This window comes from Streptomyces lichenis, from assembly GCF_023218175.1.
GTDB lineage: Bacteria > Actinomycetota > Actinomycetes > Streptomycetales > Streptomycetaceae > Streptomyces > Streptomyces lichenis.
Window position 1 is genome coordinate 57672 of the sequence record NZ_JALPTH010000027.1, and the last position, 48274, is coordinate 105945.

At 73.5% G+C, this 48274-nt stretch carries 49 protein-coding genes and 1 pseudogene (1 of these 50 running past the window's edge); 36 read left to right on the forward strand and 14 right to left on the reverse strand.

Annotation, left to right across the window (positions count from 1 at the left end; genetic code table 11):
- On the forward strand, window positions 1-291 hold the final stretch of the coding sequence (locus M1O15_RS24325; protein WP_248636282.1) for a hypothetical protein. Its footprint begins 474 nt before the window's first position; 291 of the gene's 765 nt are visible here — the last part of the coding sequence; the start codon falls outside the window, past its left edge; it ends in the stop codon at window positions 289-291.
- A gap of 151 nt (window positions 292-442) precedes the next feature.
- Here the strand turns inward: M1O15_RS24325 and ybaK are convergent, their stop codons facing one another.
- The 4 genes from ybaK to M1O15_RS24345 form a co-directional block, all read right to left on the reverse strand.
- Window positions 443-943: a Cys-tRNA(Pro) deacylase gene (gene ybaK / locus M1O15_RS24330; RefSeq protein ID WP_248636283.1), complete on the reverse strand. Its 501-nt coding sequence runs from the start codon at window positions 941-943 to the stop codon at window positions 443-445.
- Between the two features lie 86 nt (window positions 944-1029).
- A complete protein-coding gene (locus M1O15_RS24335) occupies window positions 1030-1770 on the reverse strand; it encodes an LON peptidase substrate-binding domain-containing protein (protein ID WP_248636284.1) in 741 nt (246 codons plus the stop codon).
- A 5-nt stretch (window positions 1771-1775) separates the two neighbouring features.
- On the reverse strand, window positions 1776-2906 hold the full coding sequence (locus M1O15_RS24340; RefSeq protein WP_248636285.1) for a hypothetical protein: 1131 nt from the start codon (window positions 2904-2906) through the stop codon (window positions 1776-1778).
- Window positions 2907-3095: 189 nt separating this feature from the next.
- Window positions 3096-4709, reverse strand: coding sequence for an oxidoreductase (locus tag M1O15_RS24345; protein ID WP_248636286.1), 1614 nt, complete (start codon window positions 4707-4709; stop codon window positions 3096-3098).
- Window positions 4710-4953: 244 nt separating this feature from the next.
- Between M1O15_RS24345 and hisD the strand changes: the two genes are divergently transcribed.
- The 11 genes from hisD to M1O15_RS24400 all read left to right on the forward strand — a co-directional run bounded on the left by hisD (window position 4954) and on the right by M1O15_RS24400 (window position 12483).
- Window positions 4954-6276: a histidinol dehydrogenase gene (gene hisD / locus M1O15_RS24350; protein WP_248636287.1), complete on the forward strand. Its 1323-nt coding sequence runs from the start codon at window positions 4954-4956 to the stop codon at window positions 6274-6276.
- Window positions 6273-7388 carry a histidinol-phosphate transaminase gene (locus M1O15_RS24355; RefSeq protein ID WP_248636288.1) on the forward strand — a complete coding sequence of 372 codons (1116 nt, stop codon included), beginning with the start codon at window positions 6273-6275 and terminating at the stop codon, window positions 7386-7388. Before hisD ends, M1O15_RS24355 begins: the two co-directional genes overlap by 4 nt.
- Window positions 7385-7978, forward strand: a complete 594-nt coding sequence (hisB, locus tag M1O15_RS24360) for an imidazoleglycerol-phosphate dehydratase HisB (protein WP_248636289.1) — start codon at window positions 7385-7387, stop codon at window positions 7976-7978. Before M1O15_RS24355 ends, hisB begins: the two co-directional genes overlap by 4 nt.
- Window positions 7979-8009: 31 nt before the next feature.
- The gene (locus M1O15_RS24365; RefSeq protein WP_248636290.1) at window positions 8010-8177 is read left to right on the forward strand and encodes a CG2302 family histidine operon protein; all 168 of its coding nucleotides are present in this window, start codon (window positions 8010-8012) and stop codon (window positions 8175-8177) included.
- A gap of 5 nt (window positions 8178-8182) precedes the next feature.
- Window positions 8183-8827: an imidazole glycerol phosphate synthase subunit HisH gene (gene hisH, locus M1O15_RS24370; protein ID WP_248636291.1), complete on the forward strand. Its 645-nt coding sequence runs from the start codon at window positions 8183-8185 to the stop codon at window positions 8825-8827.
- 55 nt (window positions 8828-8882) lie between these two features.
- Window positions 8883-9608: a bifunctional 1-(5-phosphoribosyl)-5-((5-phosphoribosylamino)methylideneamino)imidazole-4-carboxamide isomerase/phosphoribosylanthranilate isomerase PriA gene (priA, locus tag M1O15_RS24375; RefSeq protein WP_248636292.1), complete on the forward strand. Its 726-nt coding sequence runs from the start codon at window positions 8883-8885 to the stop codon at window positions 9606-9608.
- A complete protein-coding gene (locus tag M1O15_RS24380; protein ID WP_248636293.1) occupies window positions 9605-10039 on the forward strand; it encodes a RidA family protein in 435 nt (144 codons plus the stop codon). The genes priA and M1O15_RS24380 overlap by 4 nt, the downstream gene beginning before the upstream one ends.
- Entirely contained in the window at window positions 10036-10791 is a 756-nt protein-coding gene (gene hisF, locus M1O15_RS24385; RefSeq protein ID WP_248636294.1) for an imidazole glycerol phosphate synthase subunit HisF, read from the forward strand. The genes M1O15_RS24380 and hisF overlap by 4 nt, the downstream gene beginning before the upstream one ends.
- A 218-nt stretch (window positions 10792-11009) precedes the next feature.
- Window positions 11010-11291, forward strand: a complete 282-nt coding sequence (locus tag M1O15_RS24390) for a DUF1905 domain-containing protein (protein ID WP_248636295.1) — start codon at window positions 11010-11012, stop codon at window positions 11289-11291.
- A gap of 152 nt (window positions 11292-11443) precedes the next feature.
- Window positions 11444-11746, forward strand: coding sequence for a hypothetical protein (locus M1O15_RS24395; protein WP_248636296.1), 303 nt, complete (start codon window positions 11444-11446; stop codon window positions 11744-11746).
- Complete coding sequence (locus M1O15_RS24400) at window positions 11743-12483, forward strand: restriction endonuclease (protein ID WP_248636297.1); 741 nt, start codon at window positions 11743-11745, stop codon at window positions 12481-12483. Before M1O15_RS24395 ends, M1O15_RS24400 begins: the two co-directional genes overlap by 4 nt.
- Window positions 12484-12519: 36 nt before the next feature.
- Here M1O15_RS24400 and M1O15_RS24405 read toward each other — a convergent pair whose 3' ends face one another.
- From M1O15_RS24405 to M1O15_RS24430, 6 genes and pseudogenes are all read right to left on the reverse strand, one after another.
- Window positions 12520-13464, reverse strand: coding sequence for a DUF2637 domain-containing protein (locus M1O15_RS24405; protein ID WP_248636298.1), 945 nt, complete (start codon window positions 13462-13464; stop codon window positions 12520-12522).
- Between the two features lie 208 nt (window positions 13465-13672).
- Complete coding sequence (locus M1O15_RS24410; protein ID WP_248636299.1) at window positions 13673-13882, reverse strand: hypothetical protein; 210 nt, start codon at window positions 13880-13882, stop codon at window positions 13673-13675.
- The gene (locus tag M1O15_RS24415; protein WP_248636300.1) at window positions 13875-14120 is read right to left on the reverse strand and encodes a hypothetical protein; all 246 of its coding nucleotides are present in this window, start codon (window positions 14118-14120) and stop codon (window positions 13875-13877) included. The genes M1O15_RS24410 and M1O15_RS24415 overlap by 8 nt, the downstream gene beginning before the upstream one ends.
- 79 nt (window positions 14121-14199) lie before the next feature.
- Window positions 14200-14906: pseudogene (locus tag M1O15_RS24420) on the reverse strand (class I SAM-dependent methyltransferase).
- Window positions 14907-14991: 85 nt separating this feature from the next.
- A complete protein-coding gene (locus tag M1O15_RS24425; protein WP_248636301.1) occupies window positions 14992-15162 on the reverse strand; it encodes a DUF397 domain-containing protein in 171 nt (56 codons plus the stop codon).
- A gap of 2 nt (window positions 15163-15164) precedes the next feature.
- Window positions 15165-16046 carry a helix-turn-helix domain-containing protein gene (locus M1O15_RS24430; RefSeq protein ID WP_248636302.1) on the reverse strand — a complete coding sequence of 294 codons (882 nt, stop codon included), beginning with the start codon at window positions 16044-16046 and terminating at the stop codon, window positions 15165-15167.
- 243 nt (window positions 16047-16289) lie between these two features.
- Between M1O15_RS24430 and M1O15_RS24435 the strand changes: the two genes are divergently transcribed.
- Entirely contained in the window at window positions 16290-16733 is a 444-nt protein-coding gene (locus M1O15_RS24435) for an ATP-binding protein (RefSeq protein WP_248636303.1), read from the forward strand.
- A gap of 28 nt (window positions 16734-16761) precedes the next feature.
- Here the strand turns inward: M1O15_RS24435 and M1O15_RS24440 are convergent, their stop codons facing one another.
- Complete coding sequence (locus M1O15_RS24440; RefSeq protein ID WP_248636304.1) at window positions 16762-17397, reverse strand: TIGR03085 family metal-binding protein; 636 nt, start codon at window positions 17395-17397, stop codon at window positions 16762-16764.
- 75 nt (window positions 17398-17472) lie between these two features.
- On the opposite strand from M1O15_RS24440, the gene hisI reads away from it, so the two are divergent.
- The 11 genes from hisI to lgt all read left to right on the forward strand — a co-directional run bounded on the left by hisI (window position 17473) and on the right by lgt (window position 26892).
- Window positions 17473-17832, forward strand: coding sequence for a phosphoribosyl-AMP cyclohydrolase (gene hisI, locus M1O15_RS24445; RefSeq protein WP_372499573.1), 360 nt, complete (start codon window positions 17473-17475; stop codon window positions 17830-17832).
- A gap of 11 nt (window positions 17833-17843) precedes the next feature.
- Window positions 17844-19340, forward strand: a complete 1497-nt coding sequence (locus tag M1O15_RS24450; RefSeq protein WP_248636306.1) for an anthranilate synthase component I — start codon at window positions 17844-17846, stop codon at window positions 19338-19340.
- Between the two features lie 6 nt (window positions 19341-19346).
- A complete protein-coding gene (locus M1O15_RS24455) occupies window positions 19347-20015 on the forward strand; it encodes a TIGR02234 family membrane protein (protein WP_372499571.1) in 669 nt (222 codons plus the stop codon).
- A 280-nt stretch (window positions 20016-20295) separates the two neighbouring features.
- On the forward strand, window positions 20296-20571 hold the full coding sequence (locus M1O15_RS24460) for an HGxxPAAW family protein (protein ID WP_248636308.1): 276 nt from the start codon (window positions 20296-20298) through the stop codon (window positions 20569-20571).
- 106 nt (window positions 20572-20677) lie between these two features.
- The gene (locus tag M1O15_RS24465; protein WP_282577205.1) at window positions 20678-21166 is read left to right on the forward strand and encodes a DUF2752 domain-containing protein; all 489 of its coding nucleotides are present in this window, start codon (window positions 20678-20680) and stop codon (window positions 21164-21166) included.
- Window positions 21167-21334: 168 nt separating this feature from the next.
- Window positions 21335-22144, forward strand: coding sequence for an indole-3-glycerol phosphate synthase TrpC (gene trpC, locus M1O15_RS24470; protein ID WP_248636310.1), 810 nt, complete (start codon window positions 21335-21337; stop codon window positions 22142-22144).
- A 12-nt stretch (window positions 22145-22156) separates the two neighbouring features.
- The gene (gene trpM, locus M1O15_RS24475; RefSeq protein ID WP_372499572.1) at window positions 22157-22459 is read left to right on the forward strand and encodes a tryptophan biosynthesis modulator TrpM; all 303 of its coding nucleotides are present in this window, start codon (window positions 22157-22159) and stop codon (window positions 22457-22459) included.
- A 160-nt stretch (window positions 22460-22619) separates the two neighbouring features.
- On the forward strand, window positions 22620-23966 hold the full coding sequence (gene trpB, locus M1O15_RS24480; RefSeq protein WP_248636311.1) for a tryptophan synthase subunit beta: 1347 nt from the start codon (window positions 22620-22622) through the stop codon (window positions 23964-23966).
- Window positions 23963-24778, forward strand: coding sequence for a tryptophan synthase subunit alpha (gene trpA / locus M1O15_RS24485; RefSeq protein WP_248636312.1), 816 nt, complete (start codon window positions 23963-23965; stop codon window positions 24776-24778). The genes trpB and trpA overlap by 4 nt, the downstream gene beginning before the upstream one ends.
- 119 nt (window positions 24779-24897) lie before the next feature.
- Entirely contained in the window at window positions 24898-25800 is a 903-nt protein-coding gene (locus M1O15_RS24490; RefSeq protein ID WP_248636313.1) for a DsbA family protein, read from the forward strand.
- A 105-nt stretch (window positions 25801-25905) separates the two neighbouring features.
- Window positions 25906-26892, forward strand: a complete 987-nt coding sequence (gene lgt / locus M1O15_RS24495; protein ID WP_248636314.1) for a prolipoprotein diacylglyceryl transferase — start codon at window positions 25906-25908, stop codon at window positions 26890-26892.
- Window positions 26893-26983: 91 nt separating this feature from the next.
- Here lgt and rbsK read toward each other — a convergent pair whose 3' ends face one another.
- Window positions 26984-27868, reverse strand: a complete 885-nt coding sequence (rbsK, locus tag M1O15_RS24500; RefSeq protein ID WP_248636315.1) for a ribokinase — start codon at window positions 27866-27868, stop codon at window positions 26984-26986.
- Window positions 27869-28030: 162 nt separating this feature from the next.
- Here rbsK and M1O15_RS24505 point away from each other — a divergent pair, with 162 nt between their 5' ends.
- The 8 genes from M1O15_RS24505 to M1O15_RS24540 all read left to right on the forward strand — a co-directional run bounded on the left by M1O15_RS24505 (window position 28031) and on the right by M1O15_RS24540 (window position 39438).
- The gene (locus M1O15_RS24505) at window positions 28031-28693 is read left to right on the forward strand and encodes a GOLPH3/VPS74 family protein (protein WP_248636316.1); all 663 of its coding nucleotides are present in this window, start codon (window positions 28031-28033) and stop codon (window positions 28691-28693) included.
- 43 nt (window positions 28694-28736) lie between these two features.
- On the forward strand, window positions 28737-29447 hold the full coding sequence (locus M1O15_RS24510; protein ID WP_248636317.1) for a ribonuclease H family protein: 711 nt from the start codon (window positions 28737-28739) through the stop codon (window positions 29445-29447).
- A 182-nt stretch (window positions 29448-29629) separates the two neighbouring features.
- Window positions 29630-30358: a VIT1/CCC1 transporter family protein gene (locus M1O15_RS24515; protein ID WP_248636318.1), complete on the forward strand. Its 729-nt coding sequence runs from the start codon at window positions 29630-29632 to the stop codon at window positions 30356-30358.
- A 578-nt stretch (window positions 30359-30936) separates the two neighbouring features.
- Window positions 30937-35502: a glutamate synthase large subunit gene (gene gltB, locus M1O15_RS24520; protein ID WP_248636319.1), complete on the forward strand. Its 4566-nt coding sequence runs from the start codon at window positions 30937-30939 to the stop codon at window positions 35500-35502.
- Complete coding sequence (locus M1O15_RS24525) at window positions 35495-36955, forward strand: glutamate synthase subunit beta (protein WP_248636320.1); 1461 nt, start codon at window positions 35495-35497, stop codon at window positions 36953-36955. Before gltB ends, M1O15_RS24525 begins: the two co-directional genes overlap by 8 nt.
- A 449-nt stretch (window positions 36956-37404) precedes the next feature.
- Window positions 37405-38133, forward strand: coding sequence for a VWA domain-containing protein (locus M1O15_RS24530; protein WP_248636321.1), 729 nt, complete (start codon window positions 37405-37407; stop codon window positions 38131-38133).
- 165 nt (window positions 38134-38298) lie between these two features.
- Window positions 38299-38808, forward strand: coding sequence for a hypothetical protein (locus tag M1O15_RS24535; RefSeq protein ID WP_248636322.1), 510 nt, complete (start codon window positions 38299-38301; stop codon window positions 38806-38808).
- A 207-nt stretch (window positions 38809-39015) separates the two neighbouring features.
- Window positions 39016-39438 (forward strand): guanyl-specific ribonuclease, encoded by a 423-nt coding sequence (locus M1O15_RS24540; RefSeq protein ID WP_248636323.1) that lies wholly within the window; start codon window positions 39016-39018, stop codon window positions 39436-39438.
- 37 nt (window positions 39439-39475) lie between these two features.
- Here M1O15_RS24540 and M1O15_RS24545 read toward each other — a convergent pair whose 3' ends face one another.
- Complete coding sequence (locus M1O15_RS24545; RefSeq protein ID WP_248636324.1) at window positions 39476-40351, reverse strand: hypothetical protein; 876 nt, start codon at window positions 40349-40351, stop codon at window positions 39476-39478.
- 433 nt (window positions 40352-40784) lie between these two features.
- Between M1O15_RS24545 and M1O15_RS24550 the strand changes: the two genes are divergently transcribed.
- The gene (locus tag M1O15_RS24550; protein WP_248636325.1) at window positions 40785-41558 is read left to right on the forward strand and encodes a S1 family peptidase; all 774 of its coding nucleotides are present in this window, start codon (window positions 40785-40787) and stop codon (window positions 41556-41558) included.
- Window positions 41559-41771: 213 nt separating this feature from the next.
- Here the strand turns inward: M1O15_RS24550 and M1O15_RS24555 are convergent, their stop codons facing one another.
- Window positions 41772-43601 carry a glycoside hydrolase family 35 protein gene (locus M1O15_RS24555; RefSeq protein ID WP_248636326.1) on the reverse strand — a complete coding sequence of 610 codons (1830 nt, stop codon included), beginning with the start codon at window positions 43599-43601 and terminating at the stop codon, window positions 41772-41774.
- A 188-nt stretch (window positions 43602-43789) separates the two neighbouring features.
- Here M1O15_RS24555 and M1O15_RS24560 point away from each other — a divergent pair, with 188 nt between their 5' ends.
- The 3 genes from M1O15_RS24560 to pepN all read left to right on the forward strand — a co-directional run bounded on the left by M1O15_RS24560 (window position 43790) and on the right by pepN (window position 48216).
- Window positions 43790-44677, forward strand: coding sequence for a helix-turn-helix domain-containing protein (locus M1O15_RS24560; protein WP_248636327.1), 888 nt, complete (start codon window positions 43790-43792; stop codon window positions 44675-44677).
- 11 nt (window positions 44678-44688) lie between these two features.
- Complete coding sequence (locus M1O15_RS24565; protein WP_248636328.1) at window positions 44689-45084, forward strand: chorismate mutase; 396 nt, start codon at window positions 44689-44691, stop codon at window positions 45082-45084.
- Between the two features lie 627 nt (window positions 45085-45711).
- Window positions 45712-48216, forward strand: coding sequence for an aminopeptidase N (gene pepN, locus M1O15_RS24570; protein ID WP_248636329.1), 2505 nt, complete (start codon window positions 45712-45714; stop codon window positions 48214-48216).
- Window positions 48217-48274: the final 58 nt, after the last annotated feature.

Consider the following 48274-nt stretch of genomic DNA (forward strand, 5'->3'; position numbering starts at 1 on the left):
ACCCACGATGTGGCGGGACACGCCCGGGAGCTGGGGGCGGGCGTGGCGTTCGACGCCCCCTTGGAGCTGAAGGCGTACGGGGCGATCCTGGCCTGGCCGATCGCGGCGATGCTCGTCCATCTGGCGCTCACCGCCCTGTTCGGCCCCCGCGATCCCGAACCGGACGACTGGGCCGGCCTCCCGGCCCCGGCGCCCGGAGCGACCTCCCCGGCGCCGGGGCAGGATCCCCCGGCCTCGGGCACGAGCGGGCCCACCGGCCTCCGGGACGCCTCGGACGACCGCGGTCACTGACCTCGGCGCGATGCTGCCCGGCGGGCATCACGGTCCGGCAGGGACGTCGTCCCGCGGGTGCCCACCACGGCCGACGGGGCGTGGACGGCGATTGCGCGGCCCCGCGGCCGGGTCCGCCCCCGGGTCCGCCCCCCGGTGCGGCCGGGGGCGTTCAGGCGCGGCCGATGGGGGCGAGGACCGCTGCGGTGAGGGCGGCCAGGTCGGTGGGGGCGAGTTCGACCTCCAGTCCGCGGCGGCCGGCGGAGACGCAGATGGTGGCGTGGCCGGACGCCGAGGCGTCCAGCACCGTGGGCAGCCGCTTGCGCTGGCCGAGCGGGGAGATGCCGCCGAGGACGTAGCCGGTGGTGCGTTCGGCGGCGGCCGGGTCGGCCATGGCGGCCTTCTTGCCGCCGACCGCGGTGGCGAGCGCCTTCAGGTCGAGCCGGCAGGCGACCGGGACGACCGCGACGGTCAGTGCCCCGTCGACCTCGGCGACCAGGGTCTTGAACACCCGGTCGGGTGAGACGCCGAGCGCCTCGGCGGCCTCCTCGCCGTAGGACTCGGCGGCCGGGTCGTGGTCGTAGGCGTGCACGGTGAAGGCGGTGCCGGCGGCGGTCAGGGCGACCGTCGCCGGGGTGCCGCCGGCCGTCTGCTTCTTGGGCTTCTTGGCCACGGACGTCTCGTCTCCGGCGCGGTCAGAGGGGTGGATGGGGCGGGGGTGGGGCCGGTGGGCCCCCTGAGGCAGAAGGGGCCGGTGGGTCAGTTGGGGCTGGTGGGGGTGCGGGTGAGTTCGACGGCGGGGAGGGAGGGGAGGTGGCGCAGGACCGCGGTCTCGGCGCGCAGCAGGTGCAGTTCCTCGCGCAGCCGGGTCGCGGTGTCCGGGGCCTGGAGCAGCCGCTGCTTGGCGCTGGTGTCCAGGACGGCGGCCGCGGCCACCAGGTAGGAGACGACGGAGGGTTCGTCGGGCAGTTCCTGGGAGGAGGCGACGGTGCGCTCCCGGGCCCCGGCCAGCCGCTGCTGGTAGGAGCGGAACGCGCGCAGGACGCCTTCGGCGAGCGGTTCGGCGCCGTCGCCGGGTTCCTCCTCCAGTTCCTCCAGTTCGGCGGTGAGGAACGGGCCGCTCGCCTCCACGGAGAGCAGTTTGACCCGGGTGGTGCCGGTGGCCAGCACCTCGAAGGTGCCGTCCGGCTGCTCCCGGATGGTGGCCGCGTCGGCGACGCAGCCGACCCGGTGGAAGGCCTGGATGGGGTCGGGGCCGAAGCCGGCGGCGGGGCCCTTCTCCGGTACGGAGGTCGGGTCGGGCATGCCGGGCGCGGTGGGTGCGACCTCGCGGCCGTCGCGGATCGCCACCACGGCGAACCGGCGGGGCTCCGACTCGTCGGTCTTCAGCAGCTCGCGCATCATGGCGCGATAACGCTCCTCGAAGACGTTCAGGGGCAGCACGAGGCCGGGGAACAGCACCGCGTTCAGCGGGAAGAGGGGCAGGCGAGCGGTGGTCACAGCGGTCAAGCGTAATGGCCGCCCGCACGGCTCCGTCCGCCCCATCCGGCCACGCGTCCGGCGGCACGTCCGCCCGGGCGCGCGGCGGGGTCCGCTTCGGCGGCCACCGCGCCGCGGGCCAGCTCGCGCGCGTCCAGGAACCGCCCCAGCGGATCGTCCCCCTCGGCGGCCCAGGCGCCGGCCGCCGCGCTCCACGGGTAGGAGGTGGCGTACGGGCCGATCAGCCGGAACTGCTCCAGCGCGTCGGTCCACCGCTCCCGGCGGACCAGGACGTGGGCGAGGATGTTGCGCACCTCGGCGGGCCAGGGGTCGCCGGCCGGGTGGCGGGCCGACAGTTCGGCGGCCAGGTCCGCGGCCGCGTCGATCCGGGCCCCGGGCACGGCGCCGGTGGCGTTCCCGCTGCCGGCGGCGGCCCGCAGCCGGGCGAAGGCGGCCCGCACCGGCAGCGCCCGTACCAGGGAGCCGGCCCCGGCGTCCTGGGCGGCCTGCTCGGCGAAGTCGAAGCAGTAGTCGAAGCAGGAGTCGAGCCCTTCGGGCCGGGAGCGGTGGCGGTGCTGGGCGAAGAGGTAGCGCAGCGCGGCGGTGTGGCAGCCGTAGTGGTGCGGGGCGCGGCGTACCGCCTGCTCCCACAGCGCCTCGAAGGCGGCCGGGGCGGCGCCGGTGCCGCGGGCGTGCTCCAGGGCGAGCCGCCAGGGCACCGGGTCGTGGGGGGAGGCGACGGCGGCGGCGTCGATGAGCGGGCCCACCTCGCGCAGCCGTTCGGCCCGTGCGGGGCTGGCCCAGGCCCGGCGCAGCGCCAGCTCGGCGGCGATCAGCGCGGCGTCCGGATCGCCGGGCGCGGCCGCCTGCCAGCGGACGAGCCATTCGTCCCGGTTGCGGGCGAAAGCGGCCAGTTGGCCCGCGTACCGGTCGCGGCCCTCCCAGTCGGCCGACTCGCGGGTGGCCCGCAGCAGCGCGGCGGCTGGAAAGTGATCCCCGAGCGCGGCGGCGACCAGGGCCGGGGCCAGCCGCTGGTCGGGGGCGTCGAGCAGTACCGCGCCGTCCGGCGGCAACCCGTCGGCGGGGTGGCGGTCGACGGGCCGGGACAGGCGTGCGGAGCTCATCAGGGCGCGCAGCAGTGTCATGGTATCGACCATTGAAAACCGCAGGTCACAGCAGCGCCAGAGGTGTGCTGTGAAGCTTTGGTAGCGGCCGGAAGGTTGTATCGGCGAATGTCAAGAGAACGTAAAGAAAGGGGCGGGGGCGGTGACCGTGGTGACGGTGGTGCGACTGGGGCGGGATGGGCCGCCGACGGCCCCGGGCGGGCTCCGGCGACCCGTCCGGGGTCAGTTGCGGCGCAGCAGCCGGGAGGCGCCGGCCGCCACCGTGGTGGCCAGAACCCATCCCAGCAGGATCAGCGCCACGGTCACCCACTGCCAGTAACCCGTCACCCGCCACTGGCCGACCTGGCCGAGATCGATCACCGGCAGCAGCAGGTCCAGCGCGTAGAGCGCGGCGCTCCACTGCGGATGCTCCTCGGCCTTCATCGGCGGCGGGTCGGCCCGGGCGAAGGCCACCGTCCCGGCCGCCCACAGCACCGCCATCCACAGCGCCGCCCGCCCCGGCCGGTAGCCGTAGGCGACCGTCCAGTCCTGGAGGTAGCCCCAGGCCTTCGCGGCCAGCGGCAGCGTCTCGCGCCGCCGCCGCTGCTTGGCCAGCAGCACCTCCCGGGCGTCGGAGTCCTCCCCGCCCGCCCGCAGCACCGCCGCCAGCCGCTCGTACGGCTCCGGGTTGAACTCCGGGGTGGCCGCCGCCAGCCACTCCAGCCGCCGGGTCAGCGGGAAGTGCCCGTAGGGGACGAGGTTCTCGTAGACCAGGCCGCTCATCGCCAGCCCGCCCGGGCCGGGCCAGCTCGTCGACTGGTCCACCAGGGTGACGATCCTCGCCCCGTTGAGCACCACCCGGCCCTCCTCCGGCCGCTCGCAGGTGAACCGCAGCTCCGGGGTGGCGATCCGGCGCAGCGACACCTCCTCCCGGGCCTGGGAGGAGAGCAGGAAGCGGGCATGGTGGAAGTCGACCGCGTCCCCGAACCGGCCGTCGTCCAGCCGCAGCCCGCCCCGGCACTCGAAGGGCCGCGTCCGGGTGCCGCGCAGCGGGGTGTTGAAGGTGGACAGCCCGCCCGGCGGGGTGGCCCCCTCCGGCGGGGCGCCCGTGCGGTCGCTGACCCAGGCGTCGGTCAGATGGAGCGTGCGCTCCACGGTGAGCTGCGGCGCGTTCAGCGCCCGGCGGCCCTCCAGAGCGCGCAGCCGGGCGCCGCGCAGGCTCATCGACACCCCCACCTTCGCCCCGCGCAGGCTCAGCTCCCCGTTGGTCTCGATCAGGTCCGCCTGGAGGTCCTGCGCCACCGACAGGCCGTCCGCCACCACCGCCCGGCCGCGCCGGTCCGGGCCCACATGGATCTGGCTGATCAGCAGGTCGGTGCCGATCTGGGCGTCGGTCAGCCGGATCCCGCGCTCCACCCGGCAGCGCGGCAGATGCAGATCGCCCTCGGTCTGCAGCCGGGCCGCCTCCAGCCTCGGTATCGCGCAGCCCGCCAGCCGCAGGGTGGTGAACCGGGACTCCGGCAGCAGCACCTCCCGCTCGAAGCGGCAGCCGTGCAGCTCCACATAGGGTCCGATGGTGCCGCCGGCCAGGTCCAGCGTGCCGGTGATGCGCACCCCGCGCAGCTTCAGCGCCGAGACCCGCCCGGCCAGCGCCGGCGGCCCGGCCAGCAGCAGCAGCGCCACCTTCTCCGCGCGCACCGTCCGCTCCGGCGGCCAGACCCGCGCCGCGAACGGGTCGTCCAGCAGGGCGCTGCCCGCGCTCAGGTCGTAGACGGCGCCGATCCGGAACGCCTGCCACATGCCCACCTCGGCCGGTGTCAGACCGTCCGGTACGTCGTCCTCGTGCGGTGCGCTCACCGCGGCCCCCCCTCGTCTCCCCGTGGCGTCCGGCGGGGGCTCGGTCCCGGCGCCCTGCCGGGGCACGACCTCGCTGCACGAGGCGCGGCACCCGCCCCCACCTCGTACGTCGTACGCGTGTTCTTCCCCCTGTGTGACGGACCGAACGCTAACGGTCAGCGGTGGCGAGAAGACGCCACCGGGGCGTGTATCAGCCAGTGATACGGAGGACGGGCCCCGGGAGACCGTCTGCGAGAATTGAGCCGTGATCTCACGAATCGATCTGCGCGGCGACGCCCTCCCCGAGGGCGCCGCACTGCGTGACCTGCTGCCCCGTGCCGAGCTCGACGTGGAAGCCGCCCTGGAGAAGGTCCGGCCCATCTGCGAGGACGTGCACCATCGGGGCGACGCGGCGCTGATCGACTACGCCCAGCGGTTCGACGGGGTCGCCCTCGACCGGATCCGGGTGCCCGAGGCCGCGCTCACCCGCGCCCTGGCGGAGCTGGACCCGGCCGTCCGCGCGGCCCTGGAGGAGTCCATCACCCGGGCCCGCGCGGTCCACCGCGCCCAGCGCCGTACCGAGCACACCACTCAGGTCGCGCCCGGCGGCACCGTCACCGAGAAGTGGGTGCCGGTCGAGCGGGTCGGGCTCTACGCCCCCGGCGGCCGCTCGGTCTACCCCTCCTCCGTGATCATGAACGTGGTCCCGGCCCAGGAGGCCGGCGTCGCGTCCATCGCGCTGGCCTCCCCGCCCCAGGCCGACTTCGGCGGCCTGCCGCACCCCACCATCCTGGCCGCCTGCGCCCTGCTCGGCGTGGACGAGGTGTACGCGGCCGGCGGCGCCCAGGCCGTGGCGATGTTCGCGTACGGAACCGAGTCCTGCGCCCCCGCCAACATGGTCACCGGCCCCGGCAACGTCTGGGTGGCCGCCGCCAAGCGGTACTTCACCGGCAGGATCGGCATCGACGCCGAGGCCGGCCCCACCGAGATCGCCGTCCTCGCCGACCGCACCGCCGACCCGGTGCACGTGGCCGCCGACCTGATCAGCCAGGCCGAGCACGACCCGCTGGCCGCCGCCGTGCTGGTCACCGACTCCCTCGACCTCGCCGAGGCCGTGGAGAAGGAGCTCACCCCGCAGATCGCCGCCACCAAGCACGTCGAGGACCGCGTCGAGCCCGCGCTGCGCGGCCGGCAGTCCGCGATCGTCCTGGTCGACGGCATCGAGGAGGGGCTGAAGGTGGTCGACGCGTACGGCGCCGAGCACCTGGAGATCCAGACCGCCGACGCCGCCGCGCTGGCCCACCGGGTGCGCAACGCCGGCGCGGTCTTCGTCGGCCCCTACGCCCCGGTCTCCCTCGGCGACTACTGCGCCGGCTCCAACCACGTGCTGCCCACCGGCGGCTGCGCCTGCCACTCCTCGGGCCTGTCCGTGCAGTCCTTCCTGCGCGGCATCCACATCGTGGACTACACCCGCGACGCCCTCGCCGAGGTCGCCCACCACGTGGTCACCCTCGCCGAGGCCGAGGACCTGCCCGCGCACGGGGCGGCCATCAAGGCACGGTTCGGCTGGAAGGTGCCCGGCAAGTGACCAGCGAGATCGGCATCGACGACCTCCCCATCCGCGACGAGCTGCGCGGCAAGTCCCCGTACGGCGCGCCCCAGCTCGACGTCCCCGTACGCCTCAACACCAACGAGAACCCGTACCCGCTGCCCGAACCGCTGGTCGAGCGGATCGCCGAGCGGGTCCGCGAGGCCGCCCGTACGCTCAACCGCTACCCCGACCGGGACGCCGTCGAGCTGCGCACCGCGCTCGCCGCCTACCTCACCCGCACCGCCGGGCACGAGGTCGGCCCGCAGCAGGTCTGGGCCGCCAACGGCTCCAACGAGGTCCTCCAGCAGCTGCTGCAGACCTTCGCCGGGCCGGGCCGGCTCGCCATCGGCTTCGAGCCGTCCTACTCGATGCACGGGCTGATCGCCCGCGGCACCGGCACCGGCTGGATCTCCGGCCCGCGCCGCGAGGACTTCCGCATCGACACCGAGGCGGCCACCGCGGCCATCGCCGAGCACCGCCCCGACGTCGTCTTCGTCACCTCGCCCAACAACCCCACCGGCACCGCCGTGGACGCCGGGACCGTGCTGGCGCTCCACGAGGCCGCCCAGGCAGCCAAGCCGTCCCTGGTCGTCGTCGACGAGGCGTACGTCGAGTTCAGCCACCGCCCCTCCCTGCTGCCGCTGATCGAGGGCCGGCCGAACCTGGTGGTCTCCCGCACCATGTCCAAGGCGTTCGGCGCCGCCGGGCTGCGGCTGGGCTACCTCGCCGCCCACCCGGCCGTGGTGGACGCCGTCCAGCTGGTTCGCCTGCCGTACCACCTCTCCGCCGTCACCCAGGCCACCGCGCTCGCCGCGCTGGAGCACACCGATACGCTGCTGGGGTACGTCGAGGCGCTCAAGGCCGAGCGCGACCGCCTCGTCGCCGAGCTGCTCGCCGCCGGCTACGAGGTCACCGAGTCCGACGCCAACTTCGTCCAGTTCGGACGCTTCGAGGACGCCCACGCCGTCTGGCGGAGCATCCTCGACCGGGGCGTGCTGGTCCGCGACAACGGCGTACCGGGCTGGCTGCGGGTCACGGCCGGAACACCGCAGGAGAACGACGCGTTCCTGGACGCGGTACGCGCACTGAAGAAGGAGCAGAGCTCATGAGCCGTGTTGGACGGGTCGAGCGCACCACCAAGGAGACCTCCGTCGTGGTCGAGATAGACCTCGACGGCACCGGCAAGGTCGATGTCACGACCGGTGTCGGCTTCTACGACCACATGCTGGACCAGCTCGGCCGGCACGGTCTGTTCGACCTCACCGTCAAGACCGACGGCGACCTGCACATCGACACCCACCACACCATCGAGGACACCGCCCTCGCGCTCGGCGCCGCCTTCAAGCAGGCCCTCGGCGACAAGGTGGGCATCTACCGCTTCGGCAACTGCACGGTCCCGCTGGACGAGTCCCTCGCCCAGGTCACCGTGGACCTCTCCGGCCGCCCCTACCTGGTGCACTCCGAGCCGGAGAACATGGCGCCGATGATCGGGTCGTACGACACGACCATGACCCGGCACATCTTCGAGTCCTTCGTCGCCCAGGCGCAGATCGCCCTGCACATCCACGTCCCGTACGGGCGCAACGCCCACCACATCGTGGAGTGCCAGTTCAAGGCGCTCGCCCGCGCCCTGCGCTACGCCTCCGAGCGCGACCCGCGCGCCGCCGGCATCCTGCCCTCCACCAAGGGCGCCCTGTGACCGACCGCACCCACCGGACCGGGGCCGCGCTGTGACCGGACTGTCCACCATCCTGATCGTCGTCGGCCTCTTCCTGGCCGGCGGCGTCTACTCCTTCTCCAAGCAGGGCATGCCCCGGGGCGTCATCGTGCTGCTCTCCATCGCCTCCGCGATGTGCCTGGTGGCCGGCATCCTGCGCATCCAGGGCATCTGGGACTGAGGACGATGAGCACTCCTGAGAAGAAGGTCGTGGTCTTCGACTACGGCTTCGGCAACGTCCGCTCCGCCGAACGCGCCCTCGCCCATGTCGGCGCCGACGTGGAGATCACCGGCGACTACGACAAGGCGATGAACGCCGACGGCCTCCTCGTCCCCGGCGTCGGCGCCTTCTCGGCCTGTATGAAGGGGCTGAAGGAGGCCCGCGGCGACTGGGTCGTGGAACGCCGGCTCGCCGGCGGCCGCCCCGTCATGGGCATCTGCGTCGGCATGCAGATCCTGTTCGCCCGGGGCATCGAGCACGGCGTGGAGACCGAGGGCCTGGACGAGTGGCCCGGCACCGTCGGCCCGCTGGACGCCCCGGTCGTCCCGCACATGGGCTGGAACACCGTCGAGAGCCCCGAGGACAGCGAGCTCTTCGCCGGACTCGACGCGGACGCCCGGTTCTACTTCGTGCACTCCTACGCCGTCCACGACTGGTCGCTCAAGATCACCAACCCCGCCATGCGCGCCCCCCTGGTCACCTGGGCCACCCACGGCGAGAAGTTCGTCGCCGCCGTGGAGAACGGCGCCCTGTGGGCCACCCAGTTCCACCCCGAGAAGTCCGGCGAGGCCGGCGCCCAGCTGCTCGCCAACTGGCTCAGGACCCTCTGACCCACTCTCTCCTTCTGTTCCCCTCTCTACGATCTGCGATCGAGGACCCGCTGAGATGAGCAAGCTCGAACTCCTCCCCGCCGTCGACGTCCGCGACGGCCAGGCCGTACGGCTCGTCCACGGCGAGTCCGGCACGGAGACCTCCTACGGCTCCCCGCTGGAGGCCGCCCTGGCCTGGCAGCGGTCGGGCGCGGAGTGGCTGCATCTGGTGGACCTCGACGCCGCCTTCGGCACCGGCGACAACCGGGAGCTGATCGCCGAGGTCGCCCGCGCCATGGACATCAAGGTGGAGCTGTCCGGCGGCATCCGCGACGACGCCTCGCTGGCCGCCGCGCTCGCCACCGGCTGCACCCGGGTCAACCTCGGCACCGCCGCCCTGGAGACCCCCGAGTGGGTCGCCAAGGTCATCGCCGAGCACGGCGACCAGATCGCCGTCGGCCTGGACGTCCGGGGCACCACGCTGCGCGGCCGCGGCTGGACCCGCGACGGCGGCGACCTGTACGAGACGCTGGCCCGCCTGGACTCCGAGGGCTGCGCCCGCTACGTGGTCACCGACATCGCCAAGGACGGCACCCTCCAGGGCCCCAACCTGGAGCTGCTGCGGGGCGTCTGCGCGGCCACCGACAAGCCGGTCGTCGCCTCCGGCGGCGTCTCCTCGCTGGACGACCTGCGCGCCATCGCCGCGCTCGTCCCCGAGGGCGTCGAGGGCGCCATCGTCGGCAAGGCGCTGTACGCCAAGGCCTTCACCCTGGAGGAGGCGCTCGCCGTGGTCGCCGGATGAGCGGCGCCCTGCGCCGGGTCGCCTCCGGCGCGCCCTGGGAGGAGCAGTTCGGCTACTCCCGCGCCGTCGAGCTGCCCAGCGGCCTGGTCCTGGTCTCCGGCTGCACCTCCGTGGTCGACGGCCAGATCACCGGCGGCAGCCCGTACGAGCAGGCCGTGAACGCCTTCGGCGTCGCCATAGCCGCCCTCGGCCGGCTCGGCCTCACGGCCGCCGACGTGGTCCGCACCCGGATGTACCTCACCCACGCCCGGGACGTGGAGGAGGTCGGCCGCGCCCACAAGGAGCTGTTCGACGCGGTACGCCCCGCCGCCTCCATGATCATCGTGTCCGGGTTCGTGGACCCGGGCCTGGTGGTGGAGGTCGAGGTCGAGGCCTACCGCGCCCCCGGCGCGCCCACCCCTGGCACGCCCGCCGAGGAGGTGCCCTCATGACCCTCGCCGTACGGGTCATCCCCTGCCTGGACGTGGACAACGGCCGCGTCGTCAAGGGCGTCAACTTCCAGAACCTGCGGGACGCCGGGGACCCGGTCGAGATGGCCCGGCTGTACGACGCCGAGGGCGCCGACGAGCTGACCTTCCTCGACATCACCGCCTCCTCCGGCGACCGGGAGACCACCTACGACGTGGTGCGCCGCACCGCCGAGCAGGTCTTCATCCCGCTCACCGTGGGCGGCGGGGTGCGCAGCGCCGACGATGTGGACAGGCTGCTGCGGGCCGGCGCGGACAAGGTGGGCGTCAACACCGCCGCCATTGCCCGCCCCGACCTGATCCGCGAGATCGCCGAGCGCTTCGGCCGCCAGGTCCTCGTCCTGTCGGTGGACGCCCGGCGCACCCCCGAGGGCACTTTCGAGGTCACCACCCACGGCGGCCGCCGCGGCACCGGCATCGACGCCGTGGAGTGGGCCCACCGCGCCGCCGAGCTGGGCGCCGGGGAGATCCTGCTGAACTCCATGGACGCCGACGGCACCAAGGACGGCTACGACACCGAGATGATCGCCGCGGTACGCGAGCACGTCTCCGTCCCGGTCATCGCCTCCGGCGGCGCCGGCCGCGCCGACCACTTCCCGCCCGCCATCGCCGCCGGCGCGGACGCGGTGCTGGCCGCCTCCGTCTTCCACTTCGGCGACCTGCGGATCGGCGAGGTCAAGGACACCCTGCGGGAGGCGGGCCACCCGGTGCGGTGAGCCCGTGCTTTCGCTGAGCTCCCTGTGCCCCGCTCCGGTCCGTGACCGGCCGGGGCGGGGCACGGTCATGCTCGGCCCGGTCCTCCCTTCGCGATGAGTTTCCGTGCCCCCGGAGGTCTACTGGAGACAGACCCGGACCAGGGAGGTCGACCGCCATGGACGTCAAGCGCAGGCAAACGAGACCACGTGCGGATGCGGATGCGGGTGCCGCTGATGAGGTGCTCGCCGAGTTCACCGCGGTGCTGCGCAAGAGCCCCGAGCAGGGCGGCTGGACGTTCGTGATCTGGCCGGAGTCCGTCGCCTTCTTCGGCACCCGCGGGCTGGTCAAGGTCAGCGGCACCATCGACGGCTGCCCCTTCACCAGCTCCTTCATGGCACTCGGCGACGGCACCCACAAGCTGCCGGTCCGCTCCGACATCCGCAAGGCCATCGGCAAGGAGCGGGGCGACACCGTGACCGTCCGCCTGGAGAAGCGGCTCGGCGGCCCCACGAAGGCGTGACGGCCGGCTGCCTGCCGCTGTTCGCTCTCTCGCACCGATCGTGATCACACCCTGACGGATTGTCAGTGCCGGGTGCTTTGATGTCGGTACTGCCGGAGACCGCCTCGGGGAGGGGTGGTGACGGCCGGACGGATGGCGAGAGGGGTGGGGTCATGCCTGCTGTCAGGGAGTACTTCAGGGCGAACGGGACCAAGGTGCGTGCGCACTGGCGCAACGCCGCCCGGTCCAACGGCCAGGTGGCGCTGCTCGCGGCCGTGGTGCTGGTGGTGTTCGCCGCGTCGGGAGGTGGGGCCTCGGGGGCGAACGGGGAGCGGGGCGGAGGGGGGAAGCGGTTACCGGGGCCGCGTCCGACGACCGTCTACCCCATCACCTGGCCGGGCTGGGACAAGCCCGTGCCGAAGCCGTCCCCGACCGTCTCGTATCCGATCGTCTTCCCGAAGCAAGGCGCGCGATGAGCAGGCGTCCACCGGCCCGGCGCCGGGCGGCGGTGTCGCGCCGGCCCTCGGCGACCCGGCGGCGTACGGGGAGCCGGCGCACGAGGAAGGCGCAGATCGGCTGGCAGGAGATGGTCGGGCTGCTTCTGGTGCTTATGGCGGCCTGGAGTCTGTTCGTCGGGACGCTGCGCTGGCTGGCCGACCACCCCTGGGTGCCCGTGCTGCTGCTCCTGGCCGCGCTGGCGGCGGGGGCCTGGTGGATGTGGCGGCGCGCGGAGGCGGCGCGGTGGGAGCGGATACGGGCCTCCGGCCTGCGGTACGGCCTGCCGCAGATCGACGCCCTGCACCACCGGCAGTTCGAGCACGCGATACGCGACCTGATGCACCGCGACGGCTGCCCGGACGCGGTCCAGGTCGGTGGCGCGGGCGATCACGGCGCCGATGTGAAGGCCACCGACCCCTACGGGCGGCGCTGGGTCATCCAGTGCAAGCACCGCCGGGCCGGGCCGGCCGGGGCGGCGGTCGGCACCCCGGACCTGCATGTCCTCAACGGCACCGGCCGCCCGGTGCACGGCGGGGATGTGGTCGTGCTGGTCACCAACGGCCGCTTCACCGCCAACGCCGTGGACTTCGCCGCCTCGCAGCGGCTGCATCTGGTGGACCGCCGGCTGCTGGGCCGGTGGGCGGCCGGCTCCACTCCCCTGTGGGAGCTGCTGCGCGCGATACCCCCGCCGCGCCGCCCCACGCCCCGGTCGTGAGGGAGGGGGGTGAGGGGCGCGGGAGGGGTGCAGGCGTCAGCGTCTGGCTGAGGTCTCCGGGCGGCCTCGGGCCGGTGGGGGTGCGGCCGAGGGGCGACGGGGGGTGAGGACGCGGTGCCGGGGGTTCGCCTGCTTGGGCGGCCGGGTCAGGGTGACCAGCCGCACCAGCTGCTGGAAGCAGGCCAGGGAGGCGGCGGCGGGGAGTGCGGCCACCGCCGCGTCGATGATCGTATGGGCCTCGTGGGCGACGCCGAGGAGCATCCCGGTGGTGGAGAAGAGCAGGACCACCAGCCAGGAGTGCAGGGCCCGGCGCCGGTGCAGGGCGGCGCGGAGAATGGAGAGGGAGGCTACCGCCCAGGGGCCGTAGACCAGTACCGGCCACCACCCCGCGACCCCCATGCCGGTACGGTCCGCGGCGACGCCGCGCAGCGGGTCGTAGGCGACGACGCCGCTGAAGACGCTGACCATGGCGACCAGGGCGGCGACCACGGCGGCGATGCAGAAGCTGACCGTCCGCACCCAGGTCCAGGTGCGTTCGCGCACCCGCCGTCTGCGGTGGTCGGCCCGGGCGCGGCGCAGCGGCGGCAGCTCGGCGGTGGTGTCCTCCACCCGCCGCTCCGGGGCCACCGGTGCGTCCCACTCGTCCGGCATCGGCATCGACATGGGCGTCGGCATGGGCATCGGAGCCGGTGGCTGGTCGAAGTCGGCGGTCGACCGGGCCAGGGCATCGTCCAGCAGGGAGGCCAGTTCGTCGGAGGGGTCCCACTCGGCGTCCAGCGCCCCGGGGTCCAGCCCGGAGCGGGGGCCCGGGATGCCCGACCCCGGGTTGCCGTAACCGTCCTGGACCAGTCGCCCCTCCACGACGCGCCCCCGGTCGCGCCCGGTGAAGCCGGGCCCCGGTTCGGGCTCCTGCCCGTAGCCGTAGGCGTATCCGTAGCCGTCGAGCCTGCGTGCCCGTTCGGGGGGTGGAGTGTCATACATGTGCGCCCGGTCCCGTCGTCCGCGTCCTCCGCCTCCATGCGTAGGAAGACCGTTTTTTCAGCACATGCCACGAGCATGTCGTCGGCGTCATGCCTCACTAACGCGCCTGGTCGCCGAACGGATGCCCGGCAACCGGGTGAAGCGCCGGGGCCGTTCGAGTGGAGCCGGGGCGCGGTGTGTTCTCCACGCTGCGCCTCGGGAGTGGACCTCAGCTGCCTTCCTCGCCGTCGGCGAGCCTGCGCCGCCACCACCGGTCCGCCCGCCACTGCCGGTCCAGGGCGAACGGGTCCGGCAGGGTGCGTCGCAGATAGGCGGCGTCCCAGCGCGCGACATACCGCCCGAGTTCGGCCCGGGCGCGGTCGGGCAGGTGTGCCAGCACCGCTTCCAGCACATCGCGGGCGTGCCGGACGTCATCCATCGAGCACCCCCGGGCACGGGCACAGGGACGGCCGGGGATAGCGGGGTCTGCGCCCGGGCGGCATCAGGAACTCCCGGTAGCGGCTCAGCGCCCAGTCGGTGGCGCCGGGGTAGAGGTCGAAGTCGGGGGCGAGCGCCTCCGCCCGGTGGACGGCGAGACTGGTGGCGGTGGAGAGCCCGTGGATCCGCTCGGGCGGCGGGGCGTCCCAGCGGAGGGCAGCCGGGGGTGCGGCGCGCAAGGCGCCGGGCCGTCTACGCGGCATAGGCCTTTCGGAGGGAGATCATGACAGTCAGCATGGCATGGCAGCCGCCTTCGGGTCAGGCGGGTTTCCACGCCGAGGGCACGGCCCGTACCCAGGTGTGGTCGCCGGTCAGATAGGCGTCCACCCGGAGGCCCGCCCCCGCCAGCGCCTCCTCGAACTCCTCGGTGCTCAGCGGCCGGGAGCGGAAGGTCTGCGTCCAGACGCCGTCCGGGAACTCGTACTCGGCCCGTACGGAGTGCACTCCGTCGCCGACCGGCTCCGAGGAGAGGATGCGGAGGGTCAGCCCGCTCGGGTCGACGCGTTCGCGCGGCACATCGGTGTGGGCCGTCGGGCCCTCCCGCTGGATCAGTACGCAGCCGTCGGCGGCGACATGGCGGGCGCAGGTGCGCAGCAGGCCCCGCCGGACCTCCGCGTCCCCGGTGTGCACCAGGAACGAGCCCAGCAGCACCACGTCGAAGGTCTCGCCGAGGTCCCCAGCTCCTCGATCGGGCCGCACACCGTCCGCGCGCCGGGCACCCGCTCCAGCATCTCGGGCGACTCGTCCACCGCGGTCACCGTGAAGCCGCGCTCCAGCAGGGGATGGGTGATCCGGCCGACGCCGCTGCCCAGCTCCCGGATGTGCGCTCCGGCGGGCACCGCGGCCGTGATGATGTCGGGCTCGTCCCAGACCGGCAGCCGGGTGTACACCTCGACCGCGCATCCGTCCGGGGTGATGGCCCCGGACCCCGATCCCGCGTACCCCGCTCGCGTCCTCGGCTCCATAACGGGCCAACGGCCGGGGGAGGGGTGGGAGTTCCCTGCGCCGGGCGGTCGGCGGAACGGTCCGGCGCCGCGCCCCCGGCCCGCCTCACATGTGCGCGCGGAACGCCTTCCAGGCGCGGGGGGTGACGCGGAGGAGGGGGCCGCCGGGGCGCTTGCTGTCGCGGATGGCGACGGTGTGGGGGATGTTGACGGCGACTTCGACGCACTCGCCATTGCCCTTGCTGTACGTCGACTTGACGAATTCGAACGGCGACATGCCTACAGCTCCCTGCGGATTCCGTCGATCAGGGCGATCGACTCCTGCGGTACGAGCCCGTTCCGGACGATGCGGTTGAAGGTCATGCCGTGGCTCAGGGCATCGGCCTGGCTCTCCAACCACAGCGTAGACGAAGTGGTTTCCATGTAGACCACGTCCATCGCTCCGGTTTCGGCGAACGAGACGATGCTGAAAGCGCTGGACAGGCCGGGGTGGGAGCCCGCGAGGAACGGTACGACCTGGACCCTGACGTTCGGGAGTTCGGCTGCCTCGACGAGGTGTGCAAGTTGTTCACGCATGACCTCGCGGCCGCCTACGAGCTGGCGCAGCGCACCTTCACCGATCACGGCCCAGAGATCGAGAGGGGTGTCGTCCGCAAGCCGCCCCTGGCGTGCCATCTTGCCCGCGACGAAGCGTTCGATCTCGTCGGGATCCTCCCACTCGGCGTTGCCCACCGCGAGGGCATGGGCGTACGCGGGTGTCTGGAGGAGTCCGGGCACGAAGGCGCCCTGCCAAGTCCGGACGCCCTTCGCGATGTCCTCCAACGCCACGTACTCGATCATGGCGCGCAGCTCGGGGTACTGGTTCCACCAGCCGCGCGCCTTGCGTCGGCCGCGATCCGTCTTGGCCAGCTCCAACAAGCGCCCTATCGCCTGTTCGTCGCGCTCCCCGTAGAGGTGGCACAGCGCACGGACGTCGGGGTCCCGCATCGGTACGAGTCCGCGTTCCATCTTGGCGACCTTCGCCACCGACGCGGTCAGCGCCTCCGCTGCCGCGGCCTGGCGCAGTCCGCAGGCCTCGCGCATCCGCAGCAGCTCACCGCCCAGGCGTCGCCCGAGCACCGTCGATACCGACACCCCGCGATCCGGGTTCGTACCAGCCATCCGCCCCTGCCTCCTGACGAGTCGCCACAGTCTGCTGCGCCGGGCACGCCACCCACAACTCACGTTCGATAGAAATTTATGCCCAAGCAGGTTGCTGCACAACGAACTGCATCGCTACCTTCGGTACGCACCCGCTCGCACAGCGCAGCGACCCCGCGGAAGTGCACCGCCCCGCCCTGCGCGGGCGCGGCCGAGCCACCGTGTCGTCGGCGAGCAACTCATCCGTACTCAAGGAGGTCCGTTATGACCGGCAGTTGCTCCCTGACCGACTCGATGACCTACACCCCCGACCGCCGGAGCGTCCGTCGGGCGCGGCGGCGGGTAGCCGCGCTGGTGATCGAGTGGGGCCACCCCGGCGCTGCCGGCGACGCGGCGCTGATCGCGGGCGAGCTGGCGGCCAACGCGCTGCTGCACGGCCGGGTGGCGGGGCGGATGTTCCGGGTGGAGGTGTCCCTGGACGCCAAGGTCCTGAGGGTCGCGGTCACCGACGCCCGGGGCGAGCGGCTGCCGGAGCAGCGGGAGGCCGGGGTGGAGGAGCAGTGCGGGCGGGGGCTGGCCATCGTGGACGCACTGGCGGCGCGGTGGGGGGTGGAACGGCTGGTGGTCGGCAAGAGGGTGTGGGCGGAGCTGGACGTGGACGCGGCGGCGAAGGACGTGGCCGTCCACTCCGCCGTCGGCCAGGGGTAGGCGTTACGGCCTGCCCCGGCCCGTACCGTCACATGCCGAGCTGCTTGGACTCCCGCAGGCGCTCCACCGCGTCCGGGGCGCCGTCGACGTCGACCTTGGCCGTGTCCTGGCGGCCGAAGGCGAACATCAGCAGTTCGCCGGGCTCGCCGGTGACCGTCACGACGGGGGTGCCGCGGTGGGCGACGGCGGTCCGGCCGTCGGGGCGGCGCAGGACCAGGCCGGTGGGGGCCTTGCGGCCGACCAGGCGGGCGGTCTTCTCCAGACGGGACCAGAGGGTGTCGGCGAAGACCGGGTCCACCTGGCGCGGGGTCCAGCCGGGCTGGGCGCGGCGGACGTCCTCGGCGTGGACGTAGAACTCGACCGTGTTCGCGCCCTCGTCCACCTGCTTGATCGCGTACGGGGAGCCCTTCGGCGGGCCGGTGCGGATCAGGTGCACCAGCTCCTCGTACGGCTTGGCCGCGTACTCCGCCTGCGCCTGCTCCAGGCGCGAGCGCAGCAGCGGGACCAGCAGTCCGGCCGCCGCGTCCAGCCGCCGCTCCCGCACCACCGCGTGGGCGGCCAGGTCGCGGGTCTTCCAGCCGTCGCACAGGGTCGGGGCCTCGGGGCCCGCGGCCTCCAGCAGGTCGGCGAGGAGCAGTCGTTCACGCTTGGCATGGGTCGACATGGTGATCAGCGTACGGCGGGGGTGGACGGTCCGCCCAGTGGACGGGGGAAGGGAGTGTCAGTGGGGGGCGGCACAATGGGCGGCATGAGCAGCAACCTCGATCCGGCCATCGCGGCCCGACTCAAGCGCAGCCCCGACGGGCTGGTGCCGGCCATCGCCCAGCAGTACGACAGCGGCGAGGTGCTGATGCTCGGCTGGATGGACGACGAGGCGCTGCACCGCACCCTCACCACCGGGCGCGCCACCTACTGGTCCCGCAGCCGCCGGGAGTACTGGGTGAAGGGCGACACCTCCGGGCACGTCCAGCACGTCAAGGCGGTGGCCCTGGACTGCGACGCGGACACGGTCCTGGTGAAGGTCGACCAGGTGGGCGCCGCCTGCCACACCGGCGACCGCACCTGCTTCGACGCCGACGTGCTGCCGCTCGGCAAGTAGGGTCGGGCGCCATGGATCTGGAGACCTTCCGCAAGCTGGCCGCCGACCGCCGCGTCATCCCCGTCAGCCGGCGCCTGCTCGCCGACGGCGACACCCCGGTCGGCCTCTACCGCAAGCTCGCCGCCGAGCGGCCCGGCACCTTCCTGCTGGAGTCCGCGGAGAACGGCCGCACCTGGTCGCGGTACTCCTTCATCGGGGTGCGCAGCCACGCCACGCTGACGGTGCGGGAGGGCGGAGCGCACTGGATCGGTACGCCGCCGGTGGGCGTGCCGGCCGAGGGGGACCCGCTGGAGGCGCTGCGGGCCACGGTCGAGACCCTGCACACGCCCCGGGACCTGGTGGAGGGGATGCCGCCGTTCACCGGAGGCATGGTCGGCTACCTCGGGTACGACATCGTGCGCCGGCTGGAGAAGGTCGGCGAGCGGGGGCGGGACGACCTCGGCCTGCCCGAGCTGACCATGATGCTCACCTCCGACCTCGCCGTCCTCGACCACTGGGACGGCACGGTCCTGCTGATCGCCAACGCGATCAACCACAACGACCTGGACACCGGCGTGGACGAGGCCCACGCGGACGCCGTGGCCCGGCTCGACGCCATGGCCGCCGACCTCGCCCAGCCCGCCGCGACCGCCCCCACCGCGCTGCCGGAATCGGCCCTGCCGGAGACCGTCAGCCGCTGGGGCGGCGCCGCCTACCAGGGCGCCGTCGAGGACATCAAGGAGCGCATCCGGGCCGGCGAGGCCTTCCAGGTGGTGCCCTCCCAGCGCTTCGAGACCCCCTGCGAGGCCACCGCCCTGGACGTCTACCGGGTGCTGCGGGCCACCAACCCCTCCCCGTACATGTACCTGCTCCGCTTCGACGGCTTCGACGTCGTCGGCTCCAGCCCCGAGGCGCTGGTCAAGGTCGAGGACGGGCGCGCCCTGCTCCACCCGATCGCCGGCACCCGCCCCCGCGGCGCCACCCCGCGGGAGGACCAGGCCCTCGCCGAGGAGCTGCTCGCCGACCCCAAGGAGCGCGCCGAGCACCTGATGCTGGTCGACCTCGGCCGCAACGACCTCGGCCGGGTCTGCGCCCCCGGCTCCGTCGAGGTGGTCGACTTCATGTCCATCGAGCGGTACTCGCACGTGATGCACATCGTCTCCACCGTCACCGGCGAGGTCGCCGAGGGCCGCACCGCCTTCGACGTGCTCACCGCCTGCTTCCCGGCCGGCACCCTCTCCGGCGCGCCCAAGCCCCGCGCCATGCAGATCATCGAGGAGCTGGAGCCCACCCACCGCGGCCTGTACGGCGGCTGCGTCGGCTATCTCGACTTCGCCGGGGACTCCGACACCGCCATCGCCATCCGCACCGCGCTGCTGCGCGACGGCACCGCGTACGTCCAGGCCGGAGCCGGGGTGGTGGCCGACTCCGACCCGGTCGCCGAGGACACCGAGTGCCGCAACAAGGCCGCCGCGGTGCTGCGCGCCGTGCACACCGCCAACCGGATGAACGGGATGTCCGAGGCGTAGGGGATAGTGGGGTACGTGAGTGCCGCATCCGTACCCCAGCCCCGTACCGCCGCCCGCGGTGACGAGGACGAGAAGGCGGCGGCCCCCGGCGGCCGCCGCAGCCTCGCCGCCGCCCTGTTCCTCGGCGCCGCCGGAGCGGCCGTCGTCCTGCTCGCCTCCGGCCAGACCTGGTCCCGGGGGACGGTCGGGATCGGCGGCGGCAGCGTCCCGCTGACCGCCACCGGCGGCGATGTCACCGGCCTGCCGACCGCGCTGGCCATCGTCGGCCTCGCCGCGCTGGTCGCCGTCTTCGCGGTGCGCCGGGCCGGGCGGTTCCTGGTCGCCGGGCTGCTCACCCTGAGCGGCGCCGGAGCGGCCACCGCCGCCCTGCTCGGCGCCGGCGACAGCGCCGCCCTGGACGAGCGGGCCGCCGTCACCACCAGCGACTCCGCCGCCCGGGTGGCCGAACTGACCCACACCGCATGGCCGTACGTCACCGCCGCGGGCGGGGTGCTGCTGCTGCTCGCCGGGCTGCTCGCGCTGCGCTACGGCCGCGCCTGGCCCGCGATGTCCGGCCGCTACGAGCGCGGAACCGGCCCCCGCGGCGCGCGCAAGAGCCCCGCCCCGGTGGACCCGGACCGGCCCGAGGACCTGTGGAAGGCCCTCGACCGCGGTGAGGATCCGACGACGATCTGAGGGCGAGGATCTGAGGACGACGGTCCGAGGACGATGATCCGGGGATCGGACGGGCTGGGTGCGGTGGCCTGTCGGTGCCGGGCCGTGCCCAAGGCGGTGCCTCGTCGGCGCCCGGTCGGCGCCCGGCCGGCGCTTCGTAGGCGTCCCGGTCGGTGTCCGTCCGCCGCCCCGTCCGGTGCCCACCCCCCGGATCACCCCGGGCGCACGGGTGCGGGACAATGACCCCGAGCGTCCGCACCCGGCGGGGCCGTAACCGAGCAACATCAACAAGGAGCAACTCATGGCGGGCACCGACCACGGACACACCCCGGCCGCCTGGACCGGAAGCATCATCTCCTTCGTCGGCTTCTGCGTCGCCGGCGCCTTCATGGTGGCCAACAAGCCCGTGCTCTGCTGGGTGGGCATCGGCGTGATCCTGCTCGGCGGTGTGGTGGGCGGCGCCATGAAGCTCGCCGGCCTCGGCTCCAAGGAGTCCCCGGACCTCATCCGCGCCCGCGAGGCGGCGGCCCGCCGGGACAGCACCCCCGAGACCGCCAAGGCCGACGCCCACGCCTGACCCGTCCGGGCGAACCGGTCCCTCCAGACCCTTCCAGGCGCGGTCCGGCCCCGGCCGGGCTGCGCCTTTCCGCCGCGGCGGGGACAATCGCCCGGTGGACGACGCCATGGAGACGACCCCCGTGACCCCGCGCCCCGGAACCGGCCCCCGACCCGAACCCCGAACGGGCACCGGAACCCGGCCCGGCGCCGCCCCGCCCTCGCTCGCGCGGCGGCTGGCCGCGCCGGTCGGCACCCTCGCCGCCGTCGCCGCGGCCTTCGCCTATGTCGGAGCGGTGGACCCCAACGAGCCCGGCCACTACCCGGTCTGCCCGCTGTTCCGCCTCACCGGCGTCCTCTGCCCGGGCTGCGGCGGGCTGCGCAGCGCCCACGCCTTCATCCACGGCGACCTGCCCGCCGCGCTGGGCGCCAACGCCGCCGCGGTCCTCGGCTATCTGGTCTTCGCCGTCGGGATGGTCTGGTGGCTGACCGCGGCCGTCCGCGCCCGGCCGGTACGCGTCACGATCGCGCCGGTGTGGTGGTGGGCCACCGGTGCCCTGCTGGCCGTCTTCGCGGTGGTCCGCAACCTGCCTTTCGGGTCCGCTCTCGCACCGTGAGACGGCCGCACCTTCCGCCGATCGGCGGAAAACCGCAGGTCAGAAGTGTATGTAGCGGGTCTGGTAGCGCTGCGGCGTCAACCGGATGCGAAGCTTCGGCCCACCTGCGGATACCATCGACGTGACCGGTTCCGGTCCCGTGACACCGACCTGGAAGGGGCCTCTCGCGTGAGCGTGCTCGACGAGATCATCGACGGCGTCCGCGCCGACCTCGCAGAGCGACAGGCACAGGTCTCCCTCGACGAGCTCAAGGAGCGGGCCGCCAAGGCACCGCAGGCCAAGGACGGCGTGGCCGCACTGCGCGGCGACGGCGTCAAGGTCATCTGCGAGGTCAAGCGGTCCAGCCCGTCCAAGGGGGCGTTGGCCGCGATCGCCGACCCCGCCGGGCTGGCCGCCGACTACGAGGCGGGCGGCGCCGCCGTGATCTCGGTCCTCACCGAGCAGCGGCGCTTCGGCGGGTCCCTGGCCGACCTGGAGGCCGTCCGCGCCAAGGTCGACATCCCCGTGCTGCGCAAGGACTTCATCGTCACCGCGTACCAGCTCTGGGAGGCCCGCGCCTACGGCGCCGACCTCGCCCTGCTGATCGTCGCCGCGCTGGACCAGCCCGCGCTGGTCTCCCTCATCGAGCGGGCCGAGTCCATCGGCCTCACCCCGCTGGTCGAGGTGCACGACGAGGAGGAGGTCGAGCGCGCGGTGGACGCCGGCGCCAGGATCATCGGCGTCAACGCCCGCAACCTCAAGACCCTCAAGGTCGACCGCGGCACCTTCGAGCGGGTCGCCCCGGAGATCCCGGCGCACATCGTCAAGGTCGCCGAGTCCGGGGTGCGCGGCCCGCACGACCTGATCGCCTACGCCAACGAGGGCGCCGACGCCGTGCTGGTCGGCGAGTCCCTGGTGACCGGCCGCGACCCCAAGTCCGCCGTGGCCGACCTGGTCGCCGCCGGCGCCCACCCGGCGCTGCGCCACGGACGGGGCTGACACCTCAGGGCCATGACCACGACCGCGATGACCGCCACCGCCTCGGACCCGACCGCCGCGCGCCCCGTGCGCCCGGCCGCCGGGCCGTCCGGGTGCGCGGTCGCCGGTGCCATGGCCCAGGCCCGCGACTCCCGTGCGGGCGCGCCGCGTGATCCGTACGCCCGGCTCGCCCGCGGCTGCCGGCCGCGCGGCTGCCGCGCCCCGGCCCGCCGGGTGCACGGCCGCCGGGTCCGCTACGTCATCGGCGACGAGCCCGGCCAGGTGAACGGCATGCGATGGCGCCCGCTCGGCGCCGCCTCCCCGCGTAACCCCTGACGACCGACGCCGCCTCGCCGTATCCGCTACGCCCGCAGAAGGGCGTAGCGGAGGGCGTACCGGACGGCGCCTCGCGGGGTACGCGGAGGTGGACGCCACCGGCCGACCACCCGAGCCCGCCCGCATCCGGGGCACCCGCCCCGTACAGGAGCGTTTCCGCATGCCCAGTGAGTTCTTCATCCCCGACGCCGAGGGGTCCGTCCCCAGCGCCGAGGGTTACTTCGGCGCCTTCGGCGGCGCCTTCATCCCCGAGGCGCTGGTCGCCGCCGTGGACGAGGTGGCCGTCGAGTACGACAAGGCCAAGTCCGACCCCGCCTTCGCGGCCGAGCTGGACGAGCTGCTCGCCCACTACACCGGCCGGCCCAGCGCCCTGACCGAGGTGCCCCGGTTCGCCGAGCACGCCGGCGGCGCCAGGATCCTGCTCAAGCGCGAGGACCTCAACCACACCGGCTCCCACAAGATCAACAACGTGCTGGGGCAGGCCCTGCTGACCAGGCGGATGGGCAAGACCCGGGTCATCGCCGAGACCGGCGCCGGGCAGCACGGCGTGGCCACCGCCACCGCCTGCGCCCTGTTCGGCCTGGAGTGCACCGTCTACATGGGCGAGATCGACACCCAGCGCCAGGCACTGAACGTCGCCCGGATGCGGATGCTCGGCGCCGAGGTCATCCCGGTGAAGTCCGGCAGCCGCACCCTGAAGGACGCCATCAACGAGGCGTTCCGCGACTGGGTCGCCAACGTCGACCGCACCCACTACCTCTTCGGCACCGTCGCCGGCCCGCACCCCTTCCCGGCCATGGTCCGCGACTTCCACCGGGTCATCGGCGTCGAGGCCCGCCGCCAGACCCTGGAGCGCACCGGGCGGCTGCCCGACGCCGTGGTGGCCTGCGTCGGCGGCGGTTCCAACGCCATCGGCCTGTTCCACGCCTTCATCCCGGACGCGGATGTCCGGCTGGTCGGCTGCGAGCCCGCCGGGCACGGGGTGGAGACCGGCGAGCACGCCGCCACCCTCACCGCGGGCGAGCCCGGCATCCTGCACGGCTCCCGCTCCTACGTCCTCCAGGACGACGAGGGCCAGATCACCGAGCCGTACTCCATCTCGGCCGGACTGGACTACCCGGGCATCGGCCCCGAGCACGCCTACCTCAAGGACTCCGGGCGCGCCGAGTACCGGGCCGTCACCGACGACGCCGCCATGCAGGCGCTGCGGCTGCTCTCCCGTACCGAGGGGATCATCCCGGCCATCGAGTCCGCGCACGCCCTGGCCGGCGCCCTGGAGCTGGGCCGGGAGCTCGGCCCGGACGCGGTGATCGTGGTCAACCTCTCCGGCCGCGGCGACAAGGACATGGACACCGCCGCCCGCTACTTCGGGCTGTACGACGGAGAGGGAGCCGAAGGCGGGCCGGTGACCGACGCGCCGGTGGAGGCCGGCGCCTCCGCCGAGGACGGCGGAGCCGAGATCCAGCGCGACACCGCCGACCAGCGGGGACTGGGGGAGAGCAAGTGAGCGGGAACATCCGACTGCTGACCGAGACCCTGGCGGCCGCAAAGGCCGAGGACCGGGCCGCGCTGATCGCCTACCTCCCGGCCGGCTTCCCGACCGTGGACGGCGGCATCGCGGCCGTGCGGGCCGTGCTGGACGGCGGCGCCGACATCGTGGAGGTCGGGCTGCCGCACAGCGACCCGGTGCTGGACGGCCCGGTCATCCAGACCGCCGACGACATCGCGCTGCGCGGCGGGGTGCGGATCGCCGACGTGCTGCGCACGGTGCGCGAGGCCCACCAGGCCACGGGGAAGCCGGTGCTGGTCATGACGTACTGGAACCCGATCGACCGCTACGGCGTCGAGCGCTTCACCGCCGAGCTCGCCGAGGCGGGCGGCGCCGGGTGCATCCTGCCCGACCTGCCCGTCCAGGAGTCCGCGCTGTGGCGGCAGCACGCCGACAAGCACGGGCTGGCCACCGTCTTCGTCGTCGCCCCCAGCAGCAAGGCCGCCCGGCTGGCCGCCATCACCGAGGCCGGCTCCGGCTTCGTGTACGCGGCCTCGCTGATGGGCGTCACCGGAACGCGCGCCTCCGTCGGCGCCCAGGCCGCCGACCTGGTCCGCCGCACCCGCGCCACCACCGAACTGCCGGTCTGCGTGGGCCTCGGTGTCTCCGACGCGGCCCAGGCCGCCGAGGTGGCCGCCTTCTCCGACGGGGTGATCGTGGGCTCCGCGTTCGTGAAGCGGCTGCTGGACGCCGAGGACGAGGCCGCCGGACTGGCCGCCGTCCGGGAGCTGGCCGCCGACCTCGCCCGGGGCGTGCGGCGGAACGCCTGACGGCGACCAGGGTCGGGGCCGGGGCCGGGGCCGGGTAAAGCGTTCGGGGGCCCGTCACCCGAAGGGATGGAAGTGGACCGGGGAGGCACGCGGGTGCCTCCCCGGTTCGTTTGCCGGTCGTGAGCGACAAGAACAACGCAGGCAAGCGGAGCGCGCGCGAACGCCTCCAGGTGGAACGCGAGCGGGAGCGGTCCCGCGACCGGCGCAGGCGCACACTGATCGTGTCGGCCGCCGTCGTCGGGGTGCTCGGGCTGGCCGCCGTCGCCGGGCTGATCGCCGCCAACACCGGCGGCTCCAGCGACGGCTCCGGCTCCGGCGCGGTCAGCGTGCCGTCCGGGGCGGCCGGCGGAGAGCAGCCGTCGATCACCGTGGGCGCCACCGACGCCCCCTCGACGCTCACCGTCTGGGAGGACTTCCGCTGCCCGGCCTGCGCCCAGTTCGAGAACGCCTTCCGGGACACCGTCCACCAGCTGACCGAGTCCGGCCAGCTCAAGGCGGAGTACCACCTGGCCACCATCATCGACGGCAACATGGGCGGCAGCGGCTCGCTCAACGCGGCCAACGCCGCCGCCTGCGCCCAGGACGGCGGGAAGTTCACCGCCTACCACGACGTGCTCTACCAGAACCAGCCGCCGGAGCCCGACGACGCCTTCGCCGCCGACGGCAAGCTGTTCGAGCTGGCGAAGAAGGTGCCGGGGCTGGACACCCCGGCCTTCCGGTCCTGTGTCGCCGACGGCGACCACGACGGCTGGGTGAACAAGTCCAACGAGGCCTTCCGCAGCGGGGACTTCCGGGGCACGCCCACCGTGCTGCTCAACGGCGAGTCGGTCTTCCCGACCAAGGGGAACGAGCAGATCTCCCCGGAGAACCTGAAGAAGTGGGTCGCCGAGGCCAACAAGGGCAAGCGCCCCGGCACCGCCACCCCCGCACCGCCCTCCCCCGCTTCCCCCGCGCCCTCCGCCTCCTCGCCCGCCGCCGGGCAGGACACGGGGCCGGGGAACGGCGCGGGCTTCGAGGAGTAGGAGTCCCCGGAGGACTGGGCCGCCCGTTGGTCCCTGTGGTGTTATCCAGTCTTTGCCGGGCGGGTTGCCGTGGGCACCGCCCGGCAGGGTAGCGTCGGTGCTGCCATGGACCTTGCCTACATCCCCAGCCCGTCGACCGGTGCGGTCTACCTCGGACCCATCCCGCTGCGCGGCTACGCCCTCTGCATCATCGTCGGTGTCTTCGTCGCCGTCTGGTTCGGCAACCGGCGCTGGATCGCCCGCGGCGGCCGCGCCGGCACGGTGGCCGACATCGCCGTCTGGGCCGTGCCCTTCGGCCTGGTCGGCGGACGGCTCTACCACGTCATCACCGACTACCAGCTCTACTTCAGCGAGGGCGAGAACTGGGTCGACGCCTTCAAGATCTGGGAGGGCGGCCTCGGCATCTGGGGCGCCATCGCGCTGGGCGCGGTGGGCGCGTGGATCGGCTGCCGCCGCCGCGGCATCCCGCTGCCCGCGTACGCGGACGCCATCGCCCCCGGTATCGCGCTGGCCCAGGCCATCGGCCGCTGGGGCAACTGGTTCAACCAGGAGCTCTACGGCAAGCCCACCGATCTGCCCTGGGCGCTGAAGATCAGCGCGGGCGCCAACCGCGAGGCCGGGCTCTACCACCCGACCTTCCTCTACGAGTCGCTGTGGTGCGTCGGCGTCGCCCTGCTCGTGGTCTGGGCCGACCGCCGCTTCAAGCTGGGCCACGGCCGGGCGTTCGCCCTCTATGTGGCGGCCTACTGCGCCGGGCGCGGCTGGATCGAGTACATGCGGGTGGACGAGGCGCACCATGTGCTGGGCCTGCGGCTCAACGTCTGGACCGCCATCGTGGTGTTCCTGCTGGCCGTCGCCTACATCGTGATCTCGGCCCGGGTCCGGCCCGGCCGCGAGGAGGTCGTGGAGCCCGCGGCCCGCGCCGACCAGGCCAAGGCCGACGCGGCGAAGGCGGATGCGGCGAAGGGCGGCGCGGCCACGGTGGACGCCGAGGCCGAGCCTGATCCTGAGAAGGACGGTCCCGCCGGCGCCGGTTCCGGCGGTACGGCGAAGCCGGCCGGGGGCGCGTCGAAGGCGGCCGGCAAGGGCTGACCGGGGGAGTGCCCGGAGCCCGTAGGGGTTGTGCGGAGGGGCGGTCACCGATCTCGGTGGCCGCCCCTCTCGCCGTCATCCCTGAGGCGCCTCAGAGGGCGTCGATCTCCTTGCGGTACGGCATGGCGGGCGCGGCGCCCAGCCGCTGCACCGAGAGGGCGGCGGCTGAGGAGGCCCAGGCCAGGGCGTCCCGTACCGGCCGGCCCTCGGCCAGGGCGACCGACAGGGCGCCGGTGAAGGTGTCGCCGGCGGCCGTGGTGTCCACCGCGTCCACCACGGGGGCGGGCACCAGGACGGGGTCGGTGCCCCGGGCGGCGTGCAGGCTGCCGGCCGCGCCCAGGGTGATCACGGTCTGCGGGACGTGCCGCAGCAGCTCCTCGGCGGCGCCGTGCGGGTCGGCGATCCCGGTGAGCGCGGCGGCCTCGTGCTCGTTGGGCACCAGCAGGTCGGTCGCGGCCAGCAGCTCCGGCGGCAGCGGGCGGGCGGGCGCCGGGGTGAGGATGGTGCGCACCCCGTGGCGGCGGGCGGCCCGGGCGCCCTCGACCACCGCGGAGAGCGGCAGTTCCAGCTGGAGCAGCAGGGCGTCGGCGGTGGCGATGAGCGTCTCGTCGCCGGGGAGCAGGGACTCGACGGTGCCGTTGGCCGCGGGGACCACCACGATCGCGTTGCGGCCCTCGTCGTCCACGGTGATGTGCGCCGTACCGGAGGGGCCCTCGACGGTGCGCAGCAGGTCGATGTCGACCCCGGCGCCCTGCAGGGAGGCGCGCAGTACCGCACCGTACTGGTCGGAGCCGACCGCGCCGATCATCGAGACCTCGGCACCGGCGCGTACCGCGGCGACGGCCTGGTTGAGGCCCTTGCCGCCGGGCGCCGTGCGGAACTCCCGGCCGGTGACGGTCTCGCCGAGTCCGGGCGCGCGGCTCGCGTAGGCGACGAGGTCCATGTTGGCGGAGCCGAGTACCACGATGTGGGTCATGGGCGACGTCTCTCCTGCTGTCGAAGATCGAAACGGTGCCGTTCCAGGGTGCCGTCCGGGGCCTTCGGCGCGGGGGAGGGCGGTGGGCGCGGCGGGTCGGGGAACCGTCCGGCGCCCTCGCGGCGTCACACCGGTGAGCACAGATGATCAAGGAGACAACGGATGGCCGTCACGCTGGGCGAGGAGATCGCCCTCCTCTCGCTGGACGACGAGTCGGGGGCCGCCGAGGAGCGGTCGTCGGCCGGGTGGGCCGTGGCCGGCGGTGCGCTGCTGGAGCTGGCCATGGCGGAGCGGGTCTCGGTCGCCGAGGGCGGGCTCGCCGTGATCGACACCTCGCCGACCGGGACGGCGCTGCTCGACGGGCGGTTGGAGCTGCTGCGTGAGTGGACGGCGCGCAGGAGCCCGCGCAAGGTCGCCGACTGGCTGACCAAGGACCAGTCGAAGGCGGTCGCCGCCACCGTGGAGTCGCTGTGCGGGCGGGGGCTGGTCACCGAGGAGCGCAGCCGGGTGCTCGGGCTCTTCCCGGTCCGCCGGTATCCGGAGGCCGACGGCTCGGTGGAGCGCGAACTGCGGGCCCGGCTGGAGTCCGTCGTCCTGGACGGCGCGGAGCCCGACGCCCGCACCGGCGGCCTGGTCGCCCTGCTGCACGCCGCCAAGCTGCACCGCCTCGCCTTCCCGGGTGTGGACCGCGCGCGGGTCGAGCCGCGTATGGCGGAGATCGCCGAGGGCCAGTGGGCCGGTGACGGCGTACGCGAGGCGATCAGGAACACGCAGGCCGCGATGGTGGCCGTCACCGCGGCGACCGTCGCCGTCGTCCTGAGCTGACCCCGGGCCGGGGGTGCCCGGGCCGTACGGCATGATCGGGGGAATGTCCGATCGCATCATCGCCGCCTGTGACGGGGCGGCCAAGGGAAATCCGGGCCCGGCCGCCTGGGCGTGGGTCATCGCCGACGGGGAGGGCCGGCCCGAGCGCTGGGAGTCCGGCCCGCTCGGCCGCGCCACCAACAACGTGGGAGAGCTGACCGCGCTGCTCGAACTGCTGCGGTCGGTGCCCGCCGGCACCTCGCTGGAGGTGCGGATGGACTCCCAGTACGCCATGAAGGCGGTGACCCAGTGGCTGCCGAACTGGAAGCGCAACGGCTGGAAGACGGCGGCCGGCAAGCCCGTCGCCAACCAGGAGCTGGTCCAGTCCATCGACTCCCTGCTGGCCGACCGGGACGTGGAGTTCCGCTATGTGCCCGCCCACCGGGTGGACGGTGACCGGCTGAACGCTATCGCCGACCAGGCCGCCAGCGACGCGGCGGTCAGCCAGCGGGCCGCCGGTACCGCGCACGGCGACGCCGCGGTGCCCGAGCCCGCGCCGGAACGCGCCGCCCCGGCCGGCGGGGGCGGCAAGGCCGGCCGCCAGGCCCGTAAGAGCTCGGGGAGCTCCGGGAGCGGCGGTACGCGGACCATCAAGGCGAAGTTCCGCGGCACCTGCCCGTGCGGCGCGCCGTACGCCGCCGGTGAGTCGATCACCAAGCTCGGCAGCCGCTGGGGCCACCCCGCGTGCCGGGCGGCCGCCGACTCCCCGGCCTGACCGCTCGCTCCCCGGTAAGGCGTACCTGACCTGCGTAAACGAGTCTCGGGCGATGATCGGTAAGTAAAGCCTGCCTTGCTGGCGCGCCCCTTACATCGGGCGTAGGTTCGAGGGTGTCGAGGGGCGCGGGACCAGTGGGTCGGCCCCGCCGTTCCACGCACCACGTACCGCCGGGGAGAAGTGTGTCCATCATCGAGACCGAGGCGACGCTCCATGAGGCGCATCGCGACAACCACACCCACCGCGACGTCAACGGCGGCTGGCTGCGGCCGGCCGTGTTCGGCGCGATGGACGGCCTGGTCTCCAACCTGGCGCTGATGACCGGGGTGGCCGGCGGGGCCGTCTCCCAGCAGACCATCGTGATCACCGGGCTGGCCGGTCTGGCGGCCGGGGCCTTCTCGATGGCCGCCGGGGAGTACACCTCGGTCGCCTCCCAGCGCGAGCTGGTCGAGGCCGAGCTGGACGTCGAGCGGCGCGAGCTGCGCAAGCACCCGGTGGACGAGATGGAGGAGCTGGCCGCGCTGTACGTGGCACGCGGAGTGGAGCCGGCGCTCGCCCGCGAGGTCGCCATGCAGCTGTCCCGGGACCCGGAGCAGGCGCTGGAGATCCACGCCCGGGAGGAGCTGGGCATCGACCCGGACGACCTGCCCTCGCCGCTGGTGGCGGCCGTGTCCTCGTTCGGGTCGTTCGCACTGGGCGCGCTGCTGCCGCTGCTGCCGTATCTGCTGGGCGCCGCCGCGCTGTGGCCGGCGGTGCTGTCGGCGCTGCTGGGGCTCTTCGCCTGCGGCGCGGTGGTGGCCCGGGTGACCGCGCGCAGCTGGTGGTACAGCGGGCTGCGCCAGCTGCTGCTGGGCGGGACCGCGGCGGCGCTGACCTACGGGCTGGGCGCGCTGTTCGGGGCGGCGGTCTGACGCCAGGGCCCTGTGCCGGGGCGGCGGTCTGACATAGTCGCCCGGGTGTTCGGTGCCCGATGGGCGGGGGCGGCCGGTTGGCCGTACCGTGGAAGCCGCCGGAGACCCCGGATCGCACCACCAGCAGGGCCGCCACCGCCGCCACCGTTGTGACGAACGTCCAATAGCACCATGCGCCATGCCGATGAGAGACTATGCACCCTGGCTCATAGGTAGTCGGTCAGGCTGGCGGTTTCGATGCCCATGGACGTGGGCATGAGCCGTTAGCGCCGCGGGCAACGAAGCCCGCGCGACCTCCACGGGCCGTCGGACCGGCCCCAGCACCGAGCCGCTTTCGGGTGCGCCGAGGGCGTCGACACCAGGCCTTCCGTACACGGGGCTCCGCCGTCTCCGCTCTGACTCGTGGGCCCCTGAGCACCACCCCGCAGCACCTCGCACCACTCCGGGTTGTCCGCATGCTGGAATGAGCTATCCGCTTTTCGAGAAAGCTTCCATCATGTAACCTGCACGAAATTTTGCGGAGGGCCAACGTCGTCCCTTCGGCACCGCTGTATGCCACGACGACGACGGGAGAGCCGATGCGTTCCGACGCCTGGTCGCCCATGGACGGTCGCCCCGCCCCGCAGGGTATGTACGACCCCCGCAACGAGAAGGACGCCTGCGGCGTCGGCTTCGTTGCCACCCTCACCGGCGTTGCCAGCCACGAGCTGGTCGAGCAGGCGCTGACCGTACTGCGCAACCTGGAGCACCGCGGCGCCACCGGCGCGGAGGCGGACTCCGGCGACGGCGCGGGCATCCTGTTCCAGGTCCCGGACGCCTTCCTCCGCGAGACCGCGGGTTTCGAGCTGCCCGAGGCCGGCTCGTACGCCGTGGGCATCGCCTTCCTCCCGGCCGACGCGGACGACAACGCCGCCGCCGTCTCCCGTATCGAGGCCATCGCCGCCGAGGAGGGCCTGACCGTCCTCGGCTGGCGCGAGGTGCCGGTCGCGCCCGAGCTGCTCGGTGCCACCGCCCGCGCCACCATGCCGGTCTTCCGCCAGCTGTTCGTCAGCGACGGCGAGTCGAGCGGGATCGCGCTGGACCGCAAGGCGTTCGTGCTGCGCAAGCGCGCCGAGCGCGAGGCCGCCACCTACTTCCCCTCGCTGTCCTCGCGGACCATCGTCTACAAGGGCATGCTCACCACCGGGCAGCTGGAGCCGTTCTTCCCGGACCTCTCCGACCGCCGCTGCGCCACCGCCGTGGCCCTGGTCCACTCCCGCTTCTCCACCAACACCTTCCCGAGCTGGCCGCTGGCCCACCCCTACCGGTTCGTCGCCCACAACGGCGAGATCAACACCGTCAAGGGCAACCGCAACTGGATGCGGGCCCGCGAGTCCCAGCTCGCCTCCGAGGTGTTCGGCACCGGAGCCCTGGACCGGATCTTCCCGATCTGCACCCCGGACGCCTCCGACTCCGCCTCCTTCGACGAGGTGCTGGAGCTGCTGCACCTCGGCGGGCGCTCGCTGCCGCACTCGGTGCTGATGATGGTCCCCGAGGCGTGGGAGAACCACGACTCGATGGACCCGGCCCGGCGCGCCTTCTACCAGTACCACTCCACGATGATGGAGCCCTGGGACGGCCCCGCCTGCGTCACCTTCACCGACGGCGTCCAGGTCGGCGCCGTACTGGACCGCAACGGGCTGCGCCCCGGCCGCTACTGGGTCACCGACGAGGGCCTGGTCGTCCTCTCCTCCGAGGTCGGCGTCCTGGACATCGACCCCGCCAAGGTGGTCCGCAAGGGCCGCCTCCAGCCCGGCCGGATGTTCCTGGTGGACACCGCCGAGCACCGGATCATCGAAGACGACGAGATCAAGGCCGGCCTCGCCGCCGAGCAGCCGTACCAGGAGTGGCTGGACACCGGCATCATCGAGCTCGGCGACCTGCCCGAGCGCGAGCACATCGTGCACACCCACGCCTCGGTCACCCGCCGCCAGCAGACCTTCGGCTACACCGAGGAGGAGCTGCGCGTCCTGCTCGCGCCGATGGCCCGGGCCGGCGCCGAGCCGATCGGCTCCATGGGCACCGACTCGCCGATCGCCGCCCTCTCCGACCGGCCCCGGCTGCTGTTCGACTACTTCACCCAGCTGTTCGCGCAGGTCACCAACCCGCCGCTGGACGCCATCCGCGAGGAGCTCGTCACCTCGCTGCACTCCTCGCTGGGCCCCCAGGGCAACATCCTGGAGCCGACCTCGGCCACCTGCCGCAGCGTCACCCTGCCCTTCCCGGTGATCGACAACGACGAGCTGGCCAAGCTCATCCACATCAACGCCGACGGCGACATGCCCGGGATGACGGCCGCCACCCTCTCCGGGCTCTACCGGGTCTCCGGCGGCGGTGAGGCGCTGGCCGCCCGTATCGAGCAGATCTGCGCCGAGACCGACGACGCCATCGAGGCCGGCGCCCGGCTCATCGTGCTCTCCGACCGGCACTCCGACGCCGAGCACGCCCCCATCCCCTCGCTGCTGCTCACCGCCGCCGTCCACCACCACCTCATCCGCACCAAGCAGCGCACCCAGGTGGGCCTGCTGGTCGAGGCCGGCGACGTGCGCGAGGTCCACCACATCGCGCTGCTCATCGGCTACGGCGCGGCCGCGGTCAACCCGTACCTCGCCATGGAGTCCGTGGAGGACCTGGTCCGGGCCGGCACCTTCATCGAGGGCGTCACCGCCGAGCAGGCCATCCGCAACCTCATCCACGCGCTCGGCAAGGGCGTGCTCAAGGTGATGTCCAAGATGGGCATCTCCACCGTCGCCTCCTACCGCGGCGCCCAGGTCTTCGAGGCCATCGGCCTGGACGAGGCCTTCGTGGAGAAGTACTTCAACGGCACCGCCACCAAGATCGGCGGCGCCGGGCTGGACGTCGTCGCCCAGGAGGTGGCCGCCCGGCACACCAAGGCGTACCCGGTCTCCGGCATCGCCTCCGCGCACCGCCGCCTGGACATCGGCGGCGAGTACCAGTGGCGCCGCGAGGGCGAGCCGCACCTGTTCGACCCGGAGACCGTCTTCCGGCTCCAGCACGCCACCCGCTCCGGCCGCTACGACATCTTCAAGCAGTACACGAGCCGGGTGAACGAGCAGTCCGAGCGGCTGATGACCCTGCGCGGCCTGTTCGGCTTCGCCTCCGGCCGCCCGTCCATCCCGCTGGACGAGGTCGAGCCCGCCTCCGAGATCGTCAAGCGCTTCTCCACCGGTGCGATGAGCTACGGCTCCATCTCCCAGGAGGCGCACGAGACCCTCGCCATCGCCATGAACCAGCTCGGCGGCAAGTCGAACACCGGTGAGGGCGGCGAGGACCCGGAGCGGCTCTACGACCCCGCCCGCCGCTCGGCGATCAAGCAGGTCGCCTCCGGCCGCTTCGGCGTGACATCCGAATACCTGGTCAACGCCGACGACATCCAGATCAAGATGGCCCAGGGCGCCAAGCCCGGCGAGGGCGGCCAGCTGCCCGGCCACAAGGTCTACCCGTGGGTGGCCAAGACCCGCCACTCCACCCCCGGCGTCGGCCTGATCTCCCCGCCGCCCCACCACGACATCTACTCCATCGAGGACCTCGCCCAGCTCATCCACGACCTGAAGAACGCCAACCCGGCCGCCCGCATCCATGTGAAGCTGGTCTCCGAGGTCGGCGTCGGCACGGTCGCGGCCGGCGTCTCCAAGGCGCACGCCGACGTGGTGCTCATCTCCGGCCACGACGGCGGCACCGGTGCGTCGCCTTTGACGAGTCTCAAGCACGCGGGCGGCCCCTGGGAGCTGGGCCTGGCCGAGACCCAGCAGACCCTGCTGCTCAACGGGCTGCGGGACCGGATCGTCGTCCAGACCGACGGCCAGCTCAAGACCGGCCGGGACGTGGTCATCGCCGCGCTGCTCGGCGCCGAGGAGTTCGGCTTCGCCACCGCGCCGCTGGTCGTCTCCGGCTGCGTGATGATGCGCGTCTGCCACCTGGACACCTGCCCGGTCGGCATCGCCACCCAGAACCCGGTGCTGCGCGAGCGCTACTCCGGCAAGGCCGAGTACATCGTCAACTTCTTCCGGTACATCGCCGAAGAGGTCCGCGAACTCCTCGCCGAACTGGGCTTCCGCACCCTGGACGAGGCCGTCGGCCACGCCGAACTCCTCGACACCACCCGGGCCGTGGACCACTGGAAGGCGCAGGGCCTCGACCTCGCCCCGCTCTTCCACGTCCCCGAACTGGCCGAGGGCGCCGTCCGCCACCACCTGGTGGAGCAGGACCACGCCCTGGAGAAGGCGCTCGACAACGAGCTGATCAAGCTCGCCGCCGACGCGCTGAACGCGGAGAGCGCCGAGCAGGCCCAGCCGGTCCGCGCCCAGGTCGCCATCCGCAACATCAACCGCACCGTCGGCACCATGCTCGGCCACCAGGTGACCAGGAAGTTCGGCGGCGCGGGCCTGCCGCAGGACACCATCGACATCACCTTCACCGGCTCGGCCGGCCAGTCCTTCGGCGCCTTCCTCCCCCAGGGCGTGACCCTGCGGCTGGAGGGCGACGCCAACGACTACGTCGGCAAGGGCCTGTCCGGCGGCCGGATCGTCGTCCGCCCCGACCGGGGCGCCGACCACCTGGCCGAGTTCTCCACCATCGCGGGCAACACCATCGCGTACGGGGCGACCGGCGGCGAGCTGTTCCTGCGCGGCCGCACCGGCGAGCGCTTCTGCGTCCGCAACTCCGGCGCCCTGGTGGTCTCCGAGGGCGTCGGCGACCACGGCTGCGAGTACATGACCGGCGGCCACGCGGTCGTCCTCGGCGAGACCGGGCGCAACTTCGCGGCCGGCATGTCCGGCGGCACCGCCTACGTCGTCGACCTCGACCGCGACAACGTCAACCCCGGAAACCTCACCGCCGTCGAACCCCTGGAGGACGGCGACAAGCAGTGGCTGCACGACGTCGTGCGCCGCCACCAGGAGGAGACCGGCTCCACCGTCGCCGAGAAGCTCCTCGCCGACTGGGACAGCGCGGTCAACCGGTTCAGCAAGATCATCCCCACCACGTACAAGGCAGTGCTCGCCGCCAAGGACGCCGCTGAGCTCGCCGGTCTCTCCGAGCGGGAGACCACCGAGAAGATGATGGAGGCGGCGACCAATGGCTGACCCCAAGGGCTTCCTGACCACCGGGCGCGAGGTCGCCCGGACCCGTCCCGTGGACGAGCGGGTCAAGGACTGGAACGAGGTCTACGTCCCCGGCTCCCTGCTGCCGATCATCAGCAAGCAGGCCGGCCGCTGCATGGACTGCGGCATCCCGTTCTGCCACAACGGCTGCCCGCTCGGAAACCTCATCCCCGAGTGGAACGACTACGCCTACCGCGAGGACTGGGGCGCCGCCTCCGAGCGGCTGCACGCCACCAACAACTTCCCCGAGTTCACCGGCCGGCTCTGCCCCGCGCCGTGCGAGTCGGCCTGTGTGCTGGGCATCAACCAGCCGCCGGTCACCATCAAGAACGTCGAGGTCTCCATCATCGACAAGGCCTGGGACAACGGGGACGTCACCCCGCAGCCCCCGGAGCGCCTGTCCGGCAAGACCGTCGCCGTCATCGGCTCCGGCCCCGCCGGACTCGCCGCCGCCCAGCAGCTGACCCGGGCCGGCCACACCGTCGCCGTCTTCGAGCGTGCCGACCGCATCGGCGGACTGCTGCGGTACGGCATCCCCGAGTTCAAGATGGAGAAGGTCCACATCAACCGGCGCATCGAGCAGATGCGCGCGGAGGGCACCAAGTTCCGCACCGAGGTGGAGATCGGCCGCGACATCGACGCCGCCAAGCTGCGCCGCCGCTACGACGCGGTGGTCATCGCCGCCGGCGCCACCGTCTCCCGCGACCTGCCGGTGCCCGGCCGGGACCTCAAGGGCATCCACTTCGCCATGGAGTACCTGCCGCTCGCCAACAAGGTGCAGGAGGGCGACTTCATCGCCCCGCCGATCACCGCCGAGGGCAAGCACGTGGTCGTCATCGGCGGCGGTGACACCGGCGCGGACTGCGTCGGCACCGCCCACCGCCAGGGCGCCGCCTCCGTCACCCAGCTGGAGATCATGCCCCGGCCGGGTGAGGAGCGGAACGCGGGCCAGCCCTGGCCGACCTTCCCGATGCTCTACAAGGTCACCTCCGCCCACGAGGAGGGCGGCGAGCGCGTGTACGCCGTCTCCACCACCCACTTCGAGGGCGACGAGGACGGCAACGTCCAGGCCCTGCACCTGGCCGAGGTGGAGTTCAAGGACGGCAAGTTGGAGCAGAAGCCCGGCACCGAGCGCCGTATCCCCGCCCAGCTGGTCACCCTCGCCATGGGCTTCACCGGCACCGACCGCTCCAACGGCCTGGTCGAGCAGTTCGGCCTGGAGCTGGACGAGCGCGGCAACGTCGCCCGCGACGCCGACTTCGCCACCAACGTGGACGGCGTCTTCGTGGCCGGTGACGCCGGGCGCGGCCAGTCCCTGATCGTCTGGGCCATCGCCGAGGGCCGCTCCGCCGCGCGCGGCGTGGACCGCTACCTCACCGGCGGCAGCGCCCTGCCCGCCCCGATCCGCCCGACGGACCGGGCGTTGGCGGTGTGACCGCCTGGCGGCGCGGCGGCGTGACCGCCTTGGCCGCTCTGGCAGTGTGATCGCCTGGTGGTGTGACCGCTTTGGCCGTGTGAGCGCTTGGCGGTGTGACCGCCTTGGCGGTCTGACCGGGGTCGGCGGTGTATCCCGTCGGCCCGCCCCTCATCGTCCCGTACAACGGCGTGCGGAACACGCAGCGCCTGCCTCGTCCCCGACCGGACCCGGGCAGGCGCTGCACCCTTTGCCGGCCCTGCTTACCGCCCTGCTGCCTCCTTCTTATCTGGGCAACGAGTCGGCGGGGGCCGGGAGTGCCCGGTCGGTGAAAGTGGCGAGAGGTCGCCACATGGCGGGGCCGGGGGCAGGCGGTGCGTCCCTGTCGAGGGGCGCCTGGTCGGGGCCGCGTACGCTCGGGCCAGCGCGCCGGGGGACCGTGCCCCGCCGCCGTACGCGAGGGGGATCCCATGACCATCAGCCTGGAGAAGATCGAACGGACCGCGCCCGCGCTGACCGGGTTCTACCGGCAGGCGGGCGTCTCGCTGCGCAAGCACGGGCTGGACGGGCAGCGGGTGGCCGTCTACCTGGTGGTGGACTACTCGGGCTCCATGAGGCCCTACTACCGGGACGGCAGTGTGCAGGCGCTGGCCGACCGGGTGCTCGGGCTCGCCGCGCAGTTGGACGACGACGGCCGGGTACCGGTGGTCTTCTTCTCCACCGAGGTGGACGCCGAGAGCGAGATCGCGCTCGAAGACCACCAGGGGCAGATCGAACGCATCGTCAGCGGGCTCGGCCACATGGGCAAGACCAGCTACCACCTGGCGATGGACGCGGTGATCGAGCACTATCTGGAGCACTACACCGAGCGGGGCGACCACACACCCGCCCTGGTGGTCTTCCAGACCGACGGCGGCCCGATCAGCCGGCCCGCGGCCGAGGCGTACCTGTGCAAGGCCGCGCAGCTGCCGCTGTTCTGGCAGTTCATCGGCTTCGGCGATCCGGCGAGCCGCCAGTTCGACTTCCTGCGCAGACTGGACGAGCTGCCCGTCCCCGCGCGGCGCCCGGTGGACAACGCCGGCTTCTTCCACGCGGGCACCGACCCGCGCCGGGTGCCGGACGCCGAGCTGTACGACCGGCTGGTGGCCGAGTTCCCGCACTGGCTGGCCGCGGCCCGGGAGCGGGGGATCGTCCGATGAGCCGATGGTCGGACTGTTGCTGAGGGTGGTGTACGGGAGTGGGCCGGGCGTGTGAGGCGCTCGACCGGGGCGTGGGCCGGGTAGCGCGGGCGGGTAGGGCTGTCGCTCCCCGAATCCCCTGCGCCCCGGGTTGTCCGGGGCGCCCCTGGACAGGAGACAGCCCCCATGCATCGCTCTGTGTACCGTGCCGGACTCGTCGCGGCCGCCGCGGCCGTACTCGCCCTCGGCCCGGCCGCGCCCGGCTGGGCCACGACCACCACCACCGGTGAGGTCAGCGCCCACTGGGGCGACCGGGCCCGGGTCCAGTTCACCTGGACGGACGCGATCACCATCGAGGGCGGCACCCTCACCGTCGCCGACCTGACCTGCGACGACGCCCCGGTCTACGCTGTGGTCACCGCCGTGGCCGGAAACGGGGCCGCCGTCCCGCTCGCCACCACACCGCGTACCGCCGGCTGCGGCAAGACCGCCGAGACCCGGTTGGTACGGGCCGGGAACGCGGCCGGGCTGAGCAGGGTGACGCTCAGCATCTGCCGCCCGGCGGGGGCCGCCTCGGGCGTGGGCGGCTTCGGTGGAACCTCCGGCTCCGGGCAGGGGTTCCGGGCCGGTGACGAGTGTGTGTCCCCGTACACGGCGAGGAACCCGTACCGGGGGACCGCGAACCTCGGCTTCTGAGCGGTGCGGGCCGATTGCGGATGACTCCTGGCGGATACCCGGCAGAAGCTGTCGGGTATCCGCGGAGGACTGGCGGCCATGGTCCTTCGTCGGATACCCGTCGTTCGTTCACCGTCCGGCCGCCTGGGTGGCCGTTCGGTCGACATCCTGCGGACGTTGCCCGCCTGCCGTTGACGTGCACACGTCTACGCGCGTCATCATCGGTCCATGACGATCCCCCCACGCTTCAGTCTGCTCGGCGGTGCCGCCGCCCTGCTGTCCGCGCTGGTCGCCGGTCCGGCCGCCGCCGCGCCCGCCCCCGTCCCGTACACCGCCCCCCTCTCGTACACCGCCGTCCAGGCGGCGGCCGTCGGCGAGATCTGCCACAGCCGGCTGCCCAGCCAGGCGCACGACACCCTGGACCTCATCGAGGCGGGCGGCCCCTACCCCTACGAGCAGGACGGCACCGTCTTCCGGAACCGCGAGGGCGTCCTGCCCAGCCGGACCACCGGCTACTACCACGAGTACACGGTGAAGACCCCGGGTGCCGACAACCGCGGCGCCCGGCGCATCGTCACCGGCAGCGCGGACGAGGACTACTACACGGCCGACCACTACGCGTCGTTCGACAAGGTGGACCACGGCTGCTGAGCCCCTCCTCCCCGTACGCGGGCGTGCCCGGCGGGGCTCAGGTGTCGCACTCCAGCACCGTGCGGCACAGCCCGCACCGTGCCCGGACGCGACCGCGTACCGGCACCCGGATGCGCTGGTGGCAGGTCGGGCAGGAGAACACCACCCGTAGTGCCACTGCCTCGCGGTCCGTACCGCCGGCCGGGCCGTCCACCGGCTCGAAGGCGTACGGCAGACCGGCACTGCCCGGCGCCCCGGGGTGCTCGCGGGCGTGCCTGCGCTCCTTGGCGTACCGGTGCCGGCCCGCCCAGCCCGCCGCCGTCAGCGGGGGCTGCCGGGCGTCGCGCAGTGCCAGCGCCCGTCCCTCGGTGTACGCCTGGTACGCCTGCGGGCTGGTGAACCACGGCGAAGGGTCCTCCCCGAACACCAGCGCCCGTTTGGCCAGCACATAGCCGAACTCCTCGGGCGTCAGATAGCCCAGCTTCTGGCTGGACACCGCGTCTTGGCGGAAGGCGTCCAGCAGCAGCCAGCCCGCGCCCAGATAGGTCGTCACGGTGTCGGTGAGGATCTCGTTGTCGCGGGTGCCGGGGAAGGCGAGATCCAGCCGGTGCAGCAGTACGTGGGTGATCTCGTGCGCCAGGGCCGCGCCGATGTCCCGGCGATGGGTGCGGAACCGGTCGTTCAGCTCGACGAAGTACTCCGGCCCGGCGGCCAACTCCACACTCGCCGCGTGCCGCATCTCCCGGAACCCGACGATCATCCGGGCGTCCGGCAACCGCAGCTGGCGCACCAGCGCGTGCGCTACCCGCTGGGCGCCCAGATGGCAGTCGTCGGCGTCCGAGAAGGCCACGTCGGCCGGGACGACGCTGCCGGCGTAGGCGTACAGGCCCTCCGGGGTGAGCCGCCGGTACAGCGCCGTGATCGCCGCCCGCACGGTGTCCAGGTGCGGGTAGCCGCGTACGACCTCGCCCCCGCCGCCCCCGGCCCTGCCTGCGCCGGCTCGCCCGCCGCCCTCGGCTCCGCCGGCAGGGTTTCCGCCACTGCCGCCCGCTCTGCCGCCGCCCGTTCCGGCGCCGCCGCCGTTCGCCACGTTCAGCCCCCAGGGGGTTCGCCGCGCTCCGACCTCCCACTGTACGAGTCGCCGAACCAGCCACCGCGTGAGCCGCCGCGGGGGGCCGGATGCGCGCCGCGGTCGGCCGCAGTCGGTCGCGATGGGGCCGGGTTGGCTGAAAACACCGCCTTGTGGGCGGGGGAGCGGCCTCCCCATAATCCTGGGCACGCCTTGACGAGCCCATGCCATCCCGAACGACCGCGGCGGGGCTCCGAGAGACGTGACAAGGCATCAACCCCCCACGAAAGGCAGCACTGTGAAGTCGATCCTGCGCGCCTTCAAGAGATGTGCCGTCATCGGCGCCGTCGCCCTCGCCGCCGTCAGCCTCCAGCCCGTCAACGCCTCCGCCGCCCCCGCCCCCGTCGTCGGGGGAACGAGGGCCGCCCAGGGCGAGTTCCCGTTCATGGTCCGCCTCTCCATGGGCTGCGGCGGCTCCCTGCTCACCCAGCAGATCGTGCTCACCGCCGCCCACTGCGTGAACGGCTCCGGCAACAACACCAGCATCACCGCCACCGCCGGCAACGTGGACCTGCAGAGCTCCAGCGTCGTCAAGGTCCGCTCGACCAAGGTCCTCCAGGCCCCCGGCTACAACGGCAGCGGCAAGGACTGGGCGCTGATCAAGCTCGCCCAGCCCATCAACCAGCCCACGCTGAAGATCGCCGACACCACCGCGTACAACTCCGGCACCTTCACCATCGCCGGCTGGGGCGCCAACCGCGAGGGCGGCAGCCAGCAGCGCTACCTGCTCAAGGCCCAGGTCCCGTTCGTCTCGGACGCCAGCTGCAAGCAGTCCTACGGCAGCAGCCTGATCCCCGCCGAGGAGATCTGCGCCGGCTACGCCCAGGGCGGCACCGACACCTGCCAGGGCGACTCCGGTGGCCCGATGTTCCGGCGTGACAACGCGGGCGCCTGGATCCAGGTCGGCATCGTGAGCTGGGGCCAGGGCTGCGCCCGGCCGAACTACCCCGGTGTCTACACCGAGGTGTCCACCTTCGCCTCCGCCATCAAGTCCGCCGCGGCCACGCTGTAGCGGCATCCGGTAGTACGGGGAGGGGCGGCGCCACCCGGCGCCGCCCCTCCCTGCGTTTCCCGGGGTCTCCCGGGGTCCTGGCCGGTTCCCCGCGGTCCCCCTGCGTTTCCCCGTGGTCCCGGCGCGGGCCCGCTGCGTTTCCCGGGCTTTCCCCGCGGGCCCGCCGGGTTTCCCGGGTTTCCCCCTGCGTCTCCCGCGTTTCCTCGGCGGGTGTCAGCCGGTGAGCCGCACCGCCGCTCCCGCGCCCTCCAGCTCCAGCACCCACACCTCGTTGCGGTCGGCGATGAGCACCGGGCCGGGCACGAACAGGGCGCTCTGCGGGCCCGCCTCCCAGTAGCGGCCGAGGCAGAAACCGTTCACCCAGACGAAGCCCCGTACCCAGCCCGGCAGTTCCAGCCAGGCATCCCCCGGCACACCGTCCCCGCCGATCTCCACGGCCGCCCGGTACAACCCCGGAGCGCCCCGTTCCGCGCCTCCACCGCCCGCGCCGCCACCCGCGTCCCCGCCCTGGTCCGGAACAGGGGCGAACGGCACCTTCTCCACCGCCTCCGGGGTGAACGCGTCCAGCCGCAGGGCCCGGGCCCGCACCCCGTGCAGATACTGCCGCTCGTGCCGCACCCCGTCCGCGATGCCCTTGGCCTCACCCAGCCGGGGCCCGTAGTTGACCCGGCCCAGCGACTCCACCCACAGCTCCACCTCCGCCGGACCCGCCACCGGCTCCAGCAGCACCGCCTCGTCCCGGGCCCCGGCGCCCGCCAGCACCCCGGCCCGCACCCCGTCCACGTACACCACCGCCCGGTCCCGCAAACCGGTCACCGTCAGCGGGTACGGCTGCCGGGGGCCCGGGACCCGCAGCCGGTACCGCACCAGCCCCCGGTCCACCCCCAGCTCCTCGAACGACGGCGGAACCGGACCGTCCCACTCCTCGTCGCCCAGTACCTCCAGCACCTCGGGCAACGGCGCCCACTCCCGTACCACCGCCCGCAGCGGACCGTCCTTCGCCGCCAGTCGCGGCGGCGGAGGCGGCAGCTCCGGCAGCGGACCCGCCCCCTCGCCGCGGAAGCGCTCCAGCACCGACCGGAACGCCCAGAACTTCTCCGTCGGCCGCCCCGCCTCGTCGATCGGCGCGTCATAGTCGTAGGAGGTCACCGTCGGCTCCAGCCGGCCGTCATGCAGCGCCCCGGCCCGGTTCGCCCCCGCCCAGCCGGCGAAGTTGGTCCCCCCGTGCGCCATGTAGACGTTGACCGAGGCCCCGCACTCCAGCACCTCCGCCAGCGCCGCCGCCGCGTCCGCCGCCTCCCGCCCCGCCGGCCGCTCGCCCCAGTGCGCGAACCAGCCGCACCAGAACTCCATGCACATCAGCGGCCCGGCCGGCTGGTGGCGGCGCAGCACCGCGAACGCCTCCCGCGCTCCCGAGCCGAAGTTCACCGTCGCCAGCACCCCCGGCACCGAACCGCCGGTCAGCATGTGGTCCTCCGGGCCGTCGGAGGTGAACAGCGGCACGGTGACCCCGCAGGACTCCAGCAGGCCCGCGACGTGCCGCAGATACGCCGCGTCCGAGCCGTAGCTGCCGTACTCGTTCTCCGCCTGCACCATGAGCACCGGCCCGCCCCGGTCCACCTGCCGCTCCACCACCTGCGGCAGCAGCGCGGCGAACCAGCGGTCCACCCGGTCCAGGTACTCGGGGTCCTCGGTGCGCACCCGCCGCCCCAGCCGCCCGGTCAGCCAGTGCGGCAGCCCGCCGTTCTCCCACTCGGCGCAGATGTACGGGCCGGGCCGCACGATCGCCCACAGGCCCGCCTCGGCCGCCGCGTCCAGGAACCGGCCCAGCGCCCCCACGTCCCGGTAGCGGCCGGGCTCCGGCTCGTGCAGGTTCCACGGCACATACGTCTCCACGCAGTTCAGCCCCATCGCGCGGAGCATCGCCAGCCGGTGCCCCCACTGCCCCTCGTGCACCCGGAAGTAGTGCAGCGCCCCCGACAGCAGCCGCACCGGCTCCCCGTCCAGCAGGAAGTCCCGCTCACCCACCGTGAAAACCGCCACGATCCCACCCCTCGACCCCTCGGCCCTCGGCCCTCGACCCCTTGACTGCGCCCCGCGCGTTCCGTGATCCACCCTCGGCCTCTGGCGGCCGGGCGGTCCATGGACAAAGATCGGCGCTGGTTGGACGCGCGGGCCGGATGCCGGCAGGCGCGTGCGGAGCGGGCAGGGACGGACACGAGGAGGCCGCGATGTACCACACCTGGATGCGCTTCTTCACACCCAGCCCGCTGCACCAGCGCCTGGGCCTGGTGTGCCTCGGCGTCGGCCTCCAGCACGGCGCCCTGCCCACCGTCGGCCCCCGCACCCTCGACCACCATGTGGCCGTCGTCATCAGCAGCGGCAGCGGCTGGTACCGCACCCCCGACGGCCGCCGCACCACCGTCACCGCGCCCGCCCTGCTCTGGCTCACCCCCGGCGTCCCCCACCACTACGCCCCCGACCCGGCCACCGGCTGGGACGAGGGCTTCGTCAACTTCACCGGCCCCGCCACCGCCACCTACACCGAGCTCGGCTACCTCGAACCCGACCGGCCCGTCGTCCCGCTCACCGACGCCCGCCCCGCCCGCGCCGTGATCGGCCGCATCACCCGGGCCGCCCGCCGGGGAAACCCCCTGCTGGAGGTGGAGACCGCCGCCGCCGTCCACGAACTCCTGGTCGTCCTGCGCCGCGCCCGCGCCGACACCAACGCCGACGGCGACCCGGTCCTCGACGCCCTCGCCCGGGACGCCTTCCAGCCGCTCACCGTCGCCGAACACGCCGCCCGGCACGGTATGACCCCCGCCGAGCTGCGCACCGCCGTCCGCCGCACCGCCGGGTGCAGCCCCAAGGACTACCTGCTGGCCATCCGGCTCGGCCGTGCCAAGGAGCTGCTGGCCGCCACCGACCTGCCCGTCGCGGCCGTCGCCCGGCGGGTCGGCTACGACGATCCCGCCTACTTCTCGCGGCTCTTCACCCGCCGGGTGGGCACCGCGCCGGTCCGCTTCCGCGAGCAGCAGGGCCACACCGTGCCCGGCGGATGGAGCGAGCGGGTCCCGGATGCCGAACACCCCCCTACCGTCATCACCGGACACGTCTAAGCTCGCACCCCATGACCACCAGCCAGAACCACGGGACCAGCCGGCACCAGGCCGAGTCGGGCGACAACGAGCACGGGCGGGGGAGCGGGGACGAGCGGGCGGTACGCGCCGAGCTGACCCGGCTGCGCCAGAGCATCGACAACATCGACGCGGCCGTGGTCCACATGCTGGCCGAGCGCTTCAAGGCCACCCAGCAGGTCGGCCACCTCAAGGCCCGCCACCACCTGCCGCCCGCCGACCCCGACCGGGAGGCCCGGCAGATCGCCCGGCTCCGCGAACTCGCCGTCAGCGCCCACCTCGACCCGGCCTTCGCCGAGAAGCTGCTCAACTTCATCATCGCCGAGGTGATCCGGCACCACGAGACCATCGCGGGCACCACCGAGGACGAGGCCGGGTCCGCCCACTAGGGGTCCTTCCGGAGCGTTCTGGGCCCACCCGGGCGGTCCCCCGGACGCTCCGAGCCCCCGCTGACGCTTCCGGGCCCCCGGACGCTTCCAGCCCCCGGGAGGCTTCCGGGGCCTTCCGGGACGCTTTCAGCCCCGGGAGCCTTCCGGAGCCTTCCGGGCCGTCGCCGTACGCCGGTGCGCAAGCCGAGAGGCCAGGACGGAGGGTGCGCGGCCCCTGCCCGTACGGGACCGGGGCCGTTGCCTCCTACGGGTCTGGGGCGTTGCCTCGTACGGGACCGGGGGCGTTGCCCCGTACGGGTCTGGAGCGTTGCCTCCTACGGGACCCGGGGCGTTGCCCCGTACGGGACCGGGGGCGTTGCCTCGCACGGGATCGGCGCGTTTCCCGTACGGGTCCGGGGGCCGCCGGCCGGCCGGGCCGCGCTGGCCCAGGCGGCGGCGGACCGGGCGGCGCCGGACCGGGCGGTGGCGGTAGACGACCGGCGTACGATCGGCGCGCGGCCGCCTCCGCGCGCCCCGGCGCGTACCACCGAGGGGTGCGAAACCAGCCGCGAGCTGGGAGAAACCCCCGCCGAAACTCTCCAGGCAACCCCAGTGCCGAGCACCCTTCCCATCGGGCAGCATGGCCCCATGCCCGTACTGACGCGCGACGAAGCGCAGACCCGTGCCCAGCTCCTGGACGTCCACCGGTACACCGTCGACCTCGACGTGACCGGCGGTGGCGACGTGTTCGACTCGTCCACCACCATCCACTTCACGGCCCGGGCCGCCGGCGACACCTTCGTCGAGCTGAAGCCCGCCACCCTGCGCAGCGCCGTCCTCGACGGCGAGCCGATCGACCCGGCGGCCCTGGACGACAACCGGCTCCCGCTCACCCTCACCGCCGGCGAGCACACCCTGCGCGTCGACGCCGCCATGCGCTACTCGCGCACCGGCGAGGGCATGCACCGCTTCACCGATCCCAGCGACGGCGAGACCTACCTCTACACCCAGCTCTTCCTGGACGACGTCCAGCGGGTCATCGCCGCCTTCGACCAGCCCGACCTCAAGGCCGTCTTCGAGACCACCGTCACCGCGCCCGACCAATGGACGGTCCTCGCCAACGGCATCACCACCCGCACCGGCCAGGGACGCTGGCAGGCCGCCGCCACCCCGCCGATCTCCACCTACCTCCTCGCCGTCGCCGCCGGCCCCTGGCACACGGTGCGCACCGAGCACGCCGGGCTGCCCTTCGGCATCCACTGCCGCCGCTCCCTCGCCCCCCACCTCGACACCGACGCCGACGAGATCCTCGACACCACCAAGCGGCTCTTCGACCAGTACCACCGCAAGTTCGACGAGCCCTACCCCTTCGACTCCTACGACCAGGCGTTCGTCCCCGAGTTCAACGCCGGCGCCATGGAGAACCCGGGCCTGGTCACCTTCCGCGACGAGTTCGTCTACCGCTCCGCCGTCACCGTCACCGAGCGCCAGACTCGCGCCATGGTCATCGCCCACGAGATGGCCCACATGTGGTTCGGCGACCTCGTCACCCTCAGCTGGTGGGACGACATCTGGCTCAACGAGTCCTTCGCCGAGTACATGGGCTACCAGACCCTCAACGAGGCCACCAGCCGCTACCCCGACACCTGGGTCGAGTTCGGCGTCGCCCGCAAGTCCTGGGGGTACGACGCCGACCAGCGGCCCTCCACCCACCCCGTCGCCCCCGACCCCGACGCCGTCCCCGACACCGCCTCCGCGCTGCTCAACTTCGACGGCATCTCCTACGCCAAGGGCGCCTCCGCGCTGCGCCAACTCGTCACCTGGATGGGCGAGAAGGAGTTCCTGGCCGGCATCAACAGCCACTTCGCCCGCCACCGCTTCGGCAACGCCACCCTCGCCGACTTCCTCGACAACCTCGCCACCGCCACCGACCGCGACGTCCACGCCTGGGCCCAGGCCTGGCTGCGCACCACCGGCGTCGACACCCTCACCCCCGCCCACCACCCGGCCGACGCCACCCTCACCGTCGACCACCACGGCAGCCGCCCGCACCGCGTCGCCCTCGGCCTCTACGACCAGGACCTCGCCGACACCGGCCGCCTCGTCCTGCGCCGGCGCACCGAGACCGACGTACCGCTCGCCGCCCCGCTCGCCCTCCCCGGCCCCCGCCCCGCCCTGATCGTCCTCAACGACGGCGACACCACCTACGCCAAGATCCGCCTCGACCCCGACTCCTGGACCACCGCCCTCCGCACCCTCTCCGGCATCCCCGACCCGCTCACCCGCGCCGTCGTCTGGAACACCGCCCGCGACATGGTCCGCGACGGGGAACTCGCCCCCACCGCCTACCTCGACACCGCCCGCACCCACCTGCCCCGCGAAACCGACCTCGCCCTCGTCCAGGGCGTCCTCGCCTTCGCCGCCGGCCCGCTCACCGACCAGTACCTCACCCCCGAGGACCGGCCCGCCGCCCTCGCCCTCCTCACCGACCTCACCCGCGACCTCATCCGCCGCACCGAGGACGGCAAGAACCCGGGACTGCGCCTCACCGCCGTCCGCCACTACATCGACGCCGCCGGCCCCGCCACCCTCACCGCCTGGCTCGACGAGGACACCGTCCCCGGCGGCCCCGAACTCGACCCCGAACTGCGCTGGCGCATCCTCGCCCGGCTCGCCGCCCTCGGCGCCACCGACGAGACGGCCATCGCCGCCGCCCTCGACCGCGACCCCAGCGCCACCGGAGAGGAAGGCGCCGCCCGCTGCCGCGCCGCCCTGCCCACCCCCGAGGCCAAGGAAGCCGCCTGGCAGGCGATGTTCCACACCGACACCCTCTCCAACTACCTCTTCATCGCCACCGCCCAGGGCTTCTGGCAGCCCGAGCAGGCCGAGCTCCTCGCCGACCACACCGCCCGCTACTACCCCGACGCCACCGCCCTCGCCCAGCGCCGGGGCCCCGCCATCGCCACCGCCGCCGGCCGCCACGCCTTCCCCGCCCACCACGTCACCCCCGACCACCTCCACCTCGGCGAACAGCACCTCGCCACCCACACCGGAGACGACACCCTCACCCCCGCCCTGCGCCGCCAACTCGTCGACCGGCTCGACGACCTCCGCCGCGCCCTCCAGGTCCGCCAGGCCAACCAGCCCGCCTGACCCCCCGCCCCCGCCGGGGGCGCCCACCCCGGGCGCCCCCCCCGGCAGCCACCGGCCG

Bases quoted from the DNA above. Each gene is read 5' to 3' on its own strand.
- pepN (WP_248636329.1), top strand. From the start codon at position 45,712: ATGCCCGTACTGACGCGCGACGAAGCGCAGACCCGTGCCCAGCTCCTG.
- M1O15_RS24525 (WP_248636320.1), top strand. From the start codon at position 35,495: ATGGCTGACCCCAAGGGCTTCCTGACCACCGGGCGCGAGGTCGCCCGG.
- M1O15_RS24400 (WP_248636297.1), top strand. From the start codon at position 11,743: ATGAGCAGGCGTCCACCGGCCCGGCGCCGGGCGGCGGTGTCGCGCCGG.
- M1O15_RS24440 (WP_248636304.1), bottom strand. From the start codon at position 17,397: ATGTCGACCCATGCCAAGCGTGAACGACTGCTCCTCGCCGACCTGCTG.
- M1O15_RS24340 (WP_248636285.1), bottom strand. From the start codon at position 2,906: ATGGTCGATACCATGACACTGCTGCGCGCCCTGATGAGCTCCGCACGC.
- M1O15_RS24565 (WP_248636328.1), top strand. From the start codon at position 44,689: ATGACCACCAGCCAGAACCACGGGACCAGCCGGCACCAGGCCGAGTCG.
- M1O15_RS24535 (WP_248636322.1), top strand. From the start codon at position 38,299: ATGCATCGCTCTGTGTACCGTGCCGGACTCGTCGCGGCCGCCGCGGCC.
- M1O15_RS24560 (WP_248636327.1), top strand. From the start codon at position 43,790: ATGTACCACACCTGGATGCGCTTCTTCACACCCAGCCCGCTGCACCAG.
- M1O15_RS24380 (WP_248636293.1), top strand. From the start codon at position 9,605: ATGAGCGGCGCCCTGCGCCGGGTCGCCTCCGGCGCGCCCTGGGAGGAG.
- M1O15_RS24530 (WP_248636321.1), top strand. From the start codon at position 37,405: ATGACCATCAGCCTGGAGAAGATCGAACGGACCGCGCCCGCGCTGACC.
- M1O15_RS24410 (WP_248636299.1), bottom strand. From the start codon at position 13,882: ATGGATGACGTCCGGCACGCCCGCGATGTGCTGGAAGCGGTGCTGGCA.
- hisI (WP_372499573.1), top strand. From the start codon at position 17,473: ATGGGCGGCATGAGCAGCAACCTCGATCCGGCCATCGCGGCCCGACTC.
- M1O15_RS24425 (WP_248636301.1), bottom strand. From the start codon at position 15,162: ATGTCGCCGTTCGAATTCGTCAAGTCGACGTACAGCAAGGGCAATGGC.
- hisB (WP_248636289.1), top strand. From the start codon at position 7,385: ATGAGCCGTGTTGGACGGGTCGAGCGCACCACCAAGGAGACCTCCGTC.
- hisH (WP_248636291.1), top strand. From the start codon at position 8,183: ATGAGCACTCCTGAGAAGAAGGTCGTGGTCTTCGACTACGGCTTCGGC.
- rbsK (WP_248636315.1), bottom strand. From the start codon at position 27,868: ATGACCCACATCGTGGTACTCGGCTCCGCCAACATGGACCTCGTCGCC.
- M1O15_RS24430 (WP_248636302.1), bottom strand. From the start codon at position 16,046: ATGGCTGGTACGAACCCGGATCGCGGGGTGTCGGTATCGACGGTGCTC.
- gltB (WP_248636319.1), top strand. From the start codon at position 30,937: ATGCGTTCCGACGCCTGGTCGCCCATGGACGGTCGCCCCGCCCCGCAG.
- trpM (WP_372499572.1), top strand. From the start codon at position 22,157: ATGACCACGACCGCGATGACCGCCACCGCCTCGGACCCGACCGCCGCG.
- M1O15_RS24405 (WP_248636298.1), bottom strand. From the start codon at position 13,464: ATGTATGACACTCCACCCCCCGAACGGGCACGCAGGCTCGACGGCTAC.
- M1O15_RS24450 (WP_248636306.1), top strand. From the start codon at position 17,844: ATGGATCTGGAGACCTTCCGCAAGCTGGCCGCCGACCGCCGCGTCATC.
- trpB (WP_248636311.1), top strand. From the start codon at position 22,620: ATGCCCAGTGAGTTCTTCATCCCCGACGCCGAGGGGTCCGTCCCCAGC.
- M1O15_RS24510 (WP_248636317.1), top strand. From the start codon at position 28,737: ATGTCCGATCGCATCATCGCCGCCTGTGACGGGGCGGCCAAGGGAAAT.
- priA (WP_248636292.1), top strand. From the start codon at position 8,883: ATGAGCAAGCTCGAACTCCTCCCCGCCGTCGACGTCCGCGACGGCCAG.
- M1O15_RS24540 (WP_248636323.1), top strand. From the start codon at position 39,016: ATGACGATCCCCCCACGCTTCAGTCTGCTCGGCGGTGCCGCCGCCCTG.
- M1O15_RS24460 (WP_248636308.1), top strand. From the start codon at position 20,296: ATGGCGGGCACCGACCACGGACACACCCCGGCCGCCTGGACCGGAAGC.
- M1O15_RS24395 (WP_248636296.1), top strand. From the start codon at position 11,444: ATGCCTGCTGTCAGGGAGTACTTCAGGGCGAACGGGACCAAGGTGCGT.
- M1O15_RS24505 (WP_248636316.1), top strand. From the start codon at position 28,031: ATGGCCGTCACGCTGGGCGAGGAGATCGCCCTCCTCTCGCTGGACGAC.
- lgt (WP_248636314.1), top strand. From the start codon at position 25,906: ATGGACCTTGCCTACATCCCCAGCCCGTCGACCGGTGCGGTCTACCTC.
- M1O15_RS24465 (WP_282577205.1), top strand. From the start codon at position 20,678: ATGGAGACGACCCCCGTGACCCCGCGCCCCGGAACCGGCCCCCGACCC.
- hisF (WP_248636294.1), top strand. From the start codon at position 10,036: ATGACCCTCGCCGTACGGGTCATCCCCTGCCTGGACGTGGACAACGGC.
- M1O15_RS24435 (WP_248636303.1), top strand. From the start codon at position 16,290: ATGACCGGCAGTTGCTCCCTGACCGACTCGATGACCTACACCCCCGAC.